The sequence below is a fragment of the Stenotrophomonas sp. 28608_Sma genome (genome assembly GCF_056486185.1).
In genome coordinates this window covers 2,848,305-2,903,677 of record NZ_CM151308.1, presented here as the reverse complement: position 1 = coordinate 2,903,677, position 55,373 = coordinate 2,848,305, and the positions used below count along the sequence as shown (strand labels likewise).

At 67.3% G+C, this 55,373-nt stretch carries 50 protein-coding genes (2 of these 50 cut by a window edge); 24 read left to right on the top strand and 26 right to left on the bottom strand.

What is annotated here, in order from left to right:
• Positions 1–56 carry the 3' end of an IS110 family transposase gene (locus ACZLHH_RS13620; RefSeq protein WP_132808894.1) on the top strand. It extends 907 nt beyond the left edge of the window, so the window shows 56 of its 963 coding nt (coding positions 908–963); its start codon lies off the left edge, out of view; the stop codon is at positions 54–56.
• Positions 57–100: 44 nt separating this feature from the next.
• Here the strand turns inward: ACZLHH_RS13620 and ACZLHH_RS13615 are convergent, their stop codons facing one another.
• The gene (locus ACZLHH_RS13615) at positions 101–397 is read right to left on the bottom strand and encodes an I78 family peptidase inhibitor (RefSeq protein ID WP_006373100.1); all 297 of its coding nucleotides are present in this window, start codon (positions 395–397) and stop codon (positions 101–103) included.
• 171 nt (positions 398–568) lie between these two features.
• Between ACZLHH_RS13615 and ACZLHH_RS13610 the strand changes: the two genes are divergently transcribed.
• Together ACZLHH_RS13610 and ACZLHH_RS13605 are read left to right on the top strand one after the other, a co-directional pair.
• Positions 569–1,225 (top strand): hypothetical protein, encoded by a 657-nt coding sequence (locus ACZLHH_RS13610; RefSeq protein ID WP_049463092.1) that lies wholly within the window; start codon positions 569–571, stop codon positions 1,223–1,225.
• A gap of 67 nt (positions 1,226–1,292) precedes the next feature.
• Positions 1,293–2,069, top strand: coding sequence for a CDP-diacylglycerol diphosphatase (locus ACZLHH_RS13605; RefSeq protein WP_164081234.1), 777 nt, complete (start codon positions 1,293–1,295; stop codon positions 2,067–2,069).
• On the opposite strand, the gene ACZLHH_RS13600 is transcribed toward ACZLHH_RS13605, so the two are convergent.
• Positions 2,066–2,665 carry a GNAT family N-acetyltransferase gene (locus tag ACZLHH_RS13600; protein ID WP_071229112.1) on the bottom strand — a complete coding sequence of 200 codons (600 nt, stop codon included), beginning with the start codon at positions 2,663–2,665 and terminating at the stop codon, positions 2,066–2,068. The two genes, ACZLHH_RS13605 and ACZLHH_RS13600, sit on opposite strands and share 4 nt — an antisense overlap.
• 218 nt (positions 2,666–2,883) lie before the next feature.
• Here ACZLHH_RS13600 and ACZLHH_RS13595 point away from each other — a divergent pair, with 218 nt between their 5' ends.
• Entirely contained in the window at positions 2,884–5,610 is a 2,727-nt protein-coding gene (locus ACZLHH_RS13595; protein ID WP_180844345.1) for a TonB-dependent receptor plug domain-containing protein, read from the top strand.
• A 104-nt stretch (positions 5,611–5,714) separates the two neighbouring features.
• A complete protein-coding gene (locus ACZLHH_RS13590) occupies positions 5,715–6,347 on the top strand; it encodes a hypothetical protein (RefSeq protein WP_258014048.1) in 633 nt (210 codons plus the stop codon).
• Between the two features lie 27 nt (positions 6,348–6,374).
• On the opposite strand, the gene ACZLHH_RS13585 is transcribed toward ACZLHH_RS13590, so the two are convergent.
• Positions 6,375–7,016 (bottom strand): hypothetical protein, encoded by a 642-nt coding sequence (locus tag ACZLHH_RS13585; protein WP_180844346.1) that lies wholly within the window; start codon positions 7,014–7,016, stop codon positions 6,375–6,377.
• A gap of 183 nt (positions 7,017–7,199) precedes the next feature.
• On the opposite strand from ACZLHH_RS13585, the gene ACZLHH_RS13580 reads away from it, so the two are divergent.
• Positions 7,200–8,360 (top strand): amidohydrolase family protein, encoded by a 1,161-nt coding sequence (locus tag ACZLHH_RS13580; RefSeq protein WP_180844347.1) that lies wholly within the window; start codon positions 7,200–7,202, stop codon positions 8,358–8,360.
• A 49-nt stretch (positions 8,361–8,409) separates the two neighbouring features.
• Here ACZLHH_RS13580 and ACZLHH_RS13575 read toward each other — a convergent pair whose 3' ends face one another.
• The 3 genes from ACZLHH_RS13575 to ACZLHH_RS13565 form a co-directional block, all read right to left on the bottom strand.
• Positions 8,410–8,847, bottom strand: coding sequence for a DUF3806 domain-containing protein (locus ACZLHH_RS13575; protein ID WP_180844348.1), 438 nt, complete (start codon positions 8,845–8,847; stop codon positions 8,410–8,412).
• Between the two features lie 176 nt (positions 8,848–9,023).
• Positions 9,024–9,497 carry a DUF3806 domain-containing protein gene (locus ACZLHH_RS13570; RefSeq protein ID WP_180844349.1) on the bottom strand — a complete coding sequence of 158 codons (474 nt, stop codon included), beginning with the start codon at positions 9,495–9,497 and terminating at the stop codon, positions 9,024–9,026.
• A 162-nt stretch (positions 9,498–9,659) separates the two neighbouring features.
• Entirely contained in the window at positions 9,660–10,541 is an 882-nt protein-coding gene (locus ACZLHH_RS13565) for a LysR substrate-binding domain-containing protein (protein ID WP_180844350.1), read from the bottom strand.
• Between the two features lie 122 nt (positions 10,542–10,663).
• Here ACZLHH_RS13565 and ACZLHH_RS13560 point away from each other — a divergent pair, with 122 nt between their 5' ends.
• From ACZLHH_RS13560 to ACZLHH_RS13540, 5 genes are all read left to right on the top strand, one after another.
• Entirely contained in the window at positions 10,664–11,365 is a 702-nt protein-coding gene (locus ACZLHH_RS13560; RefSeq protein ID WP_180844351.1) for an ankyrin repeat domain-containing protein, read from the top strand.
• A gap of 51 nt (positions 11,366–11,416) precedes the next feature.
• Positions 11,417–12,874: an amidohydrolase family protein gene (locus ACZLHH_RS13555; protein WP_180844352.1), complete on the top strand. Its 1,458-nt coding sequence runs from the start codon at positions 11,417–11,419 to the stop codon at positions 12,872–12,874.
• A gap of 155 nt (positions 12,875–13,029) precedes the next feature.
• Positions 13,030–14,085, top strand: a complete 1,056-nt coding sequence (locus ACZLHH_RS13550) for a sensor histidine kinase (RefSeq protein ID WP_256201509.1) — start codon at positions 13,030–13,032, stop codon at positions 14,083–14,085.
• Positions 14,082–14,804 carry a LytR/AlgR family response regulator transcription factor gene (locus ACZLHH_RS13545; RefSeq protein ID WP_071229104.1) on the top strand — a complete coding sequence of 241 codons (723 nt, stop codon included), beginning with the start codon at positions 14,082–14,084 and terminating at the stop codon, positions 14,802–14,804. The genes ACZLHH_RS13550 and ACZLHH_RS13545 overlap by 4 nt, the downstream gene beginning before the upstream one ends.
• Before the next feature lie 113 nt (positions 14,805–14,917).
• Positions 14,918–16,234 (top strand): acyl-CoA thioesterase/BAAT N-terminal domain-containing protein, encoded by a 1,317-nt coding sequence (locus tag ACZLHH_RS13540; protein ID WP_256201508.1) that lies wholly within the window; start codon positions 14,918–14,920, stop codon positions 16,232–16,234.
• 311 nt (positions 16,235–16,545) lie between these two features.
• Here the strand turns inward: ACZLHH_RS13540 and ACZLHH_RS13535 are convergent, their stop codons facing one another.
• Both ACZLHH_RS13535 and ACZLHH_RS13530 read right to left on the bottom strand, forming a co-directional pair.
• Positions 16,546–17,199 (bottom strand): response regulator, encoded by a 654-nt coding sequence (locus tag ACZLHH_RS13535; RefSeq protein ID WP_180844353.1) that lies wholly within the window; start codon positions 17,197–17,199, stop codon positions 16,546–16,548.
• Positions 17,192–20,221 (bottom strand): sensor histidine kinase, encoded by a 3,030-nt coding sequence (locus ACZLHH_RS13530; protein WP_180844354.1) that lies wholly within the window; start codon positions 20,219–20,221, stop codon positions 17,192–17,194. The genes ACZLHH_RS13535 and ACZLHH_RS13530 overlap by 8 nt, the downstream gene beginning before the upstream one ends.
• 96 nt (positions 20,222–20,317) lie before the next feature.
• Here ACZLHH_RS13530 and ACZLHH_RS13525 point away from each other — a divergent pair, with 96 nt between their 5' ends.
• From ACZLHH_RS13525 to ACZLHH_RS13495, 7 genes are all read left to right on the top strand, one after another.
• Positions 20,318–20,650 carry a hypothetical protein gene (locus tag ACZLHH_RS13525; RefSeq protein WP_032128091.1) on the top strand — a complete coding sequence of 111 codons (333 nt, stop codon included), beginning with the start codon at positions 20,318–20,320 and terminating at the stop codon, positions 20,648–20,650.
• A gap of 50 nt (positions 20,651–20,700) precedes the next feature.
• Positions 20,701–21,144: a helix-turn-helix transcriptional regulator gene (locus ACZLHH_RS13520; RefSeq protein ID WP_053091059.1), complete on the top strand. Its 444-nt coding sequence runs from the start codon at positions 20,701–20,703 to the stop codon at positions 21,142–21,144.
• Positions 21,141–21,797 (top strand): hydrolase, encoded by a 657-nt coding sequence (locus tag ACZLHH_RS13515; protein WP_049422794.1) that lies wholly within the window; start codon positions 21,141–21,143, stop codon positions 21,795–21,797. The genes ACZLHH_RS13520 and ACZLHH_RS13515 overlap by 4 nt, the downstream gene beginning before the upstream one ends.
• Positions 21,798–21,799: 2 nt before the next feature.
• Entirely contained in the window at positions 21,800–22,225 is a 426-nt protein-coding gene (locus tag ACZLHH_RS13510; RefSeq protein ID WP_180844355.1) for a DoxX family protein, read from the top strand.
• A gap of 119 nt (positions 22,226–22,344) precedes the next feature.
• Positions 22,345–24,192 carry an amidohydrolase gene (locus ACZLHH_RS13505; RefSeq protein WP_180844381.1) on the top strand — a complete coding sequence of 616 codons (1,848 nt, stop codon included), beginning with the start codon at positions 22,345–22,347 and terminating at the stop codon, positions 24,190–24,192.
• Positions 24,171–25,454: an alginate export family protein gene (locus ACZLHH_RS13500; protein WP_180844356.1), complete on the top strand. Its 1,284-nt coding sequence runs from the start codon at positions 24,171–24,173 to the stop codon at positions 25,452–25,454. Before ACZLHH_RS13505 ends, ACZLHH_RS13500 begins: the two co-directional genes overlap by 22 nt.
• Positions 25,448–27,097, top strand: a complete 1,650-nt coding sequence (locus ACZLHH_RS13495) for an MFS transporter (RefSeq protein ID WP_180844357.1) — start codon at positions 25,448–25,450, stop codon at positions 27,095–27,097. The genes ACZLHH_RS13500 and ACZLHH_RS13495 overlap by 7 nt, the downstream gene beginning before the upstream one ends.
• Before the next feature lie 158 nt (positions 27,098–27,255).
• On the opposite strand, the gene ACZLHH_RS13490 is transcribed toward ACZLHH_RS13495, so the two are convergent.
• Positions 27,256–28,080 carry an alpha/beta fold hydrolase gene (locus ACZLHH_RS13490; RefSeq protein ID WP_180844358.1) on the bottom strand — a complete coding sequence of 275 codons (825 nt, stop codon included), beginning with the start codon at positions 28,078–28,080 and terminating at the stop codon, positions 27,256–27,258.
• 186 nt (positions 28,081–28,266) lie between these two features.
• Between ACZLHH_RS13490 and ACZLHH_RS13485 the strand changes: the two genes are divergently transcribed.
• Positions 28,267–28,653 carry a hypothetical protein gene (locus tag ACZLHH_RS13485; RefSeq protein ID WP_180844359.1) on the top strand — a complete coding sequence of 129 codons (387 nt, stop codon included), beginning with the start codon at positions 28,267–28,269 and terminating at the stop codon, positions 28,651–28,653.
• Positions 28,654–28,722: 69 nt separating this feature from the next.
• Here ACZLHH_RS13485 and ACZLHH_RS13480 read toward each other — a convergent pair whose 3' ends face one another.
• From ACZLHH_RS13480 to ACZLHH_RS13420, 13 genes are all read right to left on the bottom strand, one after another.
• A complete protein-coding gene (locus tag ACZLHH_RS13480) occupies positions 28,723–29,436 on the bottom strand; it encodes a DUF2968 domain-containing protein (RefSeq protein WP_043402505.1) in 714 nt (237 codons plus the stop codon).
• 99 nt (positions 29,437–29,535) lie between these two features.
• On the bottom strand, positions 29,536–31,695 hold the full coding sequence (locus ACZLHH_RS13475) for a TadG family pilus assembly protein (protein ID WP_180844360.1): 2,160 nt from the start codon (positions 31,693–31,695) through the stop codon (positions 29,536–29,538).
• Positions 31,696–31,703: 8 nt separating this feature from the next.
• The gene (locus ACZLHH_RS13470; RefSeq protein ID WP_032128080.1) at positions 31,704–32,162 is read right to left on the bottom strand and encodes a DUF3613 domain-containing protein; all 459 of its coding nucleotides are present in this window, start codon (positions 32,160–32,162) and stop codon (positions 31,704–31,706) included.
• Positions 32,159–33,055: a tetratricopeptide repeat protein gene (locus ACZLHH_RS13465; RefSeq protein ID WP_049423083.1), complete on the bottom strand. Its 897-nt coding sequence runs from the start codon at positions 33,053–33,055 to the stop codon at positions 32,159–32,161. Before ACZLHH_RS13465 ends, ACZLHH_RS13470 begins: the two co-directional genes overlap by 4 nt.
• Positions 33,055–33,990, bottom strand: a complete 936-nt coding sequence (locus ACZLHH_RS13460; protein WP_071229091.1) for a type II secretion system F family protein — start codon at positions 33,988–33,990, stop codon at positions 33,055–33,057. Before ACZLHH_RS13460 ends, ACZLHH_RS13465 begins: the two co-directional genes overlap by 1 nt.
• Before the next feature lie 28 nt (positions 33,991–34,018).
• Positions 34,019–34,975: a type II secretion system F family protein gene (locus ACZLHH_RS13455; protein WP_180844361.1), complete on the bottom strand. Its 957-nt coding sequence runs from the start codon at positions 34,973–34,975 to the stop codon at positions 34,019–34,021.
• A 2-nt stretch (positions 34,976–34,977) separates the two neighbouring features.
• The gene (locus tag ACZLHH_RS13450) at positions 34,978–36,327 is read right to left on the bottom strand and encodes a TadA family conjugal transfer-associated ATPase (protein WP_049398477.1); all 1,350 of its coding nucleotides are present in this window, start codon (positions 36,325–36,327) and stop codon (positions 34,978–34,980) included.
• Complete coding sequence (locus tag ACZLHH_RS13445) at positions 36,312–37,568, bottom strand: CpaE/TadZ family protein (RefSeq protein WP_107432186.1); 1,257 nt, start codon at positions 37,566–37,568, stop codon at positions 36,312–36,314. Before ACZLHH_RS13445 ends, ACZLHH_RS13450 begins: the two co-directional genes overlap by 16 nt.
• A gap of 27 nt (positions 37,569–37,595) precedes the next feature.
• Entirely contained in the window at positions 37,596–38,954 is a 1,359-nt protein-coding gene (locus tag ACZLHH_RS13440; protein ID WP_049398479.1) for a type II and III secretion system protein family protein, read from the bottom strand.
• A gap of 18 nt (positions 38,955–38,972) precedes the next feature.
• Positions 38,973–40,010 (bottom strand): Flp pilus assembly protein CpaB, encoded by a 1,038-nt coding sequence (cpaB, locus tag ACZLHH_RS13435; protein ID WP_180844362.1) that lies wholly within the window; start codon positions 40,008–40,010, stop codon positions 38,973–38,975.
• Positions 40,011–40,033: 23 nt separating this feature from the next.
• Positions 40,034–40,510, bottom strand: coding sequence for a TadE/TadG family type IV pilus assembly protein (locus ACZLHH_RS13430; RefSeq protein ID WP_049398481.1), 477 nt, complete (start codon positions 40,508–40,510; stop codon positions 40,034–40,036).
• On the bottom strand, positions 40,507–41,052 hold the full coding sequence (locus tag ACZLHH_RS13425) for an A24 family peptidase (protein WP_032128071.1): 546 nt from the start codon (positions 41,050–41,052) through the stop codon (positions 40,507–40,509). Before ACZLHH_RS13425 ends, ACZLHH_RS13430 begins: the two co-directional genes overlap by 4 nt.
• A gap of 66 nt (positions 41,053–41,118) precedes the next feature.
• A complete protein-coding gene (locus ACZLHH_RS13420; protein ID WP_019337868.1) occupies positions 41,119–41,310 on the bottom strand; it encodes a Flp family type IVb pilin in 192 nt (63 codons plus the stop codon).
• A gap of 686 nt (positions 41,311–41,996) precedes the next feature.
• Here ACZLHH_RS13420 and ACZLHH_RS13415 point away from each other — a divergent pair.
• The 4 genes from ACZLHH_RS13415 to ACZLHH_RS13400 all read left to right on the top strand — a co-directional run bounded on the left by ACZLHH_RS13415 (position 41,997) and on the right by ACZLHH_RS13400 (position 49,649).
• Positions 41,997–42,977 carry an AraC family transcriptional regulator gene (locus ACZLHH_RS13415; RefSeq protein ID WP_032128070.1) on the top strand — a complete coding sequence of 327 codons (981 nt, stop codon included), beginning with the start codon at positions 41,997–41,999 and terminating at the stop codon, positions 42,975–42,977.
• 235 nt (positions 42,978–43,212) lie between these two features.
• On the top strand, positions 43,213–48,339 hold the full coding sequence (locus ACZLHH_RS13410) for an ESPR-type extended signal peptide-containing protein (protein ID WP_197573198.1): 5,127 nt from the start codon (positions 43,213–43,215) through the stop codon (positions 48,337–48,339).
• 61 nt (positions 48,340–48,400) lie between these two features.
• Positions 48,401–49,237, top strand: a complete 837-nt coding sequence (locus tag ACZLHH_RS13405; RefSeq protein ID WP_012511335.1) for an OmpA family protein — start codon at positions 48,401–48,403, stop codon at positions 49,235–49,237.
• Between the two features lie 121 nt (positions 49,238–49,358).
• Positions 49,359–49,649 (top strand): DUF6959 family protein, encoded by a 291-nt coding sequence (locus ACZLHH_RS13400; RefSeq protein WP_019659952.1) that lies wholly within the window; start codon positions 49,359–49,361, stop codon positions 49,647–49,649.
• Between the two features lie 86 nt (positions 49,650–49,735).
• On the opposite strand, the gene ACZLHH_RS13395 is transcribed toward ACZLHH_RS13400, so the two are convergent.
• Positions 49,736–50,563, bottom strand: coding sequence for a class I SAM-dependent methyltransferase (locus ACZLHH_RS13395; protein WP_180844364.1), 828 nt, complete (start codon positions 50,561–50,563; stop codon positions 49,736–49,738).
• A gap of 63 nt (positions 50,564–50,626) precedes the next feature.
• Between ACZLHH_RS13395 and ACZLHH_RS13390 the strand changes: the two genes are divergently transcribed.
• On the top strand, positions 50,627–51,034 hold the full coding sequence (locus ACZLHH_RS13390) for a MerR family transcriptional regulator (RefSeq protein ID WP_049423068.1): 408 nt from the start codon (positions 50,627–50,629) through the stop codon (positions 51,032–51,034).
• A gap of 15 nt (positions 51,035–51,049) precedes the next feature.
• Here ACZLHH_RS13390 and ACZLHH_RS13385 read toward each other — a convergent pair whose 3' ends face one another.
• The 3 genes from ACZLHH_RS13385 to ACZLHH_RS13375 form a co-directional block, all read right to left on the bottom strand.
• Entirely contained in the window at positions 51,050–51,766 is a 717-nt protein-coding gene (locus tag ACZLHH_RS13385) for an MgtC/SapB family protein (protein ID WP_024957423.1), read from the bottom strand.
• Positions 51,767–51,867: 101 nt separating this feature from the next.
• On the bottom strand, positions 51,868–53,640 hold the full coding sequence (locus ACZLHH_RS13380) for a chloride channel protein (protein ID WP_219634912.1): 1,773 nt from the start codon (positions 53,638–53,640) through the stop codon (positions 51,868–51,870).
• Positions 53,641–53,702: 62 nt separating this feature from the next.
• On the bottom strand, positions 53,703–55,373 hold the 3' portion of the coding sequence (locus tag ACZLHH_RS13375) for a TonB-dependent receptor family protein (protein ID WP_180844366.1). The gene runs 411 nt beyond the window's last position; only the last 1,671 of its 2,082 coding nucleotides appear in the window; the start codon falls outside the window, past its right edge; the stop codon is at positions 53,703–53,705.

Genomic DNA, 55,373 nt, shown 5'->3' with positions numbered 1-55,373 from the left:
GGGACTTCGATCCGGCCATGCTGAAGGTGGGTCAAGCCTGCTTCCAGCAGGCTTGACCACGAACATAGGATCTCGACTCTACAAAAGCCTGCTGCCGCGCTTACTCGCAGCGGGTGGACGTGATGATGTTGTCCTTATCCACGAACACGCGCAGGCGGTCCGGGCGGATGTCCTTGGTGGTGATGGTGCTGGGGCCGATCGGGTTGACCAGGCCGGCACCGCTCTCGCGGGACAGGCGACGGATGTTGGGCTCGTTGGCCGGCTGGCCGATCGCCCAGCCCAGCTGGCTGGCGTCGCAGCGGCCACTGCCTTTGACTTCCGGGCCAGGGGTGCTGACGCAGGCCGACAGCAGCAGGGCGGAGGCCGGCAGCAACAGGGACAGACGGAATGCAGACATGTGAGCGCTCCTGCGCAGGGGACGATGGCGGGAACGATAGCACCGAGCGTGCGAAAGGCGTCAGCGCCCCGGTCATTGCCGGCACAGCGTGGTCATTGCATAGTGGGAGGAATAGCTGGCAGTACGCCAGCGGGCAGGCCGGGCCTTTCCGGCGCAGGTGTTGGATACGGTATGACGGCAGGCAGTTTCCGCGGCAAGGACAAGACAATGACGGCCCTGATGTTGTCGTTGCTGGGCGTGGCGTTTGCCGCCTCCGCTGCCGATCCGGAACCCGAGCAGGTCCAATCCCCGGTATTCGGCGCCTGGCGCAACCTGCAGACCGAATCCGGCTACGCGCCGGCGCAGCGTAACCTGGCCTTCGCCATGCTGCCGCAGGCGGCCACCCGCGGCGACCGTTTCGCCATCCTCGACCGCGAGGGCAAGCGGGCGGTGTGCTGCCTGCAGGTGGCCAGCCCCTCGCTGGGCGTCGCTGCGCTGCGCGGGGAGTACCACCTGCCGCAGGCCTGGGTGACCGACCTGAGCAATGGCCGTAGCCCTGCACGACCCTATGTGCCGCACGTCTATGCGATGCAGCGGGTGGACGAGCTGGCCGACTACAGCTTCGCCGATGTACCTGGCGCCTACAGCGACCTGGGCGGTCTGCTGATTCCGGAAGGTGCCGCGCTGGAGGCCGACGGCAGTGCCGTGCGCCTGGGGGACAGCCGCTACCCGCTGCATTTCCAGCGCCAGCCGCACGCCGATGACGATGGCGCGCTGGACCGCTACAGCCTGCAGGCCGGCGAGGGTGCCGCCCCGATCGTGGTTGAAGTGCCGTTCGGCACCTACTGATTGCAGCGTTGCACTGGCTAGAATGCAGCGCGGCGCTGTCTGCCGCGCCTGCTCCGTGAGTCGTGCCGTGTCCTTGCGCCCCTTCCTGCTGTCGTCCCTGCTGCTGTTGTCTGCCTGTGCCAGCGCGCCTCCGCCGCCGGCCCATTCCGATGCATTGTGGCGATTGATTGAACGTGACTGCCAGGGCGCCGAAGGCCCGCGTGGCGATTGCCTGCGGGTGGAGACGGCAGCAGACCGCCGCGATGTGCTGGTCAAGGACGCGCACGGCGACTACCAGTTCCTGCTGATGCCGCTGGACAAGGTCAGCGGCATCGAGAGCCGCAGCCTGTACCAGCGAGGTGCACCCAACTACTTCGGCGCGGCCTGGCTGGCCCGCACCCACACCGAACGGGCGCTGGGCCAACCGCTGCCGCGCAACGTTGCCAGCCTGGCGCTGAATTCACCGCATGGCCGCTCGCAACATCAGCTGCATATTCACGTGGATTGCCTGCGTGCCGACGTGCTGCAGGCGCTGGACACGCATGCTGCCGCTCTGGGCAGCCAGTGGACACCGCTGCCGGGGCTGCTGCGCGGCCATCAGTACCAGGCACGCCTGCTGCCGGGCGCAGAACTGACCGCCAATCCGCTCAATCTGCTGGCCTACGACCTCGCAGGCGTGGACGACGTCGGCCAGTGGAGCCTGGTTGTGGCGGGCCGGGACGCCGTGCAGGGCGTCCCGGGCTTCATCCTGCTGGCCACCCGTGTGGACGCGGGCACCGGCAACGAGGCCAGCGCCGAAGAGCTGCAGGACCACGCCTGCTCGGTGCTGACCGGTGCCGGCAACGCGCTGGAGCGGGTGCGCTAGTCCAGCATCCTGTGCTTGCTCCGCCACATGGGTGCGGTCAGCGCCAGCAGCTGGCGATCCTGCCAGCCATCCAGATCCAGATGATGGTCGCGCAGCAGGCCTTCCTGCTCGAAGCCGAAGGCCCGCAGCGCGGTGGCGAACGGATCACTGCAGTCCGGTGGCAGCATCACGAACAGGCGATGCAGGCCGACGTCCTCGAACAGGAACGGGCACAGCGCCTGCAGCGCCGCGTCGGCATGCGGGTGCCAATGCTGCAGCGACAGCAGTTCGGCGCTGCGCGCGTGTAGTGATTGCAGCCGTACGTGCAGCTGGTCCAGTACGTTGCCGTGCTCGTCATCGAACACCCCCAGCAGCAGCTGGTCGTTGTCCTGTTCCAGGCGTGAGCGATGCATGTGGGCGAGGAAGCGCGCTTCCTCATCGATGACGGACGGATCGCGGCGGCCGCGCCGGCGGCGGTCATCGAACAGGCGCCAGCGCGGCAGGTCGGCACGCTGGAAAGGGCGCAGGGTGACCGGTGCGGCCTGCAGCTGCAGCAGGTGACGGCGCAGCACCGGGCGCAATGGGGGAAGGAGGGAAGTGGGGTACGGGGTCATCATCCCCGGCACGATGGCCGTGCCTGCAGCCCTGCACCATTCAAAACATTGCAAAAGTGTGGTGGATGGCACTGCGGGTCTGATTCGGTTCAGGCATAAGGCCATCAGGCCTGGTCATTTCCGTTGAAACCCCCCATTCAGGACACTTTCGTTACGGGATCGTTATGCGCCGTACAGGCCGCTGCCCCCGTACCACAACCGCCCAACTCCCCAGGAAGCCCATGTCCGCCTCCCACAAGGCGCTGCGCCCGCGTCCGCTGGTGCTCGCACTGTCGTCCCTGATGCTGGTCTCGATGCCGGCCTTCGCGCAGGAAAGCGCACCCACCACATTGCAGGAAGTGAAGGTCACCGGCTCGCGCATTCCACGCGCCAGTGTCGAGGGCCCGTCGCCGGTGACGGTGATCAGCCGCGAGCAGATCGATGCGCAGGGCTACCGCAATGCCTTCGACGCACTGAGCGCGCTGACCGAGAACACCGGCAACGTACAGGGCGAGGACTTTGGCAACACCTTCACCCCGGCCGCCAACACCATCAACCTGCGCGGGCTGGGCCCGAACCGCACGCTGGTGCTGGTCAACGGCCGCCGCCAGGCCGACTACCCGCTGGCCTACGAAGGGTCGGTGAACGTGGTCAACCTGGCCAACATTCCCAGTGCGCTGATCGAGCGCATCGAGGTCCTGGCGGCAGGTGCGTCTGCGGTATACGGCTCCGATGCGATCGCCGGCGTGGTCAACATCATCCTCAAGGACCGCTTTGAGGGCGTGGATGTGAACGTGCGCGCCGGTGGCACCCAGCAGGGCGGCGGCGACAACCAGCGCGCGCAGGTGGTCGGTGGTAGTTCCGGCGAGCGTTGGGATGCGCTGTTCGGCTTCGAGTTCGATGTGCGCAAGGCGATCCACGCGCGCCAGCGCGATTTCATGGATTCGCTGGACGATGATCCGGCCGGCAAGGCACCGCAGGCGACCGCGATCGCCTATCGCCGCAATGCCGCCACCGGCCGCAACATCGATCCGGGCGTCACTGGCTGCGACGGGGCGTCTGCCATCTATGGCGGCAGCGTGTTCCGCGCCTTCAACCCTCGCCAGGGCTGGTACTGCGGCAGCAACGAGGCCGCCGCCAGCTACTGGACCGTGCAGACCCAGAAGCGCAACCTCAATGGCTATGGCCTGCTGACCTTCCACGTCAACGAGACCACCGACCTGTTTGCCGATGTCGCCGTGGGCAGCGCGCGGATCTACAACAACACGCGTGCGCCGACCTGGACCTCGGCCCGCAACTACTTCTACAACCAGACCACCGGCAACCTGGAAAGCTGGTACCGCCGCTTCGCGCCGGAGGAAATCGGCGGGCTGCCGCGCAATGCCAACCGCTTCCTGGAAAACTCGTGGTCGTTCAACGTCGGTGCACGTGGCCAGATCGGCGACAGCGGCTGGGACTATGAGGCGGTCTACAGCCGCTCGCGATACGAGAACCGCACCCGCCGCCCGGTACTGCTGGCCGGCATCAACGAATACCTGCTCGGCCCGAAGCTGGGTGTGCGCAACGGCGTTGAGGTCTATGCGCCGGATCCGGCGCGCCTGTTCCAGCCGTTGACCCCGAACGAGTACGAGGGGCTGTCCGACTACCAGGAAAGCCGTAACGCGGCATGGCTGCAGACCTTCAGCGCCAGCGTCAACGGCCGCCTGTTCGCGCTGCCTGGGGGCGATGCGGCGTTGGCAGCGGTGGTCGAGGCCGGCAGCCAGGGCTATCGCAACCGACCGGACCCGCGCCTGGGCAGCGGCGAGTTCTGGAACACCAGTGCAGGCGTGGGCGCCGGTGGCGAGCGTGACCGCTACGCTGCAGGTGTGGAGCTGCAATTGCCGTTGCTGCAGTCGCTGACCACCACCCTGGCCGGTCGCTATGACCAATACCGTGCCGGTGGCGAGCACATCGGCAAGGCCACCTGGAGCTTCGGCGTCGAGTTCCGGCCGATCGAGAGCCTGCTGATCCGTGGTACCGCTGCCACCAGCTTCCGGGCGCCGGACATGAACTACGTGTTCGCAACCGAGACGCGTGGTTACAACCCGGGCATGACCGATTACTGGCGCTGCCGCACTGCGGGCCAGTCGTACGACAACTGCGACTACAACGGCCTGTCGATTGATTACAGCAACCGCGCCAATGCGCAGCTGCAGCCGGAATCGGCCAAGTCGTATGGTTTCGGCGTGGTCTGGTCGCCGCTGTCCGGCCTGGATTTCAGCGCGGACTACTACGACATCCGCATCGACAACGAAGTGACCAGCCTCGATACCAGCCGCATCCTGCGTGATGAGGCCGATTGCCGCCTGGGCCGCACGCTGGGCGGCGAAGCGCGCGATATCGGTTCGCCGCTGTGCCAGGACGCGCTGTCGCGGGTGATCCGCAATCCGTCCAATGCCACGGTGCAGCCGGACCAGGTGACCCGCGTGCTGATCAATCCGATCAACGCGGCCTCCGAATCGGTTCGCGGTCTGGACCTGAAGGGCAACTGGCGTTTCGATGCCGGCCGCTATGGCCGCTTCACCACGCGCCTGGCCTACACCGTGGTGCTGGAGCACAAATACCGACAGTTCTCCGATGATCCGGAGCGTGACATCCGCAATTCGCTGGATGACTACCAGTGGCGCAGCAAGGCCAACGGCAGCATCACCTGGAACCAGGGTGACTGGACCACCACGCTGTACGGCAACCGCTTCGGCTCGCTGCCGAAGACCGATGGCAGTGGCCGCATCGCGCCGTACATGACCTACAACGCCAGCGTGTTCCGCCAGTTCGGCGAGAACCTGTCGGTGGGTGTGATCGTCAACAACCTGCGTGACAGCCGCCCGCCGGCGGACAAGAACGGTGGCGGCTGGCCGTTCTACCCGGTCGGCAACTACGACCCGTATGGCCGCCAGTACTGGGTGCAGCTGGACTACCGGTTCCGCTGATTCCGCAGGCGAACGAAAGGCCCAGCATTGCTGGGCTTTTCTTTGTGCAGTGCACCCGTGTTGCCGCTGCGCGCGAGGCATGCTGTGGCGCTACCCGGAGGAGGATGCGCATGGATGTCAGGGTGTGGAGTGTGATTGCGGTGGTGGCCATTGCAGGTTGCAGTGGCAGGCAGGCGGCCAGCGTGGAGGATGCCGCGGAGGTGGCCAATGCCGCGCCTGCGCAGTCTCACGCGCAGCCAGCGGAGCACGCTGGGCCATCGCGCGCGGCAACGGCATCGAGTGCCACGACGGCGGCAGCTGGGCTCGCGCAACCGGAGGGGCACTTCCTCGAGGGCGAGCGCATGCTGCTGAGCGAGGGTGCGGTGTCCGTGCAGAAGAGCGAGGCGCTGCTGGGTTCCGACAAGGCTTTCGCGCAGGCGATCAGCCAGTTCGAGCGCGATGCGGCCGGCCACCCGGAAGTGCAGGACCTGACCCGGCTCTACAGGACGGCCGCGACCCGGCTCATCGGCAGCGACGGCACGCTGGTGTCTTTCGCCTGTGGCTACAGCCTGTGTGTTGGCGAGATCCGAAGCCGTACCGATGAAAATTTCAGTGCCTGGTCCGAGGCGATCGGCACGGACAAGGCGGCCCCGGTCTACAGCCTGGCCACGGCGCCGATGACATGGGGCAGGGACCAGCGTGGTGGGCGCTTCGTGTTCTCGGTGGATCCTGCAGCCAACGCCATCACGGGCCCGTAGCCGGCGGATGCCCGGCGCCGCGGCGCGTTACGGAAGCGTCTGCTGCAGGTACGACTCGATGACGTAGCTGAAAGGCTGCTGCTGGCGGTCGCGCAGCAGGGCACGCACTTCCAGGATCACGCCGCGGTCGCCTTCGCCCCGCGGCGGCCAGAACGTCTGGTCAGCCAGGGTCTGGCGCTGGAAGCCGAGCGGGCCGACCACGCGACCGAACGGTTCGTCGGTGCTGTCCAGCACCTGGTTCATGGCCGGGCTGAGGTGACCAGGCAGGTACCAGTTGTCGGCCTCGGACAGCACGCGGCTGCCGCAGACCAGCTGCACGCGGCGATAGCGCAGGTCGGTACCCGGCTTCACGCCCAGCGCCTGCAGCACGTCGGCGGGGGCCGGCTTGTCCTGGCCGTGTATGCGCACGGCGCGCACCCGCGCCTGTTCGGCCAGGCCGTGCTCTGCGCACCAGTGTTCCAGCGTGGCGGTGGCGCTCTGCCCGGACAGCACGCGCTGGTGCAGGCGCTCGACCAGCGCAGCCGGGGCGATCCGCTGCTGGCCCGGCGGCGACTGCAGCGGCGCAGCGGCCGCAGCATCAGTGGCGGACAGGCTGGCGATCGGAGCGGCGGCAAGCAGGGACGCGGCCTGCCAGCGGCGGAGACGATCGTGGCGGTCGGACGGGCCCATGCGGCATCACAGCGGAAACAGGCGCCCATGTTACCCGTTCAGGGGTGTGCACGGCGTGGCTGCGACCGGTTGTCGCAGGGGGAATCATCGTTCTGGTGAATGCGTGCCATCCAGATATTTCGTTGGCCGATGGCGCTATCGAGGCGCAGGATGGCGCCAGTCTTGGCTTTCCGGGAATTCCCGATGACCCTGCAGTTCATCCACGGCGGTGTCGACCGCGACGGTGCACCGCTGCACTTCCACATCCGTGATGGCCGCATCAGCGGGCTCAACGGCCATACCGGCTCGGCTGAAGGGGCGGAAAGCGTCGATCTGCAGGGCTTTGCGGTGCTGCCGGGGTTGGTGGATGGCCACATCCACTTGGACAAGAGCTTCGTTGGCGACCGTTGGCATCCGCATCAGCCGGTGAACAGCCTGCGTGAGCGGTTGGCGGTGGAAAAGGCGGCAGTGGCGGCTGCGGCGCCGATGGTCGATCGCGCCGAGGCGCTGATCCGCCAATGCAGCGGCTTCGGCACAGTGGCAATGCGCTGCCATGTCGATATCGATGGCAGCACCGGCCTGCGTCACCTGGAAGCGGTACGCGAGGCCGCATTGCGCTGTGCCGACATCATGCGCATCCAGCTGGTGGCGTTCCCACAGGCCGGGGTGATGTCCTGCGCTGGTACCGCAGCGGTGCTTGAGCAGGCCCTTGCTGCGGGCGTGGAGGTGCTCGGCGGCATCGACCCGACCACGCTCGACGGTGATGCCGAGGGCCAATTGGCACTGCTGTTCGGCCTGGCCGAGCGCTATGGCGTGCAGCTGGACATTCACCTGCATGAGCCCGGCGAAACCGGCCTGGCCCAGCTGCTGCGCATCGCCGCGCGCACCCGGGCCGCTGGCCTGCAGGGGCGGGTGGCGGTCAGCCATGCCTATTCGCTGGGCGACGTGCCGCTGGCGCGCGCGCTGCAGGTGGGCGAGGCGCTGGCGACGGCCGGCGTAGCGATCATGAGCAACGCGCCGGGCGATCATCCGTTCCCGCCGCTGCGCGCGTTGCATGACGCTGGTGTGCGCGTGTTCGCCGGGAACGACAACATCCGCGACTGCTGGTGGCCGTATGGCAACGGCGACCTGTTGCAACGCGCGATGCTGCTGGGCTACCGCTCCGGCTTCCATACCGATGCCGACCTGATGCTGGCGCTGGACATGGTGACCACCCATGCCGCGCAGGTGATCGGGCTGCCGCAGTACGGTCTTGTGGAAGGGCATCCGGCCACTTTCGTGGCGGTGCGTGCCGACCACGGCCCGGCCGCTGTGGCCGGGGTGCCGGTGGAGCGCCGCGTGGTGGTCGACGGCCGCTGGCTGTAGATTCACGCCGCGCAACCCCGTGTAGTGCCGAGCCATGCTCGGCGGCCTTTCAGACGTAATCGTCGGCACGGGTGACGACGAATTCCTCAAGCCACGCCAGCAGGTGGGCGATGTCGATGATCTCGCCCTGCTCGACGCGCTTGAGCAGCAGCGTGCTGGCGCCGATCTGCAGGCTGCTGTCGGCATAGCGCAGCACCGCGTCGATACCCCAGGCATCGGTGACCTGCATCCAGGCCAGGCCCGGCACGCGCTGGGCCAGGGTGTCACCGAACGCCACGCCCAGTGCTTCCCAGCCATCGCAGTCGTCGCGGTCGATCAGCTCGGCATCGACCACGCGCTGCAGCATGGTGGCCGCCAGCGGCCACTGCACCGGCAACGTCGGAAAGCCGGCGGCCACGCGCGCAGCGATCAGCGAGCGCTGGTGCTGCAGATGCGTCTGCAGTGCAGCGGGCAGGGGATCGAAGCGGGTGGGGATTTCATCGGACATGGCGAGGCGCCGTGGGGCACGGAAACAACGGGGACTGTAGCCGGCGATGTAGTGCCCTGGTGCGGCAGGTCTGATCAGATATCGATGATCAGTGCGCGAACTGTGATTGCTTCCGCATGCGCAGCATCAATGTGCGAATACGTCATTCTGCGCAGCTCAATCGTTCTCTCAAGGGCTCAGCCGGACTTGCGCGCTTGCTGGATGACGAACTCCTCCAGAGCTTCAAGCAGATGGTTGATCTCGATGGTCTTGCTTTCTTCGACGCGTTTGATCAACAGGGTGCCGGCGCTGACCATGATATTGACGTCTCCATAGCGGAGAACCGCATCGACGCCCCAGGCATCGGTTACCTGGGCCCAGGCAAGTTCCGGTACACGCTGTGCCAGACAATCACCAAATGCGACCCCCAGTGCTTCCCAACCGTCACAATCATCGTGATCGATCAGTTCTGCATCGACTACGCGTTGCAGCGTGCTCGGCAGCAGCGGCCATTGAACAGGCACGGTAGGGAACGCAGATGCGACGAGGGCAGCAACCTGTGCACGCTGCTGCTGCATGTGGGCGATGAGCGCAGGTGGCAGCGGATCGAACCGGATGCTGGCTTCGTCCTTCGGAGCAGGGGTCAAAGCAACCTGGTACGTGCTGGTCATAGGCGGGGCAATCTGGAGAGGGGCGTTCCCCACCCTATCGTCCAGGCTTTGTTTACGCCATCACTAGGCCTTTTGCGACAAGCATGTACTAGCTGACGCTTCAGCGCCCTTTCGGATGCCGGACGGTCGTTTCCATCCACGCATGACGTGGTTCTACCGCGGTCAATCCGGTTCGCGCTGCACCTGGCGCCACAGTTCGCTGGCCAGCGCGCGCACGGCATCATCTGCGTCGGCACGATGCAGCAGGCCGATCTCGTAATTGTCGATCACCGGCAGCTCGCGTTCGCCATCGATGATGCGGTGATCGCGGGTGACCGCGCGGCGTGGCAGCAGGCTGACGCCGATGCCATCGGCCACCGCGCCCTGGATGCCACTCAGCGAAGAACTAGTGAAGGCGATGCGCCAGCGCAGGCCCAGCGCCTCCACGGCGTGGATCATCTCGTCGCGGTACAGCCCGCGTGGCGGGAAGGTGACCAGCGGCAGCGGGTCCTGCTGCAGGCAGCTGCTGCGCAGGCTGTCGATCCAGTGCATCGGCTCGCGTCGGCAATGCACCGCCTGGCGGCTGTTGCGGCGTTGCTTGACCAGCACCAGGTCCAGCTCGCCGTGGTCGAAGCCCTGCGCGAGGTCACGGCTGAGGCCGCTGCTGATCTCCAGCTTCACCTGCGGGTGGCGACGGCTGAAAGCGGCCAGCATGCGTGTGGTCTGTGCGTTGACGAAGTCCTCGGGGACACCGATGCGCACCGCGGTTTCCACGGTGGCGCCGGCCAACGCCTGTGCCATTTCCTCGTTCAGGTCGAGCATGCGCCGCGCGTAGCCAAGCAGGGTGTGACCGGCGTCGGTGGGGTGTACGTCGCGGTGGCCGCGTTCGAGCAGGCGATGCCCGGCCAGTTCCTCCAGCCGGCGCACCTTCTGGCTGACCGTGGACTGGGTCGAATGCAGGCGCGTGGCCGCAGTGGTGAAGCTGCCGCAGTCGGCCACCATCACCAGCGCACGCAGCAGGTCCAGTTCGAACAGGGTTCTATTCGATTTGGCACTGTCTTGCATTTGAACATTTCACTTCTGGATACCCAGGCCGACTTCTACCATGCAGGGCAGGGGCCGGCAATGCCCGGCTGTAGCTACCGTCGCACGGCGTTCCGTGGCGACGGTCATGAGGAGACACCGTCATGCGCGTCCATCGTTCCCCTGGCTGGCCTGCGCCGTTCGCGCGCGTGCTGCTGTTATTCCTGCTGGCCATGATCTCCCCGGCCTGCACCGCAACGTCCAAAGCCGACGTCGATGGCCGCCTGCGCGATGCTGCCAGCCGCGGCGATGCCGATGCGGTGCGACAGGCGATCGAGGATGGCGCCACGCTGGAGGCGCGTGATGGCCAGGGCCGTACCGCGCTGCTGCTGGCCACGCATGGCAACAATGTAGACGCCGCGCGTGAACTGATCGAAGCCGGCGCCGACGTCAATGCCAAGGACGCCATGCAGGACAGCGCCTACCTGTACGCCGGCGCGCGTGGACTGGACGAGATCCTGGCGATGACCCTGGCGCATGGCGCCGATCTGCGCAGCACCAACCGCTATGGCGGCAGCGCATTGATTCCCGCCGCCGAGCGCGGCCACGTCGCCACTGTGCGCACGCTGCTGCGTGCAGGCGTCGCTGTGGACCATGTCAACCGCCTGCACTGGACCGCGCTGCTGGAAGCGATCCTGCTCGGCGATGGCGGCGCGCGCCACGTGCAGATCGTGCAGCTGCTGCTGGAGGCCGGCGCCGACCCCGAGCTGGCTGACGGCGACGGTGTGACGCCGCTGGCGCACGCGCGCCAGCGCGGCTATACCGGAATTGAAACCCTGCTGCGCCAGCACGGCGCGGTGCGCTGAAGACTGTTCCCTTCCACCCGCACGCTGGGCGTGCCAATCAGGATGCTGTCCATGTTCCGTTCCCGTCCGTTGTCCCTTGCCATCCTCCTTGCGGTGGCACCGCTGTCGGCGTCTTCCGCTGAGCGCGCCGACCTGCTGATCCGCAATGCCACCGTGGTCGATGTCGAGCACGCCAGCACCCTGGCGGGGCAGAGCGTGGTGATCCGCGGCGAGGACATCGTCGCCGTCGGCCCGGATGCACAGCTGCGCAGCCAGTGGAGTACGGCCCGCCAGATCGATGCCAAGGGCAAGTACCTGATCCCGGGCCTGTGGGACATGCACGTGCACTTCGGTGGTGGCCCGGCGCTGATTGAAGAGAACAAGGCGCTGCTGCCGCTGTACATCGCGCACGGCATCACCACCGTGCGTGACTGCTCCGGCGACCTGCCCGAACAGGTACTGCAGTGGCGTGGCGAGATCGCCAAGGGCACGCTGTTCGGCCCGCGCCTGCTCAGCTCGGGCGCGAAGATCGAAGGCATCAAGCCGGTCTGGAAGGGCACGATCGAGGTGGGTAGCGAGGCTGACGCCGACAAGGCGATCACCCGCCTGCAGCACGACAAGGTTGATTTCGTGAAGATTACCGACAGCACGCTGAAGCCGGAACTGTTCCTGTACTCGGCCAGTGCTGCGCGCAAGGCCGGCTTCAAGGCCTCGGGGCATATTCCGATGGCACTGACCGTGGAGCAGGCGGTCGATGCGGGCCTGGCCTCGATCGAGCATCTGGATTATGCATTCAAGGCCGGCAGCAAGGACGAAGCGCAGATCGCCGCCGACTTCGGTGCCGGTCGCATCGACCGCGCCGAAGCCAACCGGCGCCTCGACGCCAGCTTCGACCGCGACACGGCGATGCACGCCTACCGCGATTTCGCCAAGCGTGGCGTATTCGTGACCCCGACCCTCAACGGTGGCCGCATCCTCGATTTCCTTGACCAGGATGACCACGCCAACGATCCGTACCTGGCCTACATCGGCCCGGGCCTGCGCGCGACCTACCAGTGGCGCGTGGACCGCGCGGCGAAGGCCACGCCGGCACAGATCGAGGCGCGCCACGCGCAGTACCACCAGGTGGCCGCGGTGCTGCCGATGCTGCAGGAGGCCGGCGTGACGATCATTGCGGGCACCGATGCGGGCTTCCTCAACTCGTTCAACTTCCCGGGCATCGCCCTGCACCAGGAATTGCAGCTGTTCGTGAAGGAAGGCCTGAGCGCACCGCAGGCGCTGTCGGCCGCAACCCGTTCCGGCCCGGCCTGGTTCGGCCAGATGGACCGTTACGGTGGTGTCGCGCAGGGCAAGGCCGCCGATCTGGTGCTGCTGACCGCCAACCCGCTGCAGGACATTGCTGCCACCGAAAAGATCGACAGCGTGATCCTGCGCGGCAACGTGTATGACCGCGCCGCGCTGGACAAGATGCTGGCCGAAACCAAGGCCAGGGTCGCAGCGTGGAATGTCGAGGCTGCGAAGACGCAGTGATCGACAGGGGCAGAGCCCTTCCCGGTGGGAAGGGACCCGACCCTGGGGCCTCGAACGGAATCCACGCCATGCGTGGATGAGCCCCTTGCTTCCGGCACGGGAACGATCCGGTGCGGGCACCTAGCATGGTGCCCGTTTCCGGTTTGAATCCCTGCATGCCTGTTTCCCCTGACTTCCTGCTGCCTGCCGCAGAGCCGCCACTTTCGTTGCCACGCCCGTGTTGGGTGATGCTGGCCCTGTGGGGGCTGTTGATCGCCACTGCGGTGCCTGCAGTACACCTGAGCCAGACACCCGGTGGTCTGCTGCCGGCGGCGTTGTTCATCCTGGGCGCCGAGCTGCCCTGGATGCTGGCGACGCCGGCGTTGTGGGCAGCGTGCCGGCGCTGGCCACTGCCTGGACGCCGGCATCTGATTGGCTGGCTGGGTCTGGGCCTGCTGCTGACCCCATTGCTGACCGCACTGGGATGGACCTTGGGCCACCTGCTGCTGCAACAGTGGCAGGCGCGACCCTGGCCTGCACCGGCGCAGGTGATGCGTGCGATCGGTATCACGGCGTTGTTCGCATTGCCGACCTTCATCGCGGTGGCGGGCGTGGGTCATGGCCTGGCCGGGTTGCAGCGCTTGAAGGCGCAGTCGGAGGTGCTGCGGCAGGCCCGTGAAGCCGCCCTGCGCCAACATCTGCAGCACCACTTCCTGTTCAATGCACTCAACGCCATTGGTGGCCTGGCCCTGCAGCGCCCCGGCATGGCGGACATGGCGTTGGCACAGCTGTCCTCGCTGCTTCGCGATACCCTGCAATGCCCGCCGCATCGCGCCCTGGCCGATGAGCTCGGAGCCGCCCAGGACTATGTGGCCCTGCAGTCGCTGCTGCGCGACGAGGCACTGCAGCTGCACCTGCAGGCCAGCGCCCAGGCCCTGGCGTGGCAGGTGCCGGGCCTGCTGCTGCAGCCGTTGATCGAGAACGCGGTCCTGCACAGCGGCTGGCAGCCCGGTGATGCGCCCTTGCGGATCGAGCTGCATGCGCAGGTGGAAGGAGGCCTGCTTGAGGTGACGCTGTTCAATCCCTGCATGCGCCCCTCTACGAGCGATGGCCTGGGTACTGGCCACGCTGCGGTGCAGCGGCGGCTGGCGTTGTCGGGAGGCAGGCTGCAGGCCGGCAGCGAGCACGGTGGTTACCGTGCACGGCTGGTCCTGCCGGAGGTCGTCGCATGACGCGTCCATTGAGTGTCATGCTGGTGGATGACGTGGCGCTGGCACGTGACCGCCTGCGCCAGTTGCTGGCGGGCATTCCGCAGGTCAGGGTCGATGCTGAAGCCGCCACCCTCGCGCAGGCACGCGAGCAGCTTCAGGGGCGCCGTTTCGATCTGCTGCTGCTGGATCTGGTCCTGCCCGACGGTCGTGGCTGGGAGTTGCCCCAGCAGCAGCCGGCACTGGCCGCGCACACCATCTTCGTGACCGCGCTGCCGCAGCATGCGCTGCGCGCGTTCGAACTGGGCGTCGCAGACTATCTGCTCAAGCCGGTGGCAGCGCAGCGGTTGCGTGAAGCGATCGAGCGCGTGCGCCGCCTGGCAGGCCTGGCACCGCGTACGGAGGACTGTGCGCAGACCCTGGCGGTGCCTGGTAGTGGTGGTGTCCAGTATGTACCGCTGGCGGAGATCGACTACATCGACATGGCCGGTCATTACGCGTGCGTGCACGTGGGGCAGCGACTGCACCTGCTGCGTGAGCCGCTGGCGCAGCTGGCCAAACGGCTGGCGGATGGAGGACTGTTGCGCGTGCACCGCTCGGCGCTGGTCAACCCGCTGCGGGTGCGATCACTGATCGAGCGCCACAACGGTGATGCGCTGCTTGAACTGGCCGATGGCGTGCAGCTGCCGGTGAGCCGCAGCTACCGGCCGGTGCTGGAGGCGGCCTTGGCGGCACGCGCCTGACACACGGCTGGTGCCTGCAGCGGCACGGTTGGTGCCATCGTCGCCGAAGTACGCAATCCGGTCGTTGCGGCCAGTGCACCCTGCGCCTTTCCAGATCAGGGTGGAGCATGCGGATGCGGTGGTGCTTGGGTGTGTTGCTGGGCGTGCTGGCGCTGCCTGCGTTGGCCGATGTGCGGGTCATTGTCGATGACCATCAGGGGCGCGCTGATCGTATTCCAGCCATTAGGGTTGAGGGACTGGCGGCGGCCGAGGTGGTGCAACTACGGTTGTCGATGCGGGACAGCCGGGGCCAGCGCTGGCAGTCACAGGCTGCACTGCGCGCGGACCCGCAGGGGACGGTCGACACCGCACGCAGCGGCTCGGAACAGGGAAGCTATCGAGGCGTCGATGCGAGCGCGCTGATCTGGTCGATGCAGCCGCAGGAAGGAAGGGCCAACGCACTTCCCCTGCAGTGGCAGCGCTCCGATGACGGCTTGGGATTCCAGTCGCAGGCCTTCGAACTGGAGGTGGAACATGCAGGATCGGTAGTCGCACGGCGGGCCCTGCAGCGCCATCTGATGCTGCCGGGCGTGCAGGTGCAACGGGTCGAAATCGGTGGCCGCGAAGCACATCTGTACCTGCCATCGGGCCAGCAGGCTGATGCACGGGCGCCAGCATTGGTGACGCTGGGCGGTGCCGAAGGCGGATTCGACGGTGGTGACCTCTATGCCGCCTGGCTGGCCAGCAACGGCTATGTCGCGGTGTCGGTGGCGTGGTATCGCGGGCCGGGCGTGCCCAAGGACCTGATCGAGGTTCCGTTGGAAACCGTACGCGACGCAGTGCACTGGCTGCAGCGCCATCCCCGGGTGGATCCACAGCGGGTAGGGCTGATGGGAGGCTCCTGGGGCGGCATCGTGACCATGGCCACGGCGGTGCATCTGCCTGAGCTCCGCGTCGCTGTGTCCTGGGTAGGCAGTCCAGCCCCGTTTCGTGGCATCGCCCGTGACGTGGCCCCCGCCGATTTCCGCGCGGTGGACCGCTCGCCGTTGAGCTGGCAGTGCCGGCCGCTGCCGTGGCTGCCGTATCGCGAGGAGGTTGACTGGGGGAGGCCGGGGCCGCAGTGGGAACCGGCATTGCGTGCGGCGATGCTGCCCATCGAGAACATTGCTGCACGCACGTTGTGGATCGGAGGTGGTGACGATCGGCTGGGTGACTCAGGCACGATGCTGGCTGTTGCGCAGCGTCGGCTAGCAGCGGCAGCGCGTAGTGACCGTGACCGTTTCCTGTACTACTCAGATGCGGGGCATCTGATCACACCGTTTCTGCAGCCGACCACCCATCGCCATGATGTAGGCCCGTACATTGAAGTGGGGGGCACGGCCGAAGGTCATGCCCGCGCGGACCGAGAGGTAGGGCCAGCGGTGCTGGCGTTCCTTGCCGAGGCGCTGTAGCCGAAAGTGCGGCCCCCTGTTCTTCCTTCCAGATGTTCGATTCCGATCCGATTGAGCTTCATCCACGCATGGCCTGGATCTACCGTGTCGACCAAGGTCGACACCTACCAACAGCCATCGGAATCTGTCAGAGGTGGGGCGGTGTCGGAGTGCGGGGTGTCAGCCGCATGGGCCCGAGGCATGCCTCGGGCGGGTTGGGCAGGATGCCCAGCCCCGCCGATCCTCAGGAAACCTGCTGTTGCTGTAGAGGTTGCCGGCCAGCGGCCGGCACTACCGCGGGTGCAGGGCTGCAAGCCCTGCCGAACAAGCCCCTAATCGTGACCGCTGTCGTCCAGGCTGATGATCCCGCGCCGCAGGGCCTGGGTCACCGCATGTGTGCGATCACCGACGCCCAGCTTGTCCATCAGGCTCTTCATGTGCGCCTTCACCGTCTGCTCGGAAATCTGCATGCGCTCGCCGATGCGCTTGTTCGACAGCCCGCTGGCCACGTGCCGCAGCACCTCGGTCTCCCGGGGTGACAACCGGTCCTCCACCACGTGTGCGGCGATGCTCGCCGCCACCGCCGGGGGAATCGGCGCGCGCCGGCCGCCAGCGACCATGCGGATGGTATCGACCAGCTCATGGCGCAGCATGTCCTTCAGCAGGTAGGCGCTGGCGCCGGCCTGCAGCGCCCTCACCGCGCGTACGTCACCGCGGTAGGTGGTCAGCACGATGATGCGTGCACGCGGATCTACCGCACGGATCCGCACGATGGCCTCGACGCCATCCAGGCGTGGCATCTGCAGGTCCATCAGCACGACGTCCGGCTGCAACTGCTGGTAGCGCGCGATGGCTTCCTCGCCATCGGCGGCCTCGCCGAGCAGGCGCAGGTCGGCATGGGCGCCCAGCAGCGCCGCCAAGCCGTCGCGCAGCAGTGGGTGGTCGTCGACCACCAGCACGCCGATCGGGGCAGGGGACTCAGTCATGGTTTGCTTTACTCCAGGGCCAGCGCCAACGCGATGGACGGCGGTGATACAGGCGCCGGGCAGGAACCGCCAGCGCGACTTCGGTGCCAAGCCCGGGGCGGGTCCACAGCTGCAGTTCGGCGCCGAGGCGTTGCGCACGCTCACGCATGCCCTGCAGGCCCCAATGGCCATGGCCGGCATTTTCGTCGTCGATGCCGACGCCATCGTCGCGCACGTGCAGCAGGAAACACCGCGTGCCGTAGGACAGCTCCACTTCGATCGCGCTGGCATGGGCATGACGCAACGCGTTGCGGATGGCTTCGCGTCCGATCAGGAACACTTCCTCGGCGGCATCGGCCTGCAGCGCTGGTGTTGCGCCTTCCACGGTCAGGCGCAGCGGATTGGTACCGTGCCCGGCGTATTCGGCGTGAACATCGGCCAGCGCCGAAGCGAGGTCGCGGCCCGCGAAGGGACCGTCACGCAGTGCGTTGACCCGCTCGCGGCCCTCGGCCAGGTTGCGTTCGGCCAGCTGCATCGCCGCTTCCAGCTGGCTGCGCACGGGCTCTGGCGTCTGCGCGGCCTGGCTGATTGCATGCAGGCGCAGGATCAGGCCCTGGCTGCCCTGCAGCAGGGTGTCGTGCAGGTCGCGTGCGATGCGTTCGCGTTCGCCATTGCGTTCCTGCAGGCGCGCGCGGAACAACGCCGCCAGCTGCCCGCTGCGGATGCGCACTGCCATCGCCAGCAGCGCGAGGATCGCGGCCGCGCACAGCAGCTTGAACCACACGGTCTGCATGAAGGTGGGGGCGATGCGGAAGCTGCGGCTGGCCGGCGCGGTGCTCCAGATGCCGTCTTCGTTGGCCGCTTCCACCTCGAACCGGTAATTGCCCGGAGCAAGGTTGGTGTAATACGCGCGGGTGCTGCTGCCGGCATCCTGCCAGCCGTCGTCGACGCCGGACAGGCGATAGCGGTAGCGGTTGCGCTCCGGACGTGCCAGCGACAGCGCGACGTAGTCGATCTGCAGCTGGCTGGTGCCGGCCGGCAGGCGCAGGCCGTCACGCAGGGGCTCGTGTGCACTGCCGTACAGCACTTCGCCGATGCGCACGCTGGGCGCCATGGTGTTGATGTGCGAGCGCGTGGTATCCAGCCAGGCCAGGCCCTGGTTGGTGGCCAGCCACAGCAGTCCGTCATCGGCCAGCGTGGCGGTGGCGATCGGTCCGCTCTGCAGGGCGATGCCCGGCATGCCATCCACCGCATCGAACAGGCGTGGCGTCACCGGCAGCCCGGTCCGCAGCGTCCGTCGCAGCTCATCGCTCCCCAGCCGGACCAGGCCACGGCTGCCATTGAACCAGAGGTGTCCGTTCGGATCGGCCACCATGCCGGTGATGCCTTCCAGTACACCGGCCATGTCGGTTCGCACCGGAACGAAACGACTGTTGCCAACGCGCGCAGCCAGACCGGCTTCGCCGGCGACCAGCAGCAGGTCCTGGTGATGCAGCATTGCGGTGATCGGCCCGACCGACAGGCCCTGGCTGGCATCGAAGCTCTCGATGTGGCCCGCGCTCATCCGGCGCAGGCGGCCGTCGGCATAGCCGAGCAGCAGCTGGCCATGGGCATCCAGCGCCAGCGATGAGCAGGCCTGCTCGGGCAGGCGGACCTCGCGCTGCCATTGGCCATGCAGGTTGTGCAGGACGCCGCGTTCACCCGTGCATACCCAGGCCTGCGCGTCGTCGGGGAACAGCAGGGCGTGCAGCGGTTGCCCGGTGAACGGGGCAGGCAGCGGGATCAACGAGGTGTGGCCGGCGACCGTGCGCGCAAGATTGACCCAGTCGAACTGCCAGATCGGCGTGGGTGCCTGGCGCGCGGCGGCCTGCAGCTGCGGGGCACTGCCATCCAGCAGAGTGCGCCGCAGATCGTAGGGTTTGAGGTCTTCGCCATAGCCATACACGCGGCCATCGCTGGCCCGCACCAGCGAGCGGTAGGGATCACTCGGGCCCACTGCCAGGGTGTGCACGCTGCGTGCGCGGAAGCGGTTGAGGCCGAGGTTGGTGCCGACCCAGAGATTGCCTTCGCGATCGACGATGATCGGCACCGCGGAGGTGGCGGTCAGCCCGTGCGGCGAATCGAAACGCTCCATGCGCACGGCCCGGCTGCCGTCGAAGGTGATGCGGGCGACGCCGCCGTGCGGGCTCATCGTGGCCCACAGCGCGCCATCGGCAGTGAACTGCAGGCGTGCAGCAACCAGTTCCGGAAGACGCCGCGCTTCACGTTCGCTGGCCGCCAACAGGCCCTGCGCGTTGGCCAGGGGTGAGGTGCCGCGCACCCGGTCGGCCAACCACACTTCACCCTGCGGGCTTTCGGCCAGCGTTGCCATCTGCGAGACCGCGATGCCGGTGTCCTCGAACGTGGTCTGGCCGGTCGCACGCATCCAGATCTTCAGGTCGGCCAGCACCCAGAACCTGCCCCGGCTGTCGTGCAGCACCCACTGCACACGGCGCTCGGGCAGGCTGGCTGCGGCCGGCAGTGGCTGCCAGCGCTGTCCATCAAAGTGGCGCAGCCCGCCATTGATCGCCGCCCACAGCTGGCCCTGGTGATCCTGGCTGAAGCGTGGGACCACGCCGACCGGCACCCCCTGCTCGCGGCCGTAGTTGTGCAGCCGCCCCTGTGCGAGCCGGCTGATGCCGGCCTGGAAGTAGCCGATCCACAGGGCACCGTCGGCGGCATGCGCCAGCGTGACCATGTTGGTGGACGGGAACTGGCTGCCGACGGGCGCTGCCTGCCGTTCGAAGCGACGGCCATCGAAGCGGTACAGGCCCGAGCCGGTGGCCAGCCACAGCAGGCCGTCGCGGTCCTGGGTGATGTCCCAGATATCGCCGGGTGCACCCTGGCCGACCCGCCACGCGGTGTGCTCGTAACCGGGCAGCCCGCCGCTCACCGGCGGGCGCTGCACGGCAAGAGCGGGCAGGGCGGTCCACAGCAGCAGGCACGTCAGCAGCGTCGGCAGGCGACGCAGGAACGGGAAGGGGCGGCCACGCATGGCGCGCATTCTGGCAGGTGCGGGGCAGTCCGGGGTGACCCGAACGGGGTAGGCGGCGGCCGCCGCGGTCGGTTATCACCCCGGCATGCCCTGTGGAGCCCGGCCATGCAGCGCCTGTTCGTGATGTTCCCCGACCGCGGGCCGGGCATCGGCCTGCTGTGGTTGCGGCTGTGCCTGTCCGCGGCACTGTGCACGCCCGGCACGCATGCGGGCGGGTGGTCGGCGCTGTGCCTGCTGGCAGTGCCGATGCTCACGCTGGGTGTGTTGACGCCACTGGCCGTGCTGATGGCGGCCGTGGGCCTGTTCGCGCAGCAGGCGCCGTGGTCACAGGTGGTGCTGCCCTTGGCGCTGTTGATGTTGGGCCCTGGCGCCTATTCACTGGATGCGCGGTTGTTCGGTCGTCGCCTGCTCGGGCGTCGGCCTCCCCCATTCGGGTAGGTGCTGGCCTCGACCGACGGGGGTAGGGCATCGTGCGGCGGCCACGCACCATGGGGCACCCCCTCGCGGCGTCCCGCATGGCCACCGTCTTTTCGCCCGATCCGCCCGCCGTGGCGCTGGCACCGCAGCAGGCCGCCGCATTGCAGCGCGCCCTGCGCTATGTCGATGAGCACCTGTCGCAGCCGCTGCGGGTGACCGAGCTGGCCGCAGCCGCCTGCGTCAGCCGCTTCCATCTGGTGCGCCTGTTCCGGACCGGTACCGGCGCCAGCCCGCTGCGCTACGTGCGCCGTCGCCGCATCGAACGTGCGCGCCAGTTGTTGCCGGTCGCGCAGCTGCCGATGTCCTGCCTGGCGCAGCAGCTGGGCTTCTTCGACCAGAGCCATTTCGTCCGCAGCTTCCGCGCCGAGACCGGCTGCAGCCCCGGCCAGTACCTGGCCGGCGATGCGGCCCTGTTGCTTCCCCCTGATCGTGTTTCCAACGGAGTCCAACCATGAGCCTTGCCACCGCCACGCCCGCCCCGGCCCTGTTGTCGCCCACCGACCATGCCCTGGTGCTGATCGACTTCCAGTCGCAGATGGCATTTGCCACCCACACCATCGACATCTCCGCGCTGCGCAACAACGTGTCGTTGATCAGCAAGGGCGCCAAGGGCTTCAACGTGCCGGTGCTGCTGACCACCGTCGCCGAAGCGTCGTTCTCCGGCCCGATGTTCCCGGAACTGCCGGAGATCTTCCCGGGCCAGACGGTGTTCGACCGCACCTCGATGAACACCTGGGAAGACCAGCCGGTGATCGACGAGATCAACCGCATCGGCAAGCGTCGCCTGGTCGTTGCCGGGTTGTGGACCAGCGTCTGCATCGTGGGACCGGCGCTGTCGGCGCTGGCGCAGGGTTTCGAGGTGTATGTGATCACCGATGCCTGCGGCGATGTCAGCGAAGAAGCCCACGAGCGTGCGATCACCCGCATGGTGCAGGCCGGTGCAGTGCCGATGACCAGCGTGCAGTACCTGCTGGAGCTGCAGCGTGACTGGGCGCGTGGCGAGACCTACGAGCTGACCACCGGCATTGCCCGCGACCATGCCGGCGGCTATGGCATCGGCATCCAGTACGCCAAGCGCATGTTCGGCGCGCAGGAAGGCGGGCACTGAGCATGCTGGCTGGCCATGGCCTCGACCTGGCCCTGCTGATGCTGCGCGTGGCAGCCGGGGGATTCCTGCTGCCACACGCGCTGGGCAAGCTGTTCGATTGGTTCGGCGGTCCTGGGCTGGCCGGCTTCGCCACCGAACTGCGCGGCTTCGGCCTGCCAGCGGTGGCACCGCTGCCGCTGCTGCTGGCCCTGCTGCAGGTGCTGTCAGGGCTGGCCGTGCTGCTGGGCTGGCAGACCCGCGTCGCCGCGCTTGCAGCGGCGGCCTTCATCGGCTTCACCGTTCTGTTGGCCCTGCCCAAGGGCTGGTTCTGGATGCGCGGTGGCAGTGAGTACCCGTTGATGTGGACCACGGTACTGCTGGCCCTCGCGCTGACCGGGCCCGGCGCCTGGGCACTGGACGGCCAACGCCTTCCGGGAGATCTCGCATGAGTCACGATCCACTCGATCACGGCCGCCGCAACGTGGTGCTGGCCGGCAGCGCCGCGGTGGCGCTGGGCCTGGCCGGCCGCGCCGGTGCCGCACTCGATTCCACTTCCAAGGAGCGTCGCATGAGCACGCTGGTCATCCGCAATGCCCGCATCACCACCCTTGACCCACAGCAGCCGCATGCACAGGCACTGGCCGTGCAGGAAGGGCGCATCGTCGCCGTCGGCAGCGACGAGGAGATCATGCGTGGCTGGGGCAATGAAGCGACCCTGATCGACGCCCAGGGCCGGCGCCTGCTGCCCGGCCTCAACGACAGCCATACCCACCTGATACGTGGTGGCCTGAACTACAACCTGGAACTGCGCTGGGACGGCCTGCGTTCGCTGGGCGATGCCTTGGACATGCTGAAGGCGCAGGTCGACCGCACGCCCGCGCCGCAGTGGGTGCGCGTGGTCGGTGGCTTCACCGCCACCCAGTTCAACGAGAAGCGCCTGCCCACGCTGCAGGAGCTCAACGACATCGCGCCGGACACGCCGGTGTTCCTGCTGCACCTGTACGACCGGGCGCTGCTCAACCGTGCCGCGTTGCGCGCCTGCGGCTATACCAAGGACACCCCGGATCCGCCGGGCGGCCAGATCGTGCGTGACTCGCTGGGCAACCCGACCGGGCTGCTGCTGGCCAAGCCGAATGCGCTGATCCTGTACGCGACGCTGGCCAAGGGGCCGCGCCTGCCGATCGAGTACCAGGCCAATTCCACCCGTCATTTCATGCGTGAGTTGAACCGTCTCGGCATCACCTCGGTGATCGACGCCGGCGGTGGTTTCCAGAACTACCCCGAGGACTACCAAGTCATCGAGCAGCTGCACCGCGATGACCAGCTGACGGTGCGCATCGCCTACAACCTGTTCACCCAGAACAAGGGCAAGGAAGTGGATGACTTCCGCGGCTGGAGCGAGATGCTGCAGCCGCGGCAGGGTGATGACCTGCTGCGCCACAACGGTGCCGGCGAGATGCTGGTGTTCTCGGCGGCCGACTTCGAGTTGTTCAACGAGCCGCGCCCGGAACTGCCGCCGGAGCTGGAGCCGGAACTGCACGATGTGGTGAAGCTGCTGGTCGAGAAGCGTTGGCCGTTCCGCATCCATGCGACGTACGACGAGAGCATCACCCGCATCCTCGATGTGTACGAACAGGTCAACCGCGAGGTGCCGTTCGATGGCCTGCACTGGTTCATCGATCACGCCGAAACCATCACCCCGCGCAACATCGAGCGCATCCGTGCGCTGGGTGGCGGCATCGCCGTGCAGCATCGCATGGCCTATCAGGGCGAAGCCTTCGTCGAGCGCTACGGCGTGCAGGCGGCGCGGCATACGCCGCCGGTCAAGCGCATGCTGGCCGAAGGCGTGCCGGTCGGTGCTGGAACCGATGCCACCCGTGTGGCCAGCTACAACCCCTGGGTGGCGCTGTCCTGGCTGGTGACCGGGCGCACCGTCGGCGGGCTGGCCCTGTATGGCGATGAGAACCTGCTCGAACGTGAGCAGGCACTGCGCCTGTGGACCCAGGGCAGTGCCTGGTTCTCCGGCGACGAAGCAGTGAAGGGTACGTTGAAGGTCGGCCAGTTGGCCGATTTCATCCTGCTCTCGGCCGATTTCTTCCGCGTGGATGATGCGCAGATCGCCGACATCACCAGCGTGTTGACCGTGGTCGGCGGCCGCATCGTGCATGCCGACGCCGACTATGCAGGGCTTGCGCCGCAGCTGCCGCCGGCCATGCCCAACTGGTCGCCGGTCAACCGGTTCGGCGGCTACCACGTCGGCGGTACCGCCACCGGGTTGGCCGCCGCCCATCGTCACCATCACGGCGTAGCCTGCAGCACTCACGGTGCTCATGGTCATGCTGCACGGCACGCGGCGCCCACCGATGACCTGACCGCGTTCTGGGGCGCGATGGGATGCTCGTGCTTCGCATTCTGAGCCTGGCACTGCTGGCCGTGCCATCGCTGGCGCTGGCCTGCGAGGGGGGCCGCTGCAGCGACGCCGGTGACGGCCAACTGCAATGGGATGCGTCGCTGCGTGTGCGTGGGCTGTACTACGACCCGACCCGGTTCGGCATTGGCGGCAGCGAGGATGCCTATGGCCTGCTGCGTGCCTTGGCATCGGCCACCTATGTGGAAGATACCTGGCAGGCGAAGCTGCAGCTGGGTGTGCATGGTGAGAGTGGCAAGGCTGGCGGCCCGGGTCGCACCGACCGCAGCGCGCTGGATGTGCAGCAGGCGTACTGGCGCTGGCAGCGCGATGGCTTCTACCTGCAACTCGGCCGGCAGGAAGCCGGCTATGGCAGTTCACGGCTGCTGTCAGTGCGCGACGGGCCGAACATCCGCCTGGCGTTCGACGGTGCGCGTGTGGGTTGGAAAGGCCGCCTGGGTACGCTTGATCTGATGGCATTGCGGCCAGTGGAAAACCGACCGGGTGCCTTTGATGATCGCGGCGAGCACGGTGCCCACCTGTGGGGTGCCTATGCCACCACGGTGCGGGGACAGGGCGCGGGACAGTGGGATCTGTATCTGCTGGACTACCGCCGCGAAGGCGCGCGCTTCGCCGCAGGCAGCGGTACCGAACGTCGGCAGACCCTGGGCGCGCGCTGGTTCGGCCAGGCCGGTGCACTGGACTGGAACAGCGAGCTGGTGGCGCAGGGCGGTGAGCTTCGGACGACCGCCGGCACCCTCGATATCCGCGCCTGGACGCTGGCGACCGATACGGGGTGGCGCTGGACGAACCTGCCGCTGCAGCCGCGGCTGGGGTTGAAGGCAGACATCGCCAGTGGCGATGGCAACCTGCATGACGGCCGCCTGGGAACCTTCAACGCCTTGTTCCCGAAATCGGCCTACTTCAGCGAGGCCAGCCTGCTGGCCCCGGCCAACCTGATGGACCTCCAGCCGACCCTGACCCTGCGCCTGCACGACGCGGTGACGACGGAACTGGGCGTACAGATGGCCTGGAAGCATCGTCGTGCCGATGCGGTCTACACCACGCCGGCACCGCTGGTGGCGTTGCCAGGCAGCGCCGGTGGCGCGCGCCGCATCGGCAATCAATACAAATCCGAAACACGCTGGCAGGCCAGCGAACACTGGCAATGGCAGCTGCAGCTGGCCTGGGTCGATGCCGGTCCTGCACTGAAGCAGGCCGGAGGCCAGGACACGCTGTTCGCCTCGATCGTTGGAGCATGGCAATGGTGAACGCAACCGCGTCGCAACCCCCCGCACAGGCCGCAGGTGCCTGGTCCCCGCTGAAGATCCGGATGTTCCGCTCGATCTGGCTGGCGATCCTGGCCAGCAACATCGGCACCTGGGTCAACGATGTGGCCGCCGCCTGGGTAATGGCCGAGCGCACTGGCTCACCACTGATGGTGGCGCTGGTGCAGTCGGCCACCACGGTGCCGATCGTGCTGCTGGCGCTGGCCGCCGGCACCCTGGCCGACATCGTCGACCGCCGCAAGTACCTGCTGGCCACCCAGGGCTGGATGCTGCTGGTCGCCGCGGTGATGGCGGCCCTGACTGCGTTGGACATGCTGACCCCGCAGCTGCTGGTGCTGCTGACCTTCTGCATGGGCTGCGGTGCGGCGATGGCGATGCCGGCACAGGCCGCGATCGTATCCGAACTGGTGCCGCAGCCGATGCTGGCCTCGGCGGTGGCGCTGAACTCGATCGGCATCAACATCGCGCGCTCGATCGGCCCGGCCATCGGTGGTGTGATCGTGGCCCAGCTCGGTGCGGTCTGGGCATTCGGCTTCAACGCCATCACCTTTGCCGCGATGCTGTTCGTGGTGTGGGGCTGGAAGCGCGACCCGAAGCAATCCAGCCTGCCGCCGGAAGGCTTCGGTGCCGGCCTGAAGGCGGGCCTGCGCTATGCCAGCCGCGCCGGGCGCCTGCAGGCGGTGTTGATCAAGTCGGTCGGCTTCTTCTTCTTTGCTGCAGCAATGAATGCACTGCTGCCGGTGGTGGTACGCGGCCAGATGCAGGGTGGGGCGGGGCAGTACGGCATGCTGCTCGGCTGCATCGGGATCGGTGCCGTGGGTGGTGCGTTGTTGCTGCCGAAGCTGCGCGCGCAGATGGATCGCGACCTGCTGGTGCTGCTGGCCACGCTGTCGCTGGCGCTCAGCCTGGTCGGGCTGGCGCTGACCCGCAGCTGGTACGTGCTGCCATTGGTGATGCTGATCAATGGCTTTGCCTGGATCACCGTGCTGTCGTCGCTGCAGATTGCCGCGCAGACCGCAGTGCCAGCGTGGGTACGGGCGCGTGCACTGGCGCTGTACATCATGGTGTTCTCCGCTGGCATGGCGGCCGGTGGCCTGAGCTGGGGCGCGCTGGCGCAGCGCACCTCGCCGGAGCTGGCGTTGCTGGTGGCGGCTGCCGGCGCGGTGATCGGCGGATTGCTGGTGTGGCGCGTGCGCATCGCTGGCACCGAGGATCTGAACCTGCGTCCGGCCGGGCACTGGCCTGCACCGGAACTGTCGGTGCCGGTATCCAACGATCGCGGCCCGGTGCTGGTGACCATCGAGTACCGCATTGACGATGCTGATCGCGCCGCATTCCAGGCGCAGATGCGCGCACTGGGCACGATCCGCCGCCGCGATGGCGCGGTGGTCTGGGGCGTGGTCGAGGATGTGGCCAGTCCGGGCATCCACCTGGAGTATTTCGTGACCCCATCGTGGCTGGAGCACCTGCGCCAGCACGAGCGCATCACCGCCGATGACAAGGCGATCCAGGAAGTGCTGCGCGGGCTGCATCGCGGTGAGCGTGCACCGGTGGTGCGCCACTTCGTGGGCGGGCATGACCCGCTGCCGAAGACCGGGGTCCCGCACCACCACAGCGATATCTGACAAAAAAGGGGACGGAGGGGATTAAGTCGTTTGTGCACAAACGACTTAATCCCCTCCGTCCCCTTTTTGCGCGATCAATCCATCCCGATCCTGCGCAGCCGGCCAGCGGCCGGTTCTACCACAGGGGCGGCGGCGCTGGGTGGCGCCGCCGCCGCATGTCACTTGCGTGCGAACGCCAGCAGGTCGGCGTTGAACCGGTCGGCGTGGGTGACGGTCAGGCCGTGCGGCGCACCGGCGTACACCTTCAACTCGGCGTCCTTGATGATCTGCGAGGACAGCTTGGCTGAGGCATCGAATGGCACGATCTGGTCGTCATCGCCATGCACCACCAGCGCTGGCACATCGATCTTCTTCAGGTCCTCGGTGTAATCCACTTCCGAGAATTCGTGCACGCAGTCGTACTGGCCCTTGACGCCACCGAGCATGCCCTGCAGCCAGAACGAATCACGCATGCCCTGGGTAACGCTGTTGCCGTCGCGGTTGGCGCCGAAGAACGGCGTGGTCAGATCCTTGAAGAACTGCGAGCGGTCACCGCCGGTGCCCTTGCGGATGCCGTCGAAGACTTCCAGCGGGGTACCGGCCGGGTTGGCATCGGTCTTCAGCATCAGCGGCGGCACGGCGCCGACCAGCACCACCTTGGCCACGCGCTTGCTGCCGTGGCGCCCGAGGTAATGGGCTACTTCGCCGCCACCGGTGGAGTGGCCGACCAGGATCGCGTCCTTCAGGTCCAGCGCCTCGAGCACGGCGGCCAGGTCGTCGGCGTAGGTGTCCATGTTGTTGCCGTCCCAGGTCTGGCTGGAGCGGCCGTGGCTGCGACGGTCGTGAGCGATCACGCGGAAGCCGTTCTGGCCCATGAACAGCATCTGCGGGTCCCAGGCATCGGACGACAGCGGCCAGCCGTGCGCGAACACGATCGGCTGGCCGGTACCCCAATCCTTGTAGAAGATGCGCGCGCCGTCGGCGACGGTGACGAAGTTGCTCATTGTGGTTTCCTTGGCGGAAGGGAGGGAAGGCGCTGGCGTGGATGCCGGTGCCTTCGGCAGTACAGCGCAGCGCCAGACCGACGACTTGCACGGCTGTGCTGGATTACGCCGGATGTGACGTGTATCGCTCTGGCACGAAGCCGTGCCGGCATCGAGGATGGCGGCAGCCCTGACGAGGAGCCTGCAATGTCGAACGCGTGTTGGAGCCCGCTGTTGTACCTGCTGCTGGCCACGGGGGCGCATGCTCAGACCAACGTCTACAAATGTGTGGACGGGCCGCATCCGGTCTACCAGCAGACGCCGTGCCAGGGGCGCGCGGAATGGCGCTGGGAGGTGCCGGCGGAGCCGCCCTCGACAGGTGCGAGCGCGGCCAAGGCCGCGAGCCCAGCTTCAATGCGTCCGCGTGTGGTGCAGCAGCGGCGTGCGCGGGCTGCACTGATAGCGATCAGCGCGGATCCCGCCGCCTGTGAGCGCGCGCGGCAGCATCGTGGGAAGGTGCTGGCCAATGGCAAGCGCATGGATTTCGTGCAGCGCCGGCAACTGGACGATGCCGTGCATGAGGCGTGCCGTTGAAATGGAATGATGCCGGAAACGACAACGGCGCCCGTAGGCGCCGTTGGACGGCACGCCAGGCGCTGGACCTCAGCGACCGTCGCTGGCGGCCGCCGGTGCCGGCGAGGGCACGCTGTCCGGCTTGGGCAGGCTCAGCTCCGGGTTGCCCTGTTCGGCCTGCAGGATCTGGATGCGGCGCTGCAGGGAATCCAGCTGGCTGTTGGTGCTCTGCACGTCGCTGCTCAGGCTGACCGCCTGCTGCTGGGCCTGCTGCAGGGCAGCGCTGACCTGGGCCGACTGTGCCTGCTGCTGTTCCATTTCCTGCTGCAGGGTGCGCAGGCGCTCCTCGTTGTAGGCCACCAGGCGCTCGGTATAGCGCTTGCCGGCTTCCAGTCGGGTGGTGTCGATGTAGACCTGGGCCAGCTGCTCTGACTGCTGCGCGAAGGTGCGGTAGACACGCTCGGCGTTGTCGACGGCATCGGTCTTGATCACCCGCCAGAAGTTCTTCTCCTGGAACAGGGCGACGTAGTAGGTCAGGGTGTTGGCATTGAACAGCAGGCTGGCGCCGTAGTTGCCGTTGTAGGTGGTGCGCAGCTCGGTCAGCTGGCGGGCATCCATCAGCTGCTTGAGCTCGTCAACGGTGTTGCGCACCACCGGTGCGGTACGTGCGGCCGGCTCTGCGGCTGCTTCGCGGTCGCCACGGGCAGCCATCGCCGCCGGTGCCACCAGCATCATGGCCACGGCCAGCAGTGCCGCGCCGCGCGCGTGCCGGGCGAAGACCGCGCCCCCTGAAGTTTCTCGCATGTCTAGACCATCCACGGATGAGTGTGGGTTGAGATGAAGGTGGTTCCCCGCCGGGAGTCTAGCATGTGCGCGGGCGCCGCCAAGGGCGCCCGTCACGGGTCAGTAGACCAGCTGTGCGGGCGTGCACTGGATGGACTGGACATGCACATCCGTACGGCCCAGTTCCAGGCCCAGCACCTGCGCCAGCAGCGAGCGCAGCAGGGAGCCGACGCTGTTGAGCAGCGGCTTCAGGACGTCCAGGGCGGGCTTCAGCAGCAAGCACAGCAGGCCCGAACAACTGACCGGGCCATTGCCGGGGGCGGTGACGCCGTCGCCGGCGAACTGGTCCAGGAAGCCGGCATCGGCGGTCTGCAGGTAAGAAGTCAGGTTGTACTTCATGCAGTTGTTGTAGGTGGTGTCATCCAGCGCGCCAATCAGGCTGTTGCACTGCTTGACCAGCAGCCCACCCACAAGCGCTCCCAGTACGCCATCGAGGAGCCCCGAGCCAACCCCGGTCACTGCGTTGCGGAATCCTTGCCAGACCTTGCCGTCGACCATGCAGGTCACCAGCACACAGCTGGTAGGTACCCCCTTGGTGATGTCCCAGTTTCCAAGTGGTTTCAATCCCTGCGTGCTGTCTCCGAATTCCAGCAGCTTGATGGTTGCGTCAACATCGTATCGCTTGCGACCAACGTTGGCTGCTTTCAGGTAGCGATCGGCCAACTGCGCTGCGGTCGAGCCCTGGCTCATGCCATCGTCGCGCGGATCGAGCATGCCGGACAGTACGCGCAGCAGTTCGCTGACCAGCTCGGACACGGCGGTGCCCACCTCCAGGGAGTTGACCTGGGTTGAACCGGTCGCGCCGGCGGGGAGGGTGAGGCTTTGCGTGTCGGTCAGCGTATTGACCTTGATGCTGTCATTGATCAACGGCGCGCCGAGCAGTGTGAGCATCTGTTCCTTCTGCAGGGTGTCGCCACAGACATTCTGCTTGGAGAACCGCTCGCTGTCGGCCACCTTGCCGACGCAGGCGCGCAGCACGGAAGACTCGACCTTGATCGTCGCCGTGGGAGGCGTGCTGCCACATTGCAGGCTGGTCAGGGTCGCCATTGCATTGGTCACGTCCGCATGGACCGGCAGCTTCAGGCGGATGCCCAGCAGTGAAAGCACGCCGCCTGCAACGGGAATGTTGTTGGTGTCGATGTCGAGGAAGACACGGATCTGCGCGTTGTAAGCGCGCGAGCCAACGCCACCGATGGCGATGGAAGGCGGTTCCACCACAGCGGCTTTGGCATTGACCAGGCCCAGCAGGTTGAGTTCATCGACCGAGACCGCACGGCCGCCATTGGCGATGCTGATGCTGGTGCCGATCAGGTCCAGCACATTGACATCGGCCTGCAGCGCGCTGGAAATCGTTCCATCCGGCGCGACCACGCGTGCGAACAGGCCGCCACCGCTGTCATCGGTACCGAGTTTCACCTCCAGCTGCTTGAGGTCGATGCCCTTCACGACCAGGGCATTCTCCAGTGCACTCAGGTCCACGTGGGCAACGCCCTGCTGGGTGAGCAGGTCAACGGTCGCCTGAAGGATCTTGCCCAGCTTGACCTTGCGGCCGGCCAGCAGATTGTTGAACTCCGCCACGCCCATGTTGACGTCGATCGGAATGCCCAGTGCCTGCAGCAGTCCATTCGGGGTGATATGCGCCTGTGCAAGGCCGTCGTAGCCGAGCAGGGTGGTCTTGTCGAGGTCGGCACCCACCAGTTTCAGGACATTTCCCAGTGGCGTGTTGCCATTGATGCGCAGCAGTTGCGAGCCGACACTGAAAACCGCCGTCGGTTCTGCACGGCGCGCTACCGCCTGGGCGGTCACGGTCGGCAGGCTGCTGTTCTGCCCGAAGAAGGGAAGCACCGCGCGGCGGGTGATGACACGGACAGCATTGCGTTGATTCGCTGCATCGACGACCGGGCTGAAGTGCCCTTCGGTGGCGCGGGTCACGTTCCAGTTTCCGCAGCGGATTTCCAGGCTTCCTGCGAAGGTGTTCTGGGTGAGTGCGCTCTGCCGCGCAGCACTGTTGTCGCTGTTGTCCGAGGTGCACAGTTCCAATCGCTGCGCTCCGGCCAGTGCAGCCAGATCAGCGACCTTCTGTGCATCGCGCTTGGCCCAGAACAGGTAACCGATCTCGATCAGGCCCAGCATCGCCAGCAGCGCCAGCATGACCAGCATCATGGTGATCGACATGCCGCCCCGTGGGCGGCTGAAACTGAACTGGCGTGGGCGTTTCATGGCCTACCTCAGCGTCCGGATGAGGATGATCCCTTGGACTTGGCGACATCGGCTTCAAAGAAGTCCGGGATCTCGTGTTCGAAACTCTTCATGTAGCGGGCGTAGCTCAGCGTCGCCTGGTCGCCGAGGATCGGCAGGTGCTGTCCGGCCTGTTGCCCCGATGCCTGCAGGCGGAACAGATTGCGCGTGGTATCGCCGATCTGGCTGCGGCCGGGCCGCGGGGCTGCAGTGCTGCCGTCGGTGTTGGCCACTGCTGCAGGCGCCGCCTGAGGCACCGGTGCTGGCGGGGCCGCCAGGTCCACGGTGGGCAGTGACTCGGACTGCAGCGGCTGCGAAGCCGACGCAGCCGGCGTGCTGCCGCCAAGCATCTGCCCGGTCAGCGGCTGTTGCTGCGCCTGCACGGCGGCGGCTGGCAGCAGGCAGATCAGAACGGGCAGCAGGCGTCGGGTCAGGGGCGTCGCGGTCATGGTGTGTTCCCGTTCGGGTGGTCGGAGGCGCTGAAGCGTTCCAGCATCGAGGGCGGCAGGCGCTGCGGATCGCGTTCATCGCGGCTGTCGCGGCGCGGTTCCGCCGCCAGTCGCGTGGCGCCGGGCGGGTTGCCGGCGGCATCGCTGGCGAGAGCACGGGCAGCGGCCGGCACGACTGCGGCGGCTGCCGCTGCGGCCTGGCGCTGCTGCAGGCGGGCACGGATCTGCGCCGCCTGCTGCTGGATGCTGAGCCGGGTCTCGTCGTTGAGGTTCGCTTGCTGGGCGAGGCGTTCGGCAGTGGCGGTGTCGCCCCGCAGTACGGCCCAGAGGGCGAGGTTGGCGGTGGCCTTGGCATTGCCCGGCGACAGCTCCAGCGCCTTGGCCAGGGGTTCGCGCGCGCGCTCGAACTGCCCGGCGCGCAGCCGCGCATAGCCCAGGTCGCCGAGATAACTTGTATTCAATGGCTGCAGTTCGGTCGCCCGCGCCAACGCCTGCTCACTGCCGGCGTCGTCGTCGCGGCGCGCGGCAATCAGGCCCAGGCCATGGGCGGCCGCGGCGGCCTGGGGGCCACTGGAAAGATCGCGGTACAGGGTGACCGCGGCATCGGCCTGGCCGGTCTCGCGCAGCGCGTCGGCCTGCAGCAGGCGCAACGCCGGCGGATCGCCGTAGCGCTGGCGGAAGGCGTCGACGTGGGCGAGCGAGGCATACCATGCGCCTTGCTGCTGCATGCGCTCGATCAGCTCCAGGTAGGCATTGCGGCTGTCCTGCGGTGCCGGTTCGGGCGCGGCCAGGCTGGGCGCGCGCAGGTACTTCGGCGTGGTCGATGCACAGCCGCTGGCGCCGGCAACGGCAGCCAGGGCAACAATCAGGCAGGAAGTGCGCAGGGCAGGCATCAGGGGGACCCCATCTTGGACATGGTGGTGGCCAGCGCGACCAGCGCCGGACCGGCAAGGACCAGCATCAACGCTGGCAGCAGGGTCAGCATCATCACCACGGTCATCTTCACCGAGAGCTTGCCGACCTTTTCCTTCAGCGTGTTGCGACGCTGTTCGCGCAGGCGGATGCTGAACTGCCGCAGGGGCTCCTGCACCGCGCCGCCATGGGCGTGCACCTGCAGGATCAGCTGCATCAGGCTGGTCAGGTCATCGTCGGCATAGACCTCGCTCAGCCGGCGCAGGGATTGTGCGCGGGTGCGGCCGTGGGTATAGGCGATGTTGGCCTCCTGCAGCTCGCCGCCGAGGACCGGCAATGCATCGCGCAGCTTGTCGCCGAGCGTCTGCAGGCTCTGGTCCATGCTGAAGCCCACGCCCTGCAGCAGACGCAGCAGGTCGATCAGCAGCGGCAGCTCGTTGTCGACCGCTCGTCGGCGCCGTTTCACCCAGGAGGAGAGAACGAACTTGGGCAGGAGCAGGCCGGCGGCGAGGGCGCCGATGATCACCATGATCCTGGCCAGCCCGGTGACGCTGCTGAATGTCAGCGCCAGTACCAGCACCAGCACGGCCAGCAGCAGGCGCAGGCCGAGGTAGATGGCCGTACCGCGGCGGGTGTTCCACCCGGCCAGATCCAACAGCAGCCGGTCTTCATTGGCCAGCAACGCCGTTTCCAGCCGGCCGCCGCTGAGGGCACGGCCGAAGCGTTCCAGCCAGCCCAGCGAATCGTGCCGCGCAGGCTCGGTGTCACGGGACGCCTCGCGCGGCTGCAGGGCAGTCTTCAAGGTGGCCGTTGTACGTTGCTCACGATGGCTGCGTACCCAGCCGCCGATACCGAGCAGGGCGATACCGGCGGCCAGCACGAGCAGGGAGAGGGCGAACCAGGCGCTGGCGCTCATCGGTTGTCTCCGGCGGGGCGAAGGGGGTTCATAGCGACTTGGCCAGGCGATACAGCAGGAAGCCACCGACAAGTTCCATGCCCAGTGCAAGCAGCAGGATCTTGTGGCCGAGCGGAGCGTGCAGCACCGGCTGGAAGAAGTCCGGGCTGGTGATCGCCATCAATACCGCGCAGGCCGGTGGCAACAGGCCCAGCACCCACGCTGACATCCGCGTCTCCGAGGTGGTCGCTGCAAGCTCCTGCTGGGTCTGTTCCAGATCGCGCATGAAATCGCCCATGCGCTGCAGGATCTGGTCGGAGCGCCCGCCGATGCGCACGCTGACACCGATCACCACCGACAACACCTTCAGCACATCCATGCGATAGGGATGCGAGGCCTGTGCGAGTGCACGGTCCAGCTCCATGCCGCTGCGTGCAAAGCGCACCGTGGTGTCCAGCAGCCCGCGCAACGGCGCGCTGGTCTGCATCGACGCAACCTGGAACGCTGCCTGCAGGCTGTTGCCCAGTGCGGTCAGCCGCACCAGGTTGTCGAGGAAGTCCGGCAGCTGATGCAGCAGTTGCGCACGCAGCTTCGTGGTCCGCCGCATCACCCACAGCCAGCAGCCAAGCAGGTACAGCAGCAGGGTCAGCGGAAACATCCAAGCGGTGCCCAGCCGCAGCATCGCCACCACCGACAGTATCAGCCCCGGTACCAGCAGCATGATGGGAATTTTCCAGCCGGTCTGCAGCCCTGCGCGCTGCAGCAGGCCATCCAGCGGCAGCACGCGGCGCCCGGCGCTGGCGGGTCGCGCCGGGTCGTTGGCAGCGGTGACGGACGGCCCGGCGGGTGCTCCGCCCGTGGCGCTTCCGCGCGAAAGCTGCTGCTCGGCGTGCCGCATTGAAACCTGGCGTTGCTCACGGCTGCTGGCCGTGCCCCACAGCCAGGCTGCCAGCGCCAGCAGCACCGCGATGATGCTCAGCATGCCCAGCAGCGCGCCGGTTCCCATGCTCAGAAGTCTCCGTAGAGCGATTCGCGCAGCTGCTGGCGGAACGGCTCCAGCTTGTGCGAGTGCGGATGGAAGCCCAGCCCGACCCAGCGATCGATCTCTTTGCCGTTGCCGTCGATCTGCAGCTCGTGGCGGAACATTTCCTGGGTGGTGATCAGGTTGTCGCTGACACCGGTGATTTCCGTGATCGAGACCAGCACGCGCCGGCCGCTGCCCAGGCGCGAGATCTGCACGATGAAATCGATGGCACTGGCGATCTGCCGACGCAGGCTGTCCTCGCTGCCCTGGAACCCGGCGAACCCGGCCAGCATCTCGATGCGGTACAGGCAGTCGCGCGGCGAGTTGGCATGGATGGTGGCCATTGAGCCGTCATGGCCGGTGTTCATCGCCTGCAGCATTTCCAGCACCTCGGCACCGCGCACCTCGCCGACGACGATGCGGTCGGGGCGCATGCGCAGGCTGTTGCGGACCAGATCGCGGATGCTGACCGCACCGTGCCCTTCGGCGCCGCCGATACGGCTTTCCAGGCGAACTACATGCGGGTGGTTGAGCGAGAGCTCGGCGGTGTCTTCGACGGTGATCACGCGCTCGTTCGCGGGGACGTAGCTGGCCAGGGCGTTCAGCAGCGAGGTCTTGCCCGAGCTGGTGCCGCCGGACACCAGGATGTTGCAGCGACCCAGTACCATCGCCTTCAGCAAGGCCTGCATCGGCGCATCGAAGGTGCCCTTGGCCAGCAGTTCATCGGGGGTGAACGGGTCCTTGCGGAACTTGCGGATGGACACCATCGGTCCATCCACCGCCAGTGGCGAGATGATCGCGTTGAGACGGCCGCCGTTGGGCAGGCGCGCATCGACCATCGGATTGGAGTCATCCAGGCGGCGCCCAAGCGGGGCGAGGATGCGGCGTAGGATGCGCAGCAGATGCGTGTCATCGGTGAAGCGCTGGGTGGCCCGCTTGAGCTGGCCGCCCTGGGACACGTGCACATCCTTGAAACCGTTGATCAGGATGTCTTCGATGGACGGGTCGTGCAGCAGGTCGTCCAGCGGGCCGAAGCCGGTCAGCTCCTTGACCAGGCCGTCGGCGACCACCTGCATCTCCTCTTCGTTGATCGGGATGCGCCACTCCTGGATGAAGCCCACCGTCTGCACCTGCACCCAGCGGGCGATGGTGTCGGGGGCCCAGGAATCGATGTCGATTCGCTCGTCCTCGATGCTGTTGAGCAGGTGCTCATGCGCGGCCGACAGCACCTTCTGGTACTGCTCGGTCTGCGCGAACGGCTGATGGCCCGGCGAGCTTTCGGGCAGCACCGGCCGGGCAACGGCATGCGGGAACGGGGTTACCTTGTCTTCCATTGCGATCCACCCAGGGCAAGGGAGAGTCTTTCCCGCAGGCCCTGCGCCCGGACCGGGCAGGCAGCCGGATCCAGGCGCGAAACCAGCGGGGCGAGGGCACGCAGGTAGGGGTCGCGCGGCGCATCCTGCAGCAGCAGGTGGCCCTGGCTGGCAGCCAGGCGCACGCGCGGTCGTTCGGGAAGCGTGGCCAGCAGGGGAACCTCGAAGCGGCGCGCGATCTGCTCCGGGCTCATGCCGCTGCTGTCATCGTGGCGGTTGATCACCAGCTGCAGGCGCTTCTCGCGTTCGCGCTGGCCGGCAAGATGCTTCAGTGCCTGGTCGAGCGACACCAGTGTGGCAATGGAGGCATCGGTGACCAGCCAGATCTCGTCGGCCTGGTCCAGCAGCAGCGGCGGCAGCTGACGCAGCGGGCAGCCACCGGCATCACACAGCACGCTGGCGAACACGGTGCGCAGGCGCTGCAGCAGCGCACCCGGATCGGACGGCGGTATCGCATCGCTGCCGCTGGCGCGGTCCAGCAGCACCAGTCCGGAATCGTGACGGGCCATGGCCGTACGGGCGAGGGTGGCGTCGATGCGACTGGCGTTGCGCAGCGCGTCTTCGTAGTGGAAGCGGCTGTCCAGGTTGAGGTACAGGGCGAGGTCGCCCGAAGGCTGGGCCAGCTCCATCAGCAGGCCATCCTGCTGCAGTGCCTCGCCCTGTGCCAGTGCACGGGTCTGCTGTGCCAGCACCGAAAGATGCGCGGCCAGCGTACTGGTGCCGACCCCGGCGCGCACGCCCAGCAGGACGATCAGGCGGGCCTTGTGCGCCTGCTGCGCGGCGGCAGCCGGTCGTGGTGACAGGGCGCGACGCAGCGCGGCCTCGATGCCGACGTTGTCGCTGTCCAGGTCCAGCACATCACGCAGGCCCGCCCGCAATGCGATGACAACGCCTTCCACCTGGCCGGCACTGGTGGCACCGACTGCAACCAATGCCAGATCCGGCTCGGTCTGCTGCAGTTGCTGCGCCAGCACGCTGGAGGCGGCCGCATGTTCCGGGCGGAAGTCGAGCAGGACAAGGCTCTGCGGCCCGCGTTGCAGGTCCTGGGCGGAGGTCGGCGTGCTGCTGTCCTGCCAGTGCAGGGTGGTGGTTGGCGGCAGTTTCGCCGCCAGCCGGGGCAGCAGTTCGCGATCCATTCCGTACAGGACCAGGTTCATCGGCGGTCCTTGCGGATGCAGCGGCTGGGCAGTGGCGTAGGGCATGGGCGTGGTATCGCAGGCATCATGGAATCAGCGTGAGAAGCCGGGCACCGGGTCCTGGCTGATAGGACCCAGCAGCCAGGCGCCCCATTCGGGCATGTGCGGCTTGGCCTCGCGGTCGCCGGGCAGCGGCAGCTCGGTGTTGCGTGCCAGCGGCTTCACCAGGCGTGGCGTGACGATGATCACCAGTTCCTTGTCCTGGCGCTTGTAGTCGAAGTTGCGGAAGAACGAGCCGATGATCGGCAGGTCACCCAGCAGCGGGATCTTGCCGACGCTGGAAACCACGTTGGAACTGACCAGGCCACCGATCACGAAGCTCTCGCCATCGCCCAGTTCGACCGTGGTGTCGGCGCGGCGGGTGGTGATGGAGGGAATCTGCACGCCGTTGAGCGCGATGGCGTTGCTGTAGTCCAGGTCGCTGGCTTCCGGTGCGACTTTCAGGGCGATGCGGTTCGGTGCCAGTACCGTCGGTGTCACGGTCAGGCCGATGCCGAAGGGCTTGTAGGTGATGGTGGTGGTGCCCAGTCCCTGCGGTTCCAGGATCGGCAGCTCGCCGCCGGCCAGGAAACTGGCGCTCTGCCCGGACAGCGCGACCAGTGTCGGCTCGGCCAGCACACGCGCCATGCCATTGCTCTGCAGCAGGTCGACGTCGGCATTCCACAGGCCCTTGGTCGAGCCGAACACCAGGCGGAAGGCCGAAGAAATGGGCGATTCGGCTTCGTTGCCGGAGTTGCCTTCCTTCATGCCGGGCAGGATGCCGGTATTGCCCGGCAGCTGGCCGCCCGGGCGGGCGAAGCCGTAGGCGAAGTTGCCATTGCGGTTCTGGAAGCTGATGCCGATCTGCTTCAGTGCGGTCTTGTTGAACTCGACCACCTTGACCTCGACCTGGACCACGCCGCCGCTGCTCACCGTGGATGCGTCGGCAAGCAGGCCATCCTTGCCCAGGGCCATGGCGGCAGTCTTCTGCTCCTGCATGTGTGACAGCACGCTCTCGGTGCTTCCCTGCAGCAGGCCCTGATTGTCCTGCTGGGTGAATACCAACCCGTTCGCGCCGGCGTCGGCGGCACCCTGCACCGCACTTTGTACCCGCACCTGCAGGCGCTGTGGTTCGGTCTGCTTGCGGTGCCAGAGCAGGAGCGTGGTGGTGCCCGGCGCCTTGCCGACCAGCAGGGCCTGGCGCTGGCCGCGCAGCATCACGATATCGGCCACGCCCGGATCGGCAATGGCGACCCGCTCCAGATCACCCGGCAGGGTCCAGGGGCGCTGCTCACGCGCCTGCAGCACCAGGTCGTCGGCGGCCACGCTTGTCGCCGGTGCCAGCAGCACCAGCAGCAGGGCCAGCCAGCGCTGGCGGGGGGAAGGGCGTGGACTGCGGCGACGTTCGGTCATGGATGCGCTCGATGCAGGTCAAAGGGAACCACGGGGGGCGGAGCTCTCACCTCGGATGATTTCGATGCCCGGTGCGCGTGGGGCGCTGCGCCGTGGTGCGGGCACGCGTGCCGGGGCATCCTGGGTGCTGCGCGCGGTTGCGTTGCTGCGGCCGGCCAATGCATCGCCGTCGATGCCGGCGAAGGCGTGATTCTCTGGCCGCTGCAGCGCAAGCTGCTGTTCCGCATCCAGGCCACGCAGTGGATCAATCACCCCGCGTGCCTGCGGGAACAGCGCCAGATCGGGCTGGCCGGAATCGGCAGGGTTGCGCAGGGCGAGGAACAGCTTGCCCTGCTGTGCACCCAGCAGCAGCCGGTTGGCATCGGCCACCGGCACCGCCAGTACCGCGCTGCGTGCCGGCTGGGCGGTCCCGCTGCCCGTGCTCTGGGTGCTGCTGCTTCCGGTGATGTCGGCGGCGCGTGGATCGTTGCGGCCATCGGCCTCGTTGCTGGCAACAGCGTCATGGTTGGCCGGGGCGATGTCCTGCTGGCCATAGCTGAGCACGCGCAGGCGCGACAGCAGCAGGCGCGTCTGTGCTGCGTCGGCCGGGCCGCCGGCAGTGGATTGGGCATTGCGCAGGTTGAGGAACACGTCGACGAAATCACCGGGCAGGATGCGGTTGCCGGCCCCCACCAGCTCGTCGACCGGGACCGCCAGTGCGCGTTCCCCGGGGCGCAGCTGCAGCGAGAATCCCTGTGCGAGTGCGTTGCTGCTGATCGCCGTGCCTTCGGCGATGTCCTGCACCGGCACCTTTCCGACCACGGCGGAAATGCTGGTGGCGGCACCGGAAACCGGGGCGCTGCGCTGTGCGAGACGCAGTCCGTTGGCAGAGATCGGTTCGCCGGCCGGCAGTCGCGCCACCGCTTCCACCACGGTGATCGCCTGGGCTTCGCTCTGCGTCATCGGGGCAACCGTGGCCGGTGCGGCCGGCTTGCGCCCGATCATCAAGGCGATCACCGCCAGCAGCACGGCCAGCCCGATCAGGGCGACGGCAGCAATGCGGGTCAACTTGAGCATGGAACCGTCTCCTGTACCGAACGTCAGTTGCCGCTGCCGAGGTCGAGCTGAGCGACCGCGACGCTGCGGATGGGAGCCCGCATCACCCACTTGTAAAGCGTGGCGGTGCCGGGCAGGAAGGGATGGCTTGCGTAGTCGTAGCTGACCGTCACGGTCATGCACTGGGCGCTGGCCAGTCCGGCGCAGGGGGCCTGCGCGGAGACCAGAATGGCGTTGTTTCCGCCATTGCTGCAGTCGACCGGCTGACCCGAGAAGTTCAGCAGCCACTGCATCGAACTACGCGCCGCAACGCAGGCGGCAGTACGGCGTTCGTTGGCGCTGCCATAGCGCAGCGATGCACGTGCACCCTCGGCCGAGGCGGTTGCCAACGTCTGCTGGGCCGCCATGATCATTACGCCGGAGAACGTGAACAGCAGCAGCGGCAGCAGGCCCAGCATCAACATCAGCGCGAACTCGATGCTGGCCGCGCCACGTTGCCGGCGTCGGTTGTGGATGTTCATGCCACACCTCCGTACGTGCTGATCAGGACCCAGGCGATGGCGGATACCGCCAGGTAGGCGGCGTAGGGAATGCCTTGGCGTCCCTGGCGGGCGCTCTGCATCCCGCGCAGCGCCGGGTGCGAATGCCATTGCGAACTTGCCCGATGCATATGGGCTTGAAGGCCGATGGGCAGTACTGGACCCAACCGTCGCGATACCAGCACCAGTGCGGCATGTGCGCCCGCTGCCAGGCTGGCCGCGATCCAGATCGGCAGTAGTGCCTGCCAGCCCAGCATCAATCCCAGTACCGAAAAGAACTTGACATCACCGGCGCCCATCCAACGCACTGCATGGAAAGGCAGCAATGCGACCAGGCCGAGCGCCGCGCCGGCAACGTGGGAAGCCCACGGCAGGCGCGGCGCGTTGAACTGTCCGGCGATGAGCACGACAACGGTGATCGCGCATGCGGACAGCAGCCAGGCGTTGGGCACCCGACGGGCGTACAGATCGCTGATCGCGATCCGCAGGCACACACCGATGGCCAGCAATCCCAGCAGTGTCATCGCACCCTCCATTGTCCGTCAGTGGACGCTCAGCAGTTGCTGTCCCTGATCAGCCTGGGACGCGGCTCAGGCCGGCGTGTTGCCCGATGCCTTGTCGGCAAGCTTGGTGAGATTCTCAAAGAGCGTTTCGAAGAAATCCTTGATCTGCGTGCTGCCCAGTGCGATCAGGACACCCGCAATCACAGCCGCCAGCAGGCCGTACTCGAGTGCGGTGACGCCATCTTCTTCCTTCAGGAACTTGCGGATCGATGCGTTCATGACGTTTGTCTCCCTCTACCTGTCTGCTACAGGACACCTGTTGGGCGGTGGCCCGGCTCCGCCGGGATCGTCCGTGGACCTCCACACGTCCTGGCGGAGGAGGCACGGCGGGATGGACCCGCTGTGCTCAAGCAGGGTGATCGTTTCCAGGCGGGACGCCGTTCGCGCAACCGCGACCGCGCGGCGCGGGGCCGGTGGTCGACGTGTCGAGCGATACGTGCATGGTCATGCTGTCCCCCCGGGTGCGGTCATTATCAAAGACCGGATCACCGTGTTATCGACTTTGCCTGAATGGCGGCCGGCTGCAACCGGAACCTATATGCAAATTCGGCAGAATCCCATTGGTCCTTAATTTCAAAGCCGGGTTCTGTGACGGAAATCCGTTCGCCCGCACAACGATTCATCGACGTGCAGATAATGTGAGGCAGGCTTCAGGTCGCATGCGAAAACTGTGCCAAACGCGACAATCTGATTTTCACCTCTGTATCCATCTTGTTCAACGCGGTGCAGATGTTTACCCCGTTGAATTATCGGGCATACTCGCATTCAAGTACTCGCGTTTCTTTTGGGGTGCGCACCTTGGCGGCGCGCATCCCGGTGATGGAAGAGATTCCATGAGAGGTGCGCGCCCTGTCAGGCAGTGGGGGCCGCATCGCACGGCGGATAATCGGGGGGACGACACTGTCATGGTCGATGGTGGGGTAGGAGACAGCGACGACAGCGGCCTGCGGTCGATCGACCTGGCGACGCTGAGCGGCGTGCTTCGTGTTTGTGATGTCGAACTGCTTCTGCTCGATGGCAATGGGCCGCGGGCGGCCTTCGCGTCACGCGTGCACGAGGAGGCGTTGTTCTGCAGCATCAGCTGTGGATTCCATTGCCGTGGACGTTTCATGCTGCCCCCGGACTGGGCGATGCTGGGGTATCTGCATGCGACCGATGAAACCCTGAGCTGGTGCCATGGCGTACCGCTTGCCCCTGGGATGGCGCTGACCGTGATGCCCGAGGGCATCAGCGAGTTCACCCTGAGCCCGGGCACGCACATGACCCTGATGCTGGTGCCGGTGGCACGGGTGCAACGCAAGCTGACCGAATTGAGCCTACGCAGCACGCCGCCGGCCGGACAGGCGCTTTCACTGTTCAATCTCGCCAGCGAGGCCGCCCCGCTGGCACAGCATTACCAGCAGCTGCACCTGCAGCTGGGCCAGGGCACGGGCCTGCAGCCGGAAGAAACCGAGCGGCTGCTGCACGAACACGTGCAGGCACTGCTGGGTGCGGGTTCCGCCGAACGCCCGGGTTGCAGCCGTGCGCGGCGCACGCATTATCTGATCGCACAGCGGGCGGAAAACTTCATGCGCCTCAACCTGCGCCGCAATATCTACATGAATGAGATCTGCGACGCTGCCGGTGTCAGTGAGCGTGGGCTGCGCTACGCGTTCGAGGACCTGTTCGGTACGTCGCCCAATCGTTACCTGTCGATGCTGCGCCTGTGCGCAGCCTGCCGCAGCCTGTCGATGGCCGATTCCAGCCGCCGTTCGGTCAAGGCCATCGCCCTCAGTTGTGGCCTGTGGGACCTGTCGCGTTTCGCCGACAACTACCGCAAGGTCTTTGGTGAACTGCCGCGTGACACGCTGATGCGCGCACCCGCGCAGATCGGCCAGCCCGCCTGATCCAGGCCCCATAAGGGTTTCCCGGCGGTTCCTGCCGGAATTGCATATCCGCTTGCCGATATGGTTGCCGCTTCTGCATAACCGGCTGCCGATTCCGACCGTGGATTTGCCGGAATGCGCGATTGCCGTGCCGGAATGAAGTGCGCAGCCGCCGTTGCAAACGCTGAAATGTCAGTCACCTGCCTAACGGCAAGTCCACTGACATTCCAGTTGTTCGCCTACGGGGGAAATGCTCATGAACCGCATCTACCGGCGTGTATGGAACCGCCAGCTCAATGCTCTGGTTGTGGCCTCGGAACTGGCCACCGGCGATAGCGGCGGCAGCGCCGCCCGCGATCCGCGCAGTGTCCTGCTGATGCCGACCGCACTGGCCCTGGCCCTGCTGTGTGCGCTGGCCAGCGGGCATGCAGGAGCATCCGAATCCAATCAGTCGCTGCGTGATCTGCAGGCACTGGCCGCGAAGTACGCGCAGCCGATGCCGGTCAAGGTCGACGCAGAAGTCGCGCTGGCCGCGGCATCGCGCCAGGCGCAGAGCAGTCCGGCGATCAGCGCAGACGCGCGTGTGGGCCTGCAGCTGAGTACGACCTCGCTGCCGATCGTGCGCGACGTGCTGCCGGCTACCGTACAGGTGAAGCTGGCGGCGAACGCCGCGCCGAAGCAGGTCGCGGTTCCTGCACTGGCCGCCGATGTTCGCGCCAATGTCGGGCTGGGGCACGCAGCGTCCAATGTGGCGAAGATTGATGCCTCACTGGCGGCCAACGTTGCGCCGTCCGCGCATGCGCCGCTCGGTGTGGCTGCGGATGCGCAGGCGAAGGCCAGGGTTGGCATCGCCGGTGCCCAGGCGGCCTCGATCGATACCGGTGCCAAGGCGGCCGCCGCTGTTGCTGGCGCATCCGCTGGCTCGCTGTCCGGCCTCAAGGCGTCCGTTGACGGCAAGGTGGATTCGCAGCTGAAGCTGGCGGGCCACCAGATCGATGGTCAGGGGCAGGTCAAGGCGACGGCGGCGGTCACGTTGCCGGCAAAGGAGGAGCTGCCGGGCGAGACCCATGATCGTGCGATCACCGCAGCTTTCGATACCGGTGTTGCCGGCAAAGTGCGCGTGCAGGCGCCCGATGGCCAGGAAGTCGTGGCCGACCGCAATCTGAAGCTGGCCGGCCAAGCGACTGTGGCAGCGCAGAACAACGCACTGGGCGTGGGTGGCCTGGTGGGCGGCGTTGTCGGCGCGGCAGGTGGCGCCGTGGGTGGCGTGCTTGATGGCACCGTCGGCAACACGGTTGGTGCGGTGGGCGGAGCAGTGGGCAGCACGCTCAATGGCGCCGTTGGCACGGTTGGTGCAGTCGGCGGCACTGTGGGTGGTGCACTCAACGGCACGGTCGGCTCGGTCGGCAGCGCCGTCGGCGGGGCACTCAACGGTGCGGTTGGCACGGTTGGTGCAGTCGGCGGAACTGTGGGTGGTGCGCTCAACGGCACGGTCGGTTCGGCCGGCAGCACCGTCGGCGGGGCACTCAATGGTGCGGCTGGCACGGTGGGTGCAGTCGGCGGAACCGTCGGTGGTGCGCTCAACGGCACGGTCGGTTCGGTCGGCAGCACCGTCGGCGGCGCACTCAATGGTGCGGTTGGCACGGTGGGTGCAGTGGGTGGCGCCGTGGGCGGCACGCTCAACAATACAGTGGGTGCAGTGGGCAGCACCGTCGGCGGTGTACTCAATGGCGCTACAGGTGGCAGCACCGGCGGCCTCGGTGGCCTGCTGGGCGATACGCTCGGCAATGTCGGCGGCGCCGTCGGTAACCTGCTCAACGGCAACCTCAATGGCACCATCGGCAATCTCGGCAGTGCCGTGGGTGGCCTGGTCGGTGGCACGCTGAGCGGCCTCGGCCTGACCAAGCCCTCGGCGATTCCGCCGACCAGCCCGAAGGCGCCGGCTCCGGCCGATCCGAACGCGGGCCTGATCATCGGCACCGGCGGCCTGGTTGGCAACGTCGGGCAGCTGATTGGCCCGACCACCACCAGCCTGTTTGGCGGCAACGGCTACCTGAGCAACGGCAACCTCAAGCTCAGCAATGCCAACGTGATGCAGACCTACTCGACGGTCAATGTGCTGGGCCTGCCCGTGGTCAACCTGTCGCCGGTCGGCAGCACTCTCAACGGCCTGGGTGGCGCCGTCACCGGCGGTAGCTCGCACCTGACCCTGATCGGTGGTGTCACCTCCGACAGCTACATCTACAACATCAACAACGGCAATCCGGGCGGCCTGCTCGGGCTGCTGCTGCCGAAGGATTCGCCGGCATGGGCGGCCAAGTGCCTGGATATTGTCCTCGCCGACATCTCCTGCTGGGCAGTCAATGCGGCGCAGGACTACCAGGTGCTGATGGGTGACGGCGCCTTTGCCAACGGTTCGAAGGAAGTGGTGATCGGTGCCAATGCCCGCCACGAGCTGCCGAAGGTCGATGCCAACGTGGCCTTCCCGGGTGCAGGTACCAATGACCCGAGCAACCCGACCGGCGTGCCGACCGCGGACTACGCCGCACGCATGGGCCATTCGGTGATCGTCGGCGACAGCGCGGTGGGCACGGCCAACGGGCAGACCCTGCTCGGTGCCGAGGCCACCTCGAACCAGGCCAATTCGGTTGCACTGGGCTACCGCTCGGCCGCGCTGCGTGGTGCCCAGGCCAGCTACAGCGCCTATGGCCTCACTGCGCCGCAGGTCTCGGCCGGTGAAGTGTCGGTGGGTACCGCCGGTGGCGGTGAGCGCCAGATCACCAACGTGGCCGCCGGTAGTGTCAATACCGATGCGGTCAACGTGGCCCAGCTGAAGGGTGCCATCAGCCTGATCGATGATGTGGCGGCCGCTGCGGTGACCTACGATCTGGACGGTGCCGGCAATCCGAACTATCGCCGCGTCACGCTCGGTGCGGGCACCGGCACTACCACCATCGGCAACCTGGCCGGCGGTGCGGTCACCGCAGGCAGCCTGGAAGCGGTCAATGGCGGCCAGTTGGCGGCGACCAATGCGGCCATCGCCAGCTTCTTCGGCGGTCGCGCAGCCTTCGATCCGGCCAGCGGTGCATTCACCGCACCACTGTTCGAGATCAGCACCATCTCCACCGGCGGTGCGATCGCCAAGGGTCTGTATGAGAACGCCACCGATGCCTTCGCCGCGGTCGATGGTTCGCTGGTCAACCTCAACACGCAGATCACCGACATCCGCAACGGTGGCACCAAGTACCTGCGGGTGAACTCGACCGGTACCGAGGCACTGGCCAGCGGCGCCGACTCGATCGCGGTCGGTACCAACGCCCGCGCCACCGCCGCCAACAGCATCGCGGTGGGTGCCGGCAGCCTGGCTGACCGTGCCAACAGCGTGTCCATCGGTGCCGCCGGTGCTGAGCGTCAGGTCACCAACCTGGCTGCGGGTACCGCAGCGACCGATGCGGTCAATGTCGGCCAGCTGCAGGCGTCGGAACAGGGGGCACTGCGCTATGACCTCAATGGCGACGGCAGCGTCAACTACGCCAGTGCCACGCTCGGCCAGAGCGGCACCGCAACCACGCTGCGTAATCTCGGCCCGGGCCAGGTCAGTGCCACCAGCAGCGAGGCCATCAACGGTGCCCAGCTGTTTGCGGCCAACCAGGCCGTGGCCACCCACCTCGGTGGTGGCGCAGCGGTCAACGCCAGCGGCGTGCTGACCGCACCGACCTACTCGATCAACAACGTCGCCGCCAACGGCACCGTGACCAAGGGCAGCTACAACGATGTCGGCACCGCCTTCGACGCGGTCAGCAACTCGCTGGCCAACGTCGCCGACCAGACCGATGAGATCGACAAGCTGGCCGTGAAGTACGACGTCGATGGCAGTGGCAACGTGCTCAACAGCGTGACGCTGACGGGTACCGGCACCGCCGCGGTGAAGATCACCAACGTCGCCGCCGGCAGCATCCTGGCCGGCAGCAGTGATGCCATCACCGGCGACCAGCTGTTCAGCACGAACAGCACCATCGCCAACTACTTCGGTGGCACCACCGCGTACAACGGCACCACCAACCTGTGGACCGCGCCGAAGTTCAGCATCTCCAGCATCGCCACCGACGGCACCTTTACCAGCGGCGACTACAACAATGTCACCGCCGCCTTCACTGCGGTGGACGGCTCGCTGAAGGTCCTCAACCAACGCATCACCAACAGCAGCGGTGGCAGTGCCTACCTGGCAGTGAACTCGACCGCAGCGCCTGCAACGGCTGCCGGCGCGGAAGCGGTGGCGGTCGGCCCGCAGGCCAGTGCGGCCGGTGCCAACAGCGTGGCGGTCGGCAACGGTGCCAGCGCCAGTGCCGGCAACAGCGTCGCCCTGGGTGCCGGGTCGGTGGCCAGCGTCGGTGCGCAGAGCGGCTACACCGGCGCCTATGGCCAGACCGGCGCCAGCAACTCGGCCGGTGAGGTTTCGGTCGGCAGCACCGGAAGCGAGCGCAAGATCACCCATGTCGCCGACGGTTCCGATACGTACGACGCAACCAATGTCGGCCAGCTGAAGAACGGCGTGAACTACGCCATCGACGAATCGAAGAAGTACACCGACCAGAAGATCCAGAACATCACCAACGTGGCCGGCAGCTTCCGCGCCAACAACACCAACAACCTGGCCGATCCGTCCGCCAGCGGTGCCAATTCGGCCGCAGGTGGCGCTGGCTCCACCGCCGCCGGTGCCAACTCGACCGCGCTGGGCAATGGCTCGCAGGCGCAGGCCGACAACTCGGTGGCGCTGGGTGCGGGTTCGGTGGCGAACCGGGCCAACACGGTCTCAGTGGGTGCCGCCGGTGCCGAACGCCAGGTGGTCAACGTGGCCGACGGTTCGCAGGCGACCGACGCGGTCAACGTACGCCAGCTGCAGGCCTCGCAGCAGGGCACGATCCGTTACGACACCACGGTGAACGGCGCGACCAACTACAACAGTGTCACGCTGGGCAGCACCAACAGCGGCCCGACCACGGTGCGTAACGTCGCCGCCGGCACCGCCGGTACCGACGCAGTCAACGTCGACCAGCTGAAGTCGGGCATGGCGCAGACCCTGGACTGGTCGAAGGCCTACACCGACGAGCGCATGGGTGGCTTCGAGCGCGACCTGCGCAAGACCGACAACCGCGCCTCGGCCGGTATCGCCTCGGCAATGGCCACCGCAGCACTGCCGCAGCCCAGCGAAGCGGGCCGCAGCATGGCCTCGGTCGCCGCCGGCAGCTACAACGGCGAATCCGGCGTTGCGGTCGGCATCTCCGGTGTCTCCGAAGGAGGGCGCTGGATCTACAAGTTCAGCGGCTCCACCAACAGCCGTGGCGAGGCCGGTGTGGCCGTCGGTGCCGGCATCCAGTGGTGATCCCCGCCGCCGGGCCGCACGCGCGGCCCGGCATCGCGGAAACGTCCAAAGGGGGAATGACATGAAACAGCATCGCATCGCCCGCACCGGCCAGATGGCCGCAGTGCTGGGCCTGGTCCTGGGAATGGGCCTGCTGGCCGCCTGCCGCAGCCATGCGCCGGCCGCCGAAGGTCCTGCCGAAACCACCGCCGTGCAGTTCCCGGAGGCCTCGAAGGCCTCGTTGAAGGAAGGCATCTATCCCGACGTCGCCGACCTGCGCCGCTTCGCGCCGGGCATGAGCAAGCGCCAGCTGTATACGCTGCTGGGCACGCCGCATTTCAACGAGGGCATGTGGGGCGTGCGCGAGTGGAACTACCTGTTCAACTTCCGCACCGCACAGGGGGCCGAATACTTCACCTGCCAGTTCCAGGTCCGCTTCGACAGCAAGGGCATTGCCCAGGGCGGCTACTGGAAGCCTGAATCATGTGCGGCGGTGCTGGACCCGCCGCGGCCGCCGGCCCCGCCTGCACCGGCGCCGTTGCCGGAGCAGCCGTTGCGCCTGTCCGCCGATGCGCTGTTCGGTTTCGACAGCGCGGTGCTCAGTGCCGAAGGCCAGCAGGCCGTGCAGGGCGTACTGGCGCAGGTGCGCGAGGCCAGTCAGGTGCAGTCAATCCGGGTGACCGGGTATACCGACCGTATCGGCAGTGCCAGTTACAACCAGGCCCTGTCGCAGCGACGTGCCGAGGCCGTGCGCAGCGCGCTGGTGCAGGGCGGCGTGCCTGCAGCCAGCATCAGTGCCGAAGGACGCGGCGCGGCCGAGCCGATCGTGCAGTGCGAGCAGCGCAACCGTCGCGAGCTGATCGCCTGCCTGGCGCCGAACCGGCGCGTGCAGATCGCGGGTGTGGCGCAGCCACGCTGAGAATCCTGCGCCGGGGCAAGTCCCCGGCATCCCGAGTCCCCCCTGACCGCCGGCAGGACGTGGCCACGTCTCCCCCGTTGTCCACGCCTGCCGGCGGCTCAGGTTTTCCATGGTGCACGCGATGAACGCCCAATTCCTGCCTCTTTCCATGAAGACGGAAACCACACTGAGTGTGTACGGCCAGCTCGGCAATCATGCGGTGGTGCGCATTCCCGGGCGGCGACTGCCGGGATTGATCCTGCAGGCAGACACCGTGGCCGGCTTCCTGGCCCAGCTGCAGGAAGCCCAGGCCTGCCTGCGCAGTGGGCGCGCGCAGCGCACCGACGCCGAGCTGGACATGCTGATCGACGTGCTGCAGCAGTGGTATGCGCTGATTGAATCGCGCCTGGCGGACGCCGGCGAGGCGCTGTAGTAGGAAAAAGGGGACGGAGGGGATTAAGTCGTTCTTGCCCCGGCTGTGCCGGAAACGACTTAATCCCCTCCGTCCCCTTTTTTGTATCAGGCGCGGGCGCGGACCAGCCAACAGGCGGCATCGACGCGCACACGGTCGCCTTCGATGAAGGGCGCGAACGCGGCCAGCGCCTTGTTTCGAAGTGCGTCGGCGCGGTCTTCGGGCAGGTTCCGCAGCGCCAAGCCCAACGGGCCCAGCTGGCCGACATAGGTCGGCAGTTCATCGCGGGCGATCGAGCAGGGCAGGTCTACCGCGACCAACTCCACATCCTTCCAGCCGGCGGCCTGCAACAGACGCTGCACGCGCTGGCCATCGGCAAAGGCGAACTGGCCGGGTGCTCCTGGCACCCGCGGCGGAAGCTCAAGTGCATCGCCGATCGCGCGTTCGGCCGTGGTCATGAACGGGTTCTCGTCGGCACTGCGCCAGGCGATGAAACGCAGCCCAGCGCCTGGCGTTGCAGCACGATGCAGGTTGGCGAAGGCGGCCTCGGTATCTTCGAAGAACATCACACCCAGCCGCGACTGGATCCAGTCGAAGTGCGCGGAGGGCAGCGGATGCTGCTGCGCATCGGCCACGATGAAGTCCGCGTCCAGTCCGGCCGCCTCGGCGCGCTGGCGGGCCAGTGCCAGCATCGGCGCGGAGATGTCCAGGCCGGTGCTGTGTGTCGCCGGGCGAGCGGCGGCTGATGCCAGCAGGCTGGCGCCGGTGCCACAGCCGATATCGAGCAGTTGCGTGACGGTTTGCGGAAGCTCGGCCACCAGCAGGTCGGCCATGGGCTGGAACAGGCCGTCGAGGATGGCCTGCTGGGCGACCCAGATCTGGCCGCCAGGGCCATTCCAGAGCGCATTCTGATCAACGGGGGATGTACTGGCCATGGCCTTGTCCTGCCGGGAAGTTGCCCATAGGTTGATGCTTGAAGGCGACTTGAGGTCAAGCCCATGCGTGAACTGGATATCGGCGAGGTGGTGAAGCGCAGCGGCGTGCCGGCCTCGACCCTGCGTTACTACGAGCAGCTCGGGTTGTTGCAGTCGCTGGGCCGTCGCGGCCTGCGCCGGCAGTACGACGAGCAGGTGCTGGAGCGCCTGGCGTTGATCGGCCTTGGCCAGTCGGCTGGGTTGTCGCTGCAGCAGATCGGGTTGTCGCTGCCGCCTCAGCGCGGATGCATTACGCTGGATCGCGAAGCCCTGCTGGCACAGGCCGATGTGCTGCAGCAGCAGATCACCCAGCTGCAGCGGGTGCGCCGCCATCTACAACGCGCGGCGGCCTGCCCGGAAGCGCAGGATGCGCGCCAGTGCGGTTCGTTCCGTAAGTTGCTGCGGGCCCAGCAGCGCCTGGCGGGTGGGTGAACCCGCGCAGCCCCGTCAATCGCGGGTACTGACTTCCCAGGTGGCATGCAGCACGCCCGGCACGTGCTCCATCCGTGCCAGCACCACGTCCAGCTCATCGGCACTGACGGCGGTACTGACCAGCACCGCGATCACATCGGTGGGTGCATCGGCATGCTCGACCACCTGCACATCACCGACCGGATATTGCGCCGCCTCCAGCGCATCGACCAGGCGTTCGCGTACACGTGGCACCGCTTCGGCATCCACACTCAGGCGCACCTCGTAGGTCGCCTCGGTGGCCGTCTCGTTGATCGGGATGCGGTTGATCGCATTCACCAGCGGCCGCAGCAGGGTGTTGCCGGCGATGATCAAGACCGTCAGCAGCACGCCTTCGGCCAGCATGTCCGCGCCGGTACAGCTGCCGACCGCCGCCGAGCACCACAGGGTGGCGGCGGTGTTGAGGCCGCGCACGTTCATGCCTTCCTTCATGATCACGCCGGCGCCGAGGAAGCCGACGCCGGAGACCACGTAGGAGATCACCCGCACCGCCTCGGCGCTGCCGGCGATGCGCATGCCCAGGTCGACGAAGGCAGCGGCGCCGACCGCCACCAGCACGTTGGTGCGCAGGCCGGCGGTGCGTTGCCGGTACTGGCGCTCGGCGCCGATCAGCGTGCCCAGCACGAAGGCGGCCAGCAGGCTGACCACGGTGTCGGCGAAGGGACCGGCCTGGAAGGTTTCAATGAAGCGCATGGCCGGAGTCTACCCGGTCGAGGTGACAGTAGATCCACGCCATGCGTGGATTTCGAGGCGGCCAGAAACGACTTAATCCCCTCCGTCCCCTTTTTGCGGGGTCAGTCGGTGTCCTCGACCCGCTCGCCCATCAGTTCGCGCTGGCGCTTGTCCAGTTCCTCGGCGTAGCGCTTGCGCACGAAGGCTTCGGAGACCACGCCCAGCACCTGGCCGTCGGCGGCGACCACGGCCAGTTCGTCGGCCTGGGTGTGGTCGAAGCGCTGCATTACGGTGACCACGTCCGCGCTTGGCAGCAGTGACACGTCGCGGTTTTCCGCCAGTTCGCCGATCGTGGTTTCGGGCTTCACGCCGTCGCCGTAGACGTGCGGAATCTGCACGATGCCGGCGTAATGGCCTTCGCTGTCGATCAGGATCACGCGGCTGCCCGAGCCCAGTGGGAAGCGCTGGCGGAAGGCGGAGGCGTCGAGGTCGGCCGGCGCGGTGGCCACGCCCTTGCGCATCAGCCGGCCGGCGTTGAGGTTCTGTACCCAGCCCACGTCGCGCGCGCTCTTGATGGTCTCGCCGCGCAGGTGCATGCGCCAGGTCGAGAACGAATAGCCGAACCACTGCCGCACCAGCGTGCTGGAGACCAGCACCGCGCTCATCACCACGCTGGTCAGCAGGAAGTCGTGGGTGCCTTCCAGTACCAGCATGGCCATGGTCATCGGTGCGCCGACCACCGCAGCGGCCAGTGCGGCCATGCCGGCCAGCGCGGCCGAGGTGGCGTCGATCACCGGCACGCCGGTGGCCATGGCGAGCAGGCCGGCGAACAGGGCACCGACCAGGGTGCCCATGAACAACGAGGCGAAGAACAGGCCACCGCGGAAGCCGAAGCCCAGCGAGATGCCCGAGGCCAGGCACTTCAGGGTCAGCAGGCCGCCGATCCAGATCAGCGGCAGATGCGTGGTCAGGTCCAGGTGCAGCGCGCCATGGCCGGACGACAGCACCTGTGGGCTGGCCAGTGCCAGCGGAATCAGCAGCAGGCCGCCCACCACCGGCCGGCCCCACAGTGGCAACGGGCTGCGCTTGACCGTGCCTTCGATCGAGGCGATCAACCGCATCACCGCGATGCCGACCATCGCGCAGCAGCACCCCAGCAGACCGTAGATGGCGTAGTCGGCGGCGCGGACATCAATCGTCGAGGCCGCCGGCAGCAGGTAGGCCTCGATGCCGGCCTGGTCGGCCACGAACGCGCCGGCCAGTGCGGCGACCGCGACCGGGGCGAGTGCGGCCGGGGTATAGGCGCCGATGACGATCTCGAAGGCGTAGAACGCACCGGCCAAGGGTGCACCGAAGGCGGCGGCGATGGCACCGGCGGCACCGGCGCCGACCAGGATGCGCACGTCGTTGCGGCGCAGGCGCATCACCCGGCCCAGCTGCGAGCCGCTGCCCGCGCCCATCTGCGTGTACGACGCTTCCAGTCCTACCGAGGCGCCACAGCCGTTGGACAGCAGGGTCTGGGTCAGCACGATCAGGTTGTCGCGCATCGACATGCGGCCGCCATGCAGGGCGTTGGCTTCCACCGCATCCAGCAGGGGCCGCTTGAGCCGGGTGGCAGCCAGGCTGACCAGCCCGACCAGCAGGCCACCGAGCGGCAGCACCAGCAGCGCGGTCCAGGTCAGCGAGGGCAGGGAGCTCAGGCGCATGCCTTCGTCCAGCCCGTACAGGGTGCCCTGCAGCGAGCGTGCGATGCCGGACTGCAGCAGGGTCAGGTAGCCGGCGATCAGGCCGACCAGCAGGGCAAGCGCAATGAACCACAGGTCACTGCCGCGCAGGCGCAGGCGCAGGCCCTGGAAGGCCGCATGCAGGCGCGATGGCGAAACAGGCAGTGACATGGTGGCGGCATGATACGCCGCCACCGTGATCGCCGCCGTCACTGCATCGGGCGGTTACCGGCTCAGAAGCGGTAGCGGCCCTGCAGGTAGAAGGTGCGTGGCGCGGCCACCATGCGGCCGGCGTTGCCATCGACGTTGCGGGTGTACCAGCGCTTGTCGGCCAGGTTGTTCACGCCCAGCGCGATCTCGCTGTCACCCAGTCCCGGCACCTGCCAGGCCACCTGCGCGTTCCACAGGCGCACGCCCGGCACGCGGCCCACGCGCGCATCGGCGCTCTCGGCCCAGGTGTTGGCGGCGTCGGAGAACTGGCCGCTCTGGTGGGTGCTGGAGACATTGAAGGTCCAGCCGGCCAGTGCGTAGCGGGCGCCGACGCTGTCGGTGTCGCGCGAGTAGAACGGCACGTCCAGGCCGCGGTTGTCACCGGACTGCTGGATCGCCTTGGTCCAGGTGTAGTTGGCGTACAGCTCCAGCCCGGCCAGCGCACTGCCCTCGGCGAAGTGGTACTCCAGCGCGCTTTCCACGCCCTTGTGGTCGGTGGCGCCGATGTTCTGGAAGGTTGGCGGGGTGATGCCCGGCACCTGCAGGATCTGGTTGTCGAAGCGCATCTTGAACACGGTCACTTCCGCGCGCAGTGCACCGTCCTGCCAGCGCGCACCGAGTTCGGTGGTCTTGGCGATTTCCGGGTTCAGCGGGTTGCTGGCGGTCTGTGAGTTCAGCTGGATGTTCTGCACCGGCCCGAACGAGGTGGTGTAGTTGCCGAACACGGTCAGCTGCGGGGTCAGCAGATAGGCGACGTTGAGCGAGGGCAGGGCCTTGTCGTTGCGGCTGCTGAAGGTCGCCGCGCCCCCGGCCTGGCGGCGGTCCATGTCGATCCACTCCATGCGCACGCCCGGGGTGATCCGCCACTGGCCGATCGCGATGCGGTCGTCGATGTAGAAGGCGTGTGCGTCGGTGGCGTTGTCGAAGCGGGTGGTGGCACTGGCCGCGCCGGTGCGGCGGGTGACTGTGTAGCTGCGGTCGTTGCCACGCTCGCGCAGGAATCGGTAACCGGCGGTGATGTCGTGCACGCTGGCGCCCCAGTGCAGGCGCTGGGTGTAGCGCGGCTCGATGCCGAGCACACGGTAGTCGCGCGGCTGCACGGTCAGCTGGGTATTGGCGGCGTTGATCAGCGAGCTGGCACGGCTGCTTTCGTTGTAATAGGCCAGTACCTCGAACTCGCTGTTGGCCGAGAGCGTATTGGTGTAGCCCAGGTCGATGCCGGTGCGGTGGCCTTTCCAGAAATCGGTGGGGCGCGTGTTCTGGAACGGGTCGGCTTCGTACTGGGCGCGGGTCAGGCCACCCGGGGTCAGCGAGCGCACATCGTAGTAGGAGAGCTTGGCGCGCAGTTCCTGCTGTTCGTCGATGGCGTAGGCGAACTTCAGCGCGAGGTCGTTGAAACGGTCATCGCTGCCCTGGCGCCAGCCGCGGCCATCCTGGCCGGAATAAAGCAGGGCCGCGCCCAGGCCGTTGTCGCCGGTGCTGCCGAGGAAGGCGTTGTACTGGGTGCTGTCACCGCCGCCATGGTCGTAGGCGGTGTAGCGTACACCGGCTTCGCCGTGCAGGCCGGCCTCGGTGGGAATGGCGCGGGTGCTGAAGTTGATGATGCCGCCCACGTTCTGTGGGCCGTAGCGCACCGCGCCGCCGCCGCGTACCACGTCGATCGATTCGATGTTGGACAGGCTGGTCGGCGCGAA

What these genes read in the sequence shown, in the direction of transcription:
- ACZLHH_RS13415 (WP_032128070.1), top strand. Translation starts at nt 41,997, where the DNA reads ATGGTCGATGGTGGGGTAGGAGACAGCGACGACAGCGGCCTGCGGTCG.
- ACZLHH_RS13520 (WP_053091059.1), top strand. Translation starts at nt 20,701, where the DNA reads ATGGGGCACCCCCTCGCGGCGTCCCGCATGGCCACCGTCTTTTCGCCC.
- ACZLHH_RS13465 (WP_049423083.1), bottom strand. Translation starts at nt 33,055, where the DNA reads ATGCCTGCCCTGCGCACTTCCTGCCTGATTGTTGCCCTGGCTGCCGTT.
- ACZLHH_RS13610 (WP_049463092.1), top strand. Translation starts at nt 569, where the DNA reads ATGACGGCAGGCAGTTTCCGCGGCAAGGACAAGACAATGACGGCCCTG.
- ACZLHH_RS13475 (WP_180844360.1), bottom strand. Translation starts at nt 31,695, where the DNA reads ATGAAACGCCCACGCCAGTTCAGTTTCAGCCGCCCACGGGGCGGCATG.
- ACZLHH_RS13420 (WP_019337868.1), bottom strand. Translation starts at nt 41,310, where the DNA reads ATGAACGCATCGATCCGCAAGTTCCTGAAGGAAGAAGATGGCGTCACC.
- ACZLHH_RS13485 (WP_180844359.1), top strand. Translation starts at nt 28,267, where the DNA reads ATGTCGAACGCGTGTTGGAGCCCGCTGTTGTACCTGCTGCTGGCCACG.
- ACZLHH_RS13525 (WP_032128091.1), top strand. Translation starts at nt 20,318, where the DNA reads ATGCAGCGCCTGTTCGTGATGTTCCCCGACCGCGGGCCGGGCATCGGC.
- ACZLHH_RS13495 (WP_180844357.1), top strand. Translation starts at nt 25,448, where the DNA reads ATGGTGAACGCAACCGCGTCGCAACCCCCCGCACAGGCCGCAGGTGCC.
- ACZLHH_RS13545 (WP_071229104.1), top strand. Translation starts at nt 14,082, where the DNA reads ATGACGCGTCCATTGAGTGTCATGCTGGTGGATGACGTGGCGCTGGCA.
- ACZLHH_RS13470 (WP_032128080.1), bottom strand. Translation starts at nt 32,162, where the DNA reads ATGACCGCGACGCCCCTGACCCGACGCCTGCTGCCCGTTCTGATCTGC.
- ACZLHH_RS13395 (WP_180844364.1), bottom strand. Translation starts at nt 50,563, where the DNA reads ATGGCCAGTACATCCCCCGTTGATCAGAATGCGCTCTGGAATGGCCCT.
- ACZLHH_RS13410 (WP_197573198.1), top strand. Translation starts at nt 43,213, where the DNA reads ATGAACCGCATCTACCGGCGTGTATGGAACCGCCAGCTCAATGCTCTG.
- ACZLHH_RS13570 (WP_180844349.1), bottom strand. Translation starts at nt 9,497, where the DNA reads ATGACCAGCACGTACCAGGTTGCTTTGACCCCTGCTCCGAAGGACGAA.
- ACZLHH_RS13560 (WP_180844351.1), top strand. Translation starts at nt 10,664, where the DNA reads ATGCGCGTCCATCGTTCCCCTGGCTGGCCTGCGCCGTTCGCGCGCGTG.
- ACZLHH_RS13530 (WP_180844354.1), bottom strand. Translation starts at nt 20,221, where the DNA reads ATGCGCGCCATGCGTGGCCGCCCCTTCCCGTTCCTGCGTCGCCTGCCG.
- ACZLHH_RS13405 (WP_012511335.1), top strand. Translation starts at nt 48,401, where the DNA reads ATGAAACAGCATCGCATCGCCCGCACCGGCCAGATGGCCGCAGTGCTG.
- ACZLHH_RS13540 (WP_256201508.1), top strand. Translation starts at nt 14,918, where the DNA reads ATGCGGTGGTGCTTGGGTGTGTTGCTGGGCGTGCTGGCGCTGCCTGCG.
- ACZLHH_RS13400 (WP_019659952.1), top strand. Translation starts at nt 49,359, where the DNA reads ATGAACGCCCAATTCCTGCCTCTTTCCATGAAGACGGAAACCACACTG.
- ACZLHH_RS13380 (WP_219634912.1), bottom strand. Translation starts at nt 53,640, where the DNA reads ATGTCACTGCCTGTTTCGCCATCGCGCCTGCATGCGGCCTTCCAGGGC.
- ACZLHH_RS13590 (WP_258014048.1), top strand. Translation starts at nt 5,715, where the DNA reads ATGCGCATGGATGTCAGGGTGTGGAGTGTGATTGCGGTGGTGGCCATT.
- ACZLHH_RS13580 (WP_180844347.1), top strand. Translation starts at nt 7,200, where the DNA reads ATGACCCTGCAGTTCATCCACGGCGGTGTCGACCGCGACGGTGCACCG.
- ACZLHH_RS13535 (WP_180844353.1), bottom strand. Translation starts at nt 17,199, where the DNA reads ATGACTGAGTCCCCTGCCCCGATCGGCGTGCTGGTGGTCGACGACCAC.
- ACZLHH_RS13460 (WP_071229091.1), bottom strand. Translation starts at nt 33,990, where the DNA reads ATGAGCGCCAGCGCCTGGTTCGCCCTCTCCCTGCTCGTGCTGGCCGCC.
- ACZLHH_RS13500 (WP_180844356.1), top strand. Translation starts at nt 24,171, where the DNA reads ATGCTCGTGCTTCGCATTCTGAGCCTGGCACTGCTGGCCGTGCCATCG.
- ACZLHH_RS13585 (WP_180844346.1), bottom strand. Translation starts at nt 7,016, where the DNA reads ATGGGCCCGTCCGACCGCCACGATCGTCTCCGCCGCTGGCAGGCCGCG.
- ACZLHH_RS13505 (WP_180844381.1), top strand. Translation starts at nt 22,345, where the DNA reads ATGAGCACGCTGGTCATCCGCAATGCCCGCATCACCACCCTTGACCCA.
- ACZLHH_RS13440 (WP_049398479.1), bottom strand. Translation starts at nt 38,954, where the DNA reads ATGACCGAACGTCGCCGCAGTCCACGCCCTTCCCCCCGCCAGCGCTGG.
- ACZLHH_RS13575 (WP_180844348.1), bottom strand. Translation starts at nt 8,847, where the DNA reads ATGTCCGATGAAATCCCCACCCGCTTCGATCCCCTGCCCGCTGCACTG.
- ACZLHH_RS13450 (WP_049398477.1), bottom strand. Translation starts at nt 36,327, where the DNA reads ATGGAAGACAAGGTAACCCCGTTCCCGCATGCCGTTGCCCGGCCGGTG.
- ACZLHH_RS13490 (WP_180844358.1), bottom strand. Translation starts at nt 28,080, where the DNA reads ATGAGCAACTTCGTCACCGTCGCCGACGGCGCGCGCATCTTCTACAAG.
- ACZLHH_RS13595 (WP_180844345.1), top strand. Translation starts at nt 2,884, where the DNA reads ATGTCCGCCTCCCACAAGGCGCTGCGCCCGCGTCCGCTGGTGCTCGCA.
- ACZLHH_RS13510 (WP_180844355.1), top strand. Translation starts at nt 21,800, where the DNA reads ATGCTGGCTGGCCATGGCCTCGACCTGGCCCTGCTGATGCTGCGCGTG.
- ACZLHH_RS13390 (WP_049423068.1), top strand. Translation starts at nt 50,627, where the DNA reads ATGCGTGAACTGGATATCGGCGAGGTGGTGAAGCGCAGCGGCGTGCCG.
- ACZLHH_RS13425 (WP_032128071.1), bottom strand. Translation starts at nt 41,052, where the DNA reads ATGACACTGCTGGGATTGCTGGCCATCGGTGTGTGCCTGCGGATCGCG.
- ACZLHH_RS13565 (WP_180844350.1), bottom strand. Translation starts at nt 10,541, where the DNA reads ATGCAAGACAGTGCCAAATCGAATAGAACCCTGTTCGAACTGGACCTG.
- ACZLHH_RS13615 (WP_006373100.1), bottom strand. Translation starts at nt 397, where the DNA reads ATGTCTGCATTCCGTCTGTCCCTGTTGCTGCCGGCCTCCGCCCTGCTG.
- ACZLHH_RS13455 (WP_180844361.1), bottom strand. Translation starts at nt 34,975, where the DNA reads ATGGGAACCGGCGCGCTGCTGGGCATGCTGAGCATCATCGCGGTGCTG.
- ACZLHH_RS13480 (WP_043402505.1), bottom strand. Translation starts at nt 29,436, where the DNA reads ATGCGAGAAACTTCAGGGGGCGCGGTCTTCGCCCGGCACGCGCGCGGC.
- cpaB (WP_180844362.1), bottom strand. Translation starts at nt 40,010, where the DNA reads ATGCTCAAGTTGACCCGCATTGCTGCCGTCGCCCTGATCGGGCTGGCC.
- ACZLHH_RS13515 (WP_049422794.1), top strand. Translation starts at nt 21,141, where the DNA reads ATGAGCCTTGCCACCGCCACGCCCGCCCCGGCCCTGTTGTCGCCCACC.
- ACZLHH_RS13600 (WP_071229112.1), bottom strand. Translation starts at nt 2,665, where the DNA reads ATGATGACCCCGTACCCCACTTCCCTCCTTCCCCCATTGCGCCCGGTG.
- ACZLHH_RS13555 (WP_180844352.1), top strand. Translation starts at nt 11,417, where the DNA reads ATGTTCCGTTCCCGTCCGTTGTCCCTTGCCATCCTCCTTGCGGTGGCA.
- ACZLHH_RS13550 (WP_256201509.1), top strand. Translation starts at nt 13,030, where the DNA reads ATGCCTGTTTCCCCTGACTTCCTGCTGCCTGCCGCAGAGCCGCCACTT.
- ACZLHH_RS13385 (WP_024957423.1), bottom strand. Translation starts at nt 51,766, where the DNA reads ATGCGCTTCATTGAAACCTTCCAGGCCGGTCCCTTCGCCGACACCGTG.
- ACZLHH_RS13445 (WP_107432186.1), bottom strand. Translation starts at nt 37,568, where the DNA reads ATGCCCTACGCCACTGCCCAGCCGCTGCATCCGCAAGGACCGCCGATG.
- ACZLHH_RS13430 (WP_049398481.1), bottom strand. Translation starts at nt 40,510, where the DNA reads ATGAACATCCACAACCGACGCCGGCAACGTGGCGCGGCCAGCATCGAG.